Here is a 57,671-nt window from a genome sequence, read left to right on the forward strand (position 1 = left end):
AGTTAAAGTCGGTTACTTCGAGCAGGATTTAACTTGGGAAGATGATATGATGACACCTATTCAGGTGATTTCAGCTTATGATCCAAAACTGACTGTAAAGGAAATACGTCGTCATCTGGCACAGTGTGTGGTTAAAGATAACCTTGTAACACAGTCTATCCGTACGCTCAGCGGCGGAGAACAGTCTAAGGTTAAGTTGTGCCGATTACTGCTCTCACCATACAACTTCCTAATTATGGATGAGCCGACCAATCACTTAGATGCTGAAACGAAAGACGCATTGAAGAAAGCTCTAATTCAATTTAGCGGTACTGTTATTCTTGTTTCTCATGAAGAAGAGTTTTATCAAGGGTGGGTCGATCGTGTGCTTAACATAGGAGATGAAACCAGAAGTAAAGGAAGTAAGTACTAATGCAAACCATGAATGACAATTGGAAAAGAAAAATAACCCTATTTCTAACGGCTCAAACCATATCTTTATTTGGTTCCTCGCTGGTTCAATATGCGATTATTTGGTATATCACTCTAACTACCTCTTCAGGGGTGATGATGACGATATCAACCGTCTGCGGCTTTCTCCCGCAGATGGCGATATCGCTGTTTGCTGGGGTATGGATCGACCGTTATAGTCGTAAAAAAATGATCATGCTAGCGGATGGTATGATTGCGATCGCTACTCTTATCCTCGCTGTGATGTTTTTGATGGGCTATAAATATATTGGGTTGCTATATGTAATTTTGCTGATCCGAGCGGCAGGTACGGGGATACAGGTTCCTGCTGTGAACGCACTTATCCCTCAAATTGTTCCAAAAGATCAGCTTATGAAGGTGAATGGAGTAAATAGTAGTATTTCATCCTTGATGATGTTTCTAGCTCCAGCAGCAGGGGGCGTGATTCTATCGATTAGTACCATAGAAACTGCCTTTTTTATTGATGTGATTACTGCAATTATTGGAATTGGTATGATGTGTATAATCGATATTCCAGTTCATGCTAAGTTGGAGGAGGTTCAGAAATCGAATGTACAAGATATTAAGGAAGGATTTAAGTACCTAAAGGATCATGTCTTTATTAAGCAATTACTAATCTATTTATTTGTCGTAATGATACTGATCAGTCCAGCAGCCTTCTTAACCCCTCTAATGGTGAGTCGATCCTTTGGTCCAGAAGTATGGAGATTGACCGCAAGTGAGATGACTTTTAGCGTAGGGGCGTTAGTTGGAGGGCTTCTGATAGCGTCATGGAGCGGCTTTAAGTCTCGTATGCATACCAACATTATAGCATGTGCTCTCTACGGTTTGCTGATGGTTGGACTTGGCTTCGCTCCTATGTTTGCAATGTATTTATTGTTTAATTTGTTGATAGGCGTAACGATGCCTTGCTTTAACGCTCCTTTGACAGTGATGTTGCAGCAGAATGTGGAGCCGAAGATGCAAGGTAGGGTGTTTAGTCTTGTTCAAGTGACGAACTCATGTGCTTTGCCACTCGGGATGGCGCTATTTGGTCCGCTAGCTGATAGAGTCCAAGTGGAGAATATTCTTTTATTCGCTGGTTTTGCAGTGATTATGTGCGCCTTCTATGCTGTGATTAAACTTCTTGCCTTAGCAAAAGACTACGATTAACATGAAGATATTCCAAATAAATACAATCATAGAGCAGAGGGATCTTAGTTTAGTAATTTGTGAAGGGGGTTAGGTATGTATATCCATACATCTTCTTTAACGCAGTTCCATCAAGGATTAGAGCCAAATGATTCATCACTCGAGCTATTCCTTAATCAGCATTTAGATCGTTATGATAAGTTAGAGCCTCACATCCATGCTTTTGTATCGGAAGAGAAAAGAACAGATAGAATCATGAGTGAAGTAGCGCAGCTAAGACAAACCTATCATGAGCTCCCAAAACCATCATTATACGGAGTTCCAGTAGGAGTTAAGGATCTAATTCATATAGACGGTTTGCCCACTCGTGCCGGTTCAAATCTTCCTCCACAGGAATTAACACGTTCAGAAGGTAGTTTTATTAAAAAGCTGCGGCAAAAAGGAGTATGGTTCACAGGCAAAACGGTGACCGAAGAGTTCGCATATGCCGGGCATCTCCCAACTCGTAATCCTCATCATTTGGATCATACACCAGGCGGCTCTAGTGCAGGGTCTGCAGCGGCAGTTGCCACAGGTATGTGTCCATTTGCGATAGGTACACAAAGTTTGCGTTCTGTTATGGCACCTGCTTCTTTCTGTGGTGTTGTTGGATTTAAGCCAAGCTATGGACGTATCCCTTTGGATGGTGTTCAGTTGATGTCCCCTTCATTTGATACGATGGGATTTTTCACACAGGATATGGTTAGCATGGAGCGGGTCTCTTCAGAACTCATCTCGGAATGGAGGCCTTTCGAAGCTAACCGTAAACCCGTGCTTGGTATTCCAGAAGGGGTATTCATGACTTTATTGGAAGAGGACGCTAAACATACTTTTTGGAGCCAGATTAAGAAGTTAGAAGAGGCAGGCTTCGTCATAAAAAATGTTAAGATGCCATGGGAAGATAGTTTCATCTATGGGGATGGAATGTTGAGGTTAGTACAAGGGGAAATGGCTCAAGTGCATGCCGTACGATTTGAAAAATACAAAGATTGCTATGGTACTGCGATGCGTGATGGTATTGAATCAGGTCAAACCATCAAAGAGGAGGAACTGGAGCGATATCGTAGAGGACAAATCAAATTGAGATATGATCTACTGGATGTTCAAAAGACAGAGGGGATTGATATTTGGGTCTCGCCCGCTCAAGCAGGAACTGCTCCATTGTGGGGGACACGGACAGGATGGGCAGGAATGACGGCCATATGGTCATACGCAGGAGCGCCAACTGTGAGCATTCCTTCAGCCACTATTCATAACATGCCTTTAGGATTTCAATGTATTGGGGCTTACGGGCAGGATGAAAAGCTTATATATTGGAGTAGACTTGTATCACTAGCACTGGGGTGAGCCTATTTGGGCTACAGATGGGGCAAGTTCGAGGTTAGATAACAGAGTGGGTCTTCAATACAATTGAAGATCTACTTTTTTTTGTATAAAGTGAGAGTTTTTCTGATAGGGATCGTCTATACAGTATCGTGCTTCAAGGAGGCTTAAGGGTGAAGGGACATGTGCCGAAAGTTGAAAAAGAGGATGAGAGGCAATGGATTCAAAATGTTCTGCATGGACATAAAGAAGACTATTCGTTTCTTGTGAATCGATATAAGAATAAAATTTATGGACTTTTGAGAGGGATGGGAGCCGATCACCAAGATGCTCAAGACATCACTCAGGAGACATTTATTAAAGCTTATCGTAAGCTGGCCTCACATGATTTAGATAAAAACTTTGCAGCTTGGCTGTATACCATCACGACTAATTTATTGAAGGATCTTTGGAAAAAAACTCGTCCTACAGCAAGCCTACCAGACGATCTTGTTGAACTTTCCCTTTCAAATAATCCAGAGGAAGAATTCATTCGATCAGAGCATCGCACAGAGCTGCTTCACCTAATGCAGAAGCTGCCGCCTAATTATCGGATGGCTTTGCTGCTTCGTTACACCAATGATTTAAGCTATGAAGAAATGTGTACGCTCTTAGAGGTCCCAATAAGTAAAATTCAAAATGACCTTTATCGTGCGAAACATCGATTGAAGCAAATCATGACACTCCAGGAGGTGAAGAGCGATGAAGTGCTTAAGTCCATATGAGATCGAGCAATACATCCTAAGTACACCTACCTCCCGACCTTTTGAAAATGTAGATCATATCGCTGCTTGTACCCATTGCAACTTAATCTATCATATGCTATTGGAAGAACAAGAGGAGTGGTCGCAAGCGTTGTTTGAGGAGAAACTGCCAGAGTCTTTTACGGATCAAGTTATGGCTTCAATAGAATCAGTAGTACTAGAGAAAGTAACGGTACCTGACATAAAGCGAAAGAATCCGAAGATTCTTAAGTTACTTAGATTAGCCATGACAGCAGCTTTGCTACTGGTTGTTCTGAGTGCCGTGATTTTATATTCTGTACCCACATTGGCAGAGACTTTACGTTCTCTTTTTGTGAAAGATAATGTTGACATTGGCCTTTTGCGAGCGCAAGAATTTGGGTTGGTAGATCATCCTAATATAAAAGTGAAGGATAAAGGCTATACGATTAAAATTGACGAAGCCGTAGCAGATCCTACTCGTGTGATTGTCGCTCTACAGTTGTTCGGACCGGATGGTAAACATGACAGACATCGCTTGGGTTTTGGTGAAGGTAATAAGATTGAAGTTAAAGATGATCATGGAAAAGTCGTTGGAGAATTATACGATATGGGATTTACCAACGATTTTTATTATATGATCGCTAATTTTTCGGAGCCATTGCAAGCCGATCAAATTACAGTCGAAGGTCATATAACTGAGTTGGGAAGCAAGGGAAGAAATATTCCTATTTTACAAGGAGATTGGAATTTCAGTTTTTCGATGGATATGACAAAAGCGAATCAACAAACAACCTCAGCTCCCCTAACGGGTAGCTATACTTCTCCGGACGGTTTAACAGTGACTTTGAAAAGACTAACTCATATGGTTCAAGGTGTTCGTTTTGAATTTGACACTCAATTAAGTGAAGAGGCATTGAGTCGTTCTCCAGGTGAATTATGGAAGCAGCAGGGGCTGAAGTTCCATTTTGAGGATAGCACGGGAGAAGAGATTCACAGTGTTAATGCGAGGAAATTACCAAGTAAGGATAGTGTAATGTCACGATCTTCGGCACCCGGTGATAAACCTGGATTAATACATTGGAGCTATACATTTAAATATTTACCCCAGGATACGCCATATACTTTTGTGTTCGATGGATATTTTGTTCCTGAAAAGGATGGTTCGAGCGTGCAATTTGAGCCTTCTAAGTTGAAGGAACATCCGATTCCCTTTGATTTTGATGGAGATGAGCTCATGTTAAATGATTTTACTGTGGAGTCGCCTCCCAATACCAATGGATCTGCGAAGGAAGGTTCGTTACATTTTAGCGGAAGATTGAGAAATGAATTTATGAACAGTGAGTGGATATTTAAAGACCTTGAGGGTAAAGAGTATCCCCTGTCAGGGCGAGGAGGATATTCTACTGATGGGTCCGGATGGAAAGATGGTTATATCGTAATCGTTGAATCACAGTCAAATAACAAAAAGAATTTTTTTCAGTTCCGTGCTGCTGGCCTTACTAAAATCCCTAATCAGCTTCAATTAATACGTACAGTAGTTAACCGTTTGTACACCAATGTCGATTGGACCGTTCCTATCATGGAAGTTAGCAAAAAATAATAAAATCAATCTTTATGCTTCCAAATTGTACAAGCAAGAACTAGAGAATTCGCATCTCATATACTATCACAATCGAAAAGAGGTGGTAGTTTATGACTGCTGCAGAGAAGAGAAAAATTCAAAGAGCTTTAAATGCTTTGCGTAAGCAGAGAGTGATTCTGAAAGAAAGTCTTAGAAGAATTGAAGCATTACTTTGCAGGTTGCCTATTGGCAGTCGTGAAAGATTTGAATTGTTAGCAATAAGAGACTCAATTGTCGAAGCGCTTCGACTCAATGCTATTGCTATACGAAATTTAAAAGAAGTTTCTTGTGCTTGTTAATTCGTTGAACTTCAGAACCTTCTGATCCTTGTATCAACGATCAAAGTAAAGCTTTTTCCTGTCACATTAGGAGGATACTGTTTTTCTTTCTTATTGATCTGACGTGTAACGATAGCTCAATAAACACGATAAGGCAGCCGGTCAGTCAATGTGATCGGCTGCCTTTATTCAGCAAACGGGCAGGATACTTGAAGTTCAAACGCGGGAAAACGTATCATAAATAGGGTTTAACCCCTAAGATGACTCTTAGTTTTTTAATATGACTTAATACAACAATATTTACAAATTCATGATACGATATTGCTAAATCAGGAAATAGATGCTCCATATGTAAGATAGAATTAATTATTGATGGAACTGTTGAAGAGGATTCATAACAAAATGATTGATGATCAACCAAGGACGTTTACTGAAACTATTATGATTCTGTAGAATGGGGGCCACTATATGTCATTAGTTAATGAAAAAGAAGAGTGTTTACTTATCCAGACATTAAAATCGCATATACCAAATGTAGAGGAATTACTGAATCCAGCAGTTGAGGAATCAGAAATAAACCTTTTTGAGAGCATGATAAACTGCAAATTTCCAGAAGATTTTAGAAAGTTATACATGAATTCTAATGGAGAAGGAGAGCAGATTTTTGGCGTTATGGCTGGTCTTGGTTGGATGAACATTGAATCGATAGTAAGCAACTGGAAGTCCCTTTTGGAATCAGCATACGATATTATATCCAGCAAACCAGATTTAATAAAAGATGGGAACTACAGAGAAGGCTGGATTCCTTTTGCCGAAGATGGTGGAGGCTCATATTTGGCAATTGATTTAGACCCCGGAGAAAAGGGCGTTTATGGGCAAATTATTACGATAGATCACAATTCTAGTTTTTCATATGTTATTGCGGAAAGTTTGGGGCATTTCTTTGAATTTATCGATTCGAGCCTCAGAAATAGTAGTATTGGTATTCGTGAAGAAGATGATGTAATCATATTATCCCGTGAAAGTGGAAGTTTGTTGGATGATATTTTGGCTTTGACTAAAATGGATATCGAAGAGAACAGCCTTATCCCTGTAAGCGGATTTTGGGAAGAGTATTTTAAAGACGATGTTGAGAGTGGTTTTGTATCTTCAAAAACATTGAAAAAAAAGATAATGGTATTTATTAGAGCTGATCAAACTCAAAAATACGGAGCAATATCTTTGGATATTTTAACCCATATGGTTAATCTTAAAGAACTTATTATACATGCGGATGAAATTACTAATTTCGATGTACTTAAACGGTTGCCTTCTTTAGCAGAAATTGTGATAGGATCAGAAGCCTTTAAAGAGTCTAATTTGGAGTACTTAGTTTCTTTAGATGGGCTAAGGCAGCTAACATTAATAGGACTTCCATTAAAAGATATACATAAACTGAAAGATATAAAGAAATTAAAGAGTTTGAGATTATGTAGAATGAACTCAATTGATAGGGGATTAATAGGAACTATAAAAAATTTGAAGGAACTAAGTTTAGAAGAAATGGAGGTTGGCGACCTACGTTATATTTCAAACCTTAGTAAGTTAATAAAACTAGAGCTCAAACACGTGACTATACCACATTTATCATTCTTAAAAGGTTTAAAGAATCTAACGTTTTTTGAGACGGATAGCTGTGCAATAGATGAATCACATATAGAGGTAATAGGAGAATTGAAGAAATTAAAGCAATTCACTTATCCGGTTGGAGATTTAACAATACTCAAAAATTGTATGAGTCTAAAGCAGATTGGAGTAGATGCATCAAGACTTAAAGGGTTGGAGGAAATTTCAGACTGTAATATAGTCGATATAACTATATTTCATGCAACATCGAAAGAGAACGCAAAGTCCGTAGTCGCGGAGTTTAATAAATACTTTAAACTTCAGTCATATGGATGGCAGGTAACATGGAAAGATTAATGAAACTTGCCTACACTGAGCTTTATCATAATAGGGCGAAATTTTATAAAAGAAAGGAGACTAGCCATATTGGTCAGTCTCCTTTCTTTTTGCTGTTAGACCAACTTGACAGAGGTCTATATTTCGATTGGTCGAAAAATGATAAGGGCTTGGTAATACTTTATTTAATAAAAACCTCACTGATACCTAATAAAATACTATAAAGGAAATGGAAGATGGGACAGAGGGGCCTTTTTTGCGAAGCAAGAAATAATATACATGGGTCTGTGAAGTTTACAATGGTAATCTAATCATTGAACGTCTAGCAAACTTTCTTCACCATACTAGCGGCCTAACAAATGGTAGGAATTCTCAAAATATTCCACAAGGCCATACACCAGATTTGCTGCAAAAGACTGTGGAAATGCTGGTAGATGCTGAGTTGGCGTTCCCACCCGGTGAACAGTATAGCTATGGAACCGTTAATTATGACGTATTGGGTTTTGTTATTGAGATTGTGTCGGGACAAAGCTATGAAGACTTTATGAGGGAACAGGTATTTCAGCCGTCGGCGGGCTGGACGGTAAACAGCAACCAAACGATTATAGAGCAATCCGGGGGAAATCCCAATTTTGGAACCGAAGTGATCATACTGCCAAATGAACGAACAGCCGTCTGCTTGCTGACCAACGGCGCTAATATCAATAGAAGCATGCTACTAAAAGTTAAAGATATATTAGACGGCAATCTAACGCAGTCATATGAAATAAGCGGCACACAGCTTTTGGACATCATTTTATCGTCTACCACAATTATTCTTTGCCTATTGGCTGTTCTGTTCTTTTTCTTAGGATTACGCAGAAGGAAAACGAATGAGCGGCAGCCAATGACAAAAAAGCGAATAATCGTAACAGCTATTTTGCTGATTGCTACGATTGCCCTATGTATAATGTGCTGTACATTAGATTGGCAAACGATACTTATTTGGCAAACATATAGTATTCTTACAGCTTTGATTTCGTCGGCATTATTAACAGCAAGCATTACATGGTTTGTATACTCTCACCGATATAATGCCTCGCTCCGAAAATAAGCATTTTGTTCGTTAGCTATATTGGTAAAAAGCGTATAGCGTATTTTGTTTGGTACAGCGGAAAGTAGAGTTACGAAATAGTGAGAAACAATTGATTTAACGCCAGATTCACCTCAATATAACCATTTAAAGTTCAAGCAGAGATACCACTTGAACTTTTCTTTTGTTGAATTACTTGCACAATCCTTGGTGATTCTCAATCTACATACTGGCAGTAAAGCTCAATGTTACTAAACATCGGATTTGTTGGGTTTCCATTCATTACCGGAATCTCGTTATCCGAGTATATCCGGCGTCGAAGACTTGTCTACCGCTTCTAGCACTTGACGAGGCGTTTTAGTACCTGCTATGATTTCTTGAATATCATTCCTAGATCTGAGAAAGCAGGGCCAGCAACGCCCCAATTATTAACAAGGTACATGACATTGCCGCCTTGAAAGCATCTTGAAGTAACCCTTTTCAAAAAAAGAGGAACCTCCTTTATTATCGACCCGTTGAATTACAAGCGATAGCGGATACATGTAGGATGTAATCTCAAATCTCATACATTAAAAGAGACAGTATTGAGGAGTATTCGTATGGAACATAAATTAACCGTAATTAATGTTTTTGCCGGCATAAATTCAGAGGAAGCAGTCTTTGAAGAGCTTCCTGCAGAATGCATAAGCGATAAAATATTCAAATTATGTGCATCTCCTGGGCTGGCTCAAGGGCTTGCGAAAGGAGATACAATAAAACTCCATCCCAATGGAGAGTTTGAATTAATAAAACATGGTGGAAATTTCTGCATTCAAATTTACAAAGAGGAGCTTGTTAAAGAAAAGATAGAGACAGCTGAATCTATAGTCAAACGAGAGCTTTCCGGTTCTTTAGATGGATTTCATAATGGCTCGCTTGCCTTCACCGCGCCCATCAGGAATGGATTTCATGCCACCAATAAGGTTTTCAATGTAATTAGAGATTTATTAGAATCGGAGTACTATTACTCTAATATTTACGAATATCCATATAACTTTGACGATGAAGAGTTAGTTAGCTGGGCTAGAGATCTGGATTAATCGCTTCAAAATATCAGTTCTCCGGCATCATACACTATCTCTGGGCCACATTTTTTAAATATGATCTCCAATCCTGAGTCAAAAAAACGCGTAATCATAATATACCCAAAAGCTCAAGAGTTGCAGGAGGCAGATATGGTAGATGGAAGGCATCTTGTTTATTTCAAAGAACTCCTGGAAGGAAATGCTGAAATTTCTTTTAAGGCATACCTTTCAAATCATGAAGATTCTTTGCGCAAGCAATTTTCTCCGGCGAGATTTGCAAGACTGAAGTTCAAGTCAATTGATGAAATAATAAAGATTCTTGACGAAGAGAATGTATCCTACAGCATTAATGATCATGCCGTAAGGAACGAAAAATATTTAGCAACCTTTCATCTGGATGCCTTGAATGAACAAGGTAGGCTTAAGGAAGGATTCAAAGACACCCTATTCAATGGAACTGTTCACAACTTTAAAACCAAGGGGGAAGAAGCAGTCTTAACCCTCTATAATTACATCGAATACCCTAAAAAAATCAATAACAAAAAAAATATAGAAAAACTCCAAGACATCGAGTGTTTCGCCGAATTGGAATTATCCTTTGGGGATGAAAGTCTTGGCCTATTTTTACTAAAAGCTCTAGCCTCAATTGAGCGTCAGCTTTCCGAAGTAGATGATATTGTCCTTAAAGCTCAAGAAGCAGTCATAAAGCACCATTCATCGAAAAGAGATTAATAATTCAAAACCAAAAAACCAATATTGAAAAAAGGTGATGGATGTGCAAATTAATAAAGAGTCATGCCGAGGGATCATTCTGGAGTTCGACATTAGGAGAACTATTATTCTGAATTTATATATTAAAGAATGGTCAATGCCAGAATATAGAGTCATAATGACAAAACCGGAGATTGGCGTATATATTGAGTTATATTATTTTCCATCAATTGACGTTAATATTCCTGCAAGATTCGCAACAGTCGGCCTATCTAATTCCATTCGGAAAACTGGAAAACCTATTGAGAATGAATGGATGATAGCTTTAAAACCCGATTTGGGACAAGAAAACATTGATCGCATATTCTCATATTTCTGTGACATAATTGCCCATAATATTGAACATATCCAATCTTCGGAAGTACCACGAGTAATGACTGAGAGCGCACTCGCACCAGAAAATTGGACTACAAAAGCCCTCTTGATTGATGAACTAAGAGGAGAAAGTGAGGATTTAGAACAAATAAAAATAGGTGAAGAAATAATTAATGTCTTGTGGGTAGTACCAATTACCCCCAAAGAATCGCGTATAATTTTACAAGAAGGCATAGATGCTTTTGATGCTTACATAGATAATCATCACTATTCCATAATTGATCCCACTCGTCCTGATTAATAAGAGCAGTTCAATATCATTCGCACTAAACCAACCATACCCCCACAGGTGGGTCCTTGGCTCGCGAACCACGTTGTGGAAATTCAAACCATGTCTACGGTGGTGCCAGAAAGTCCAAATGACACTGTGAAGCGCTTGCTCGGCTAGGGCATTATTTTCCTTGAACAGGGGTAAAGGTTCTAGAGTATGACAGCGGAATTCTTGGATGAGAGTACAGGATTACTGATGAACAAGGTAGAAGACAACTGAAAGTAGAACAACAAAGTGAATTTCTTCCAAAAGCGCCGCAAGGCGTTTTTCATTGTGCAGTTTGTCTTTGAAATCCGTTATGATACTATAAGCTTAATGTGCCATAAACGTATAAAAGAGAGGGATACATACATGACCAACAAACTATACTACAATTCTACATACCTTACTGATTGGGAGACCTGTATTACTGAAACCATAGAACGAGAAGATGGACTCTATGTTATTTTGGAGGAGACCGCTTTTTATCCGCATGGCGGTGGGCAACCTTGTGATTTAGGGACTATTGGGGATATTCCGGTACTTGATGTAATCAGTGAGGAAGATCTTGTCTTGCATAAGCTGGAACGTCTGCCTGATGATTTAGCTGTCAATTGTCAGATCGATTGGAAGAGAAGATTTGATCATATGCAGCAGCATAGTGGACAACACTTGCTCTCAGCCATCTGTCTCGATTTGTATCAGTTTATGACTCTAAGCTTTCATTTGGGTGAGGATTATTGCACCATTGATATAGAAGTGCCAGAACTGTCGCCTAAACAACTTCATTCCATAGAGTGGGAGGTTAATCGGCAGATTTACCAGAACCATAGTATCCTGAGCTATTTTGTAACAGGGGAAGAGGCTTCACAGCTTAAATTGGTCAAACAACCTAAAGTGACGGAGAACATCCGGATTGTAGAAATTAAAGATATAGAATATAACGCTTGCGGTGGTACGCATATATCTTCAACAGGTGAGATTGGTATAATTAAGCTTCTGAAAGCGGAGAAACAAAAAGGCAATACGCGGATCTATTTTAAATGTGGATACCGTGCTTTGGAGGAGTTTAATAGCAGTCTGCAAATTGTTGGAGCCCTATCTTCCAAGTTCAATACGGGAAAAGATGAAATTATCGATCGCATTGAAAAATGGGAGAATGAACAAAAGCAGCTGCAAGCTGAAATTACCCTACTTAAAGAGAAGAATGATGATTATGTCGTACAGGAGCTTTTAGCACAGCAAGAAGGAAAGCTGATCGCAAAAGTGTTCGAGGATAAATCGCTGAAAGATTTACAAAGTTTAGCTAACAAGCTTACCGCGAAATGCGATGTTCCGGTTTTATTGGCTAGTTCTACTGAGAATAAGGTTGTATTTGCACAGAATGGCAGCGCGGAGATCTCCTGTGGAGCTTTTTTCAAAGAGCATCTTAGTACCTACAATGGAAAAGGCGGAGGCAGTGATAAACTAGCGCAAGCAGGATTCCCGACATGGGGAGATGCCTTGGCGTTTTATGAGTTTGCTAGAAGTTAAGATTACTTTGTAAAAGACAAAAGACCTGACTGCGGTAGTCTACCGTGGATCAGGTCTTTTTTATACGTAAAACGGAAACAAGAAACTTTTTCCAAATTCTATCGTCTAATTACATATGACTATAGAGTCAAGGGAGACGAAAAGAAATGAATAAATGGAAGGTAACGCTAGGAATCTTGACTGTTTTGATTTTAAGTACAGGGTATGGATCGGTATCAGCCAAAGCAGAAAACCAAATTCAATTCAACTATAAAGAAATCGGAATAAGCAGTAAACAGGTGATCACGGAGAATACAACTTTTGTACCCCTGAAATCACTCGCAGATGCTATGGGGTATACATTATCTTGGGATCAACCGTCCAAAACGGCCAAACTGGTTCGTCCTGAGCGTGAGGTTATCTTCACGGCTGGTACTTTAAAGTCAAAAGTGAACGAGGCCGTGGTGACTTTAACAAAATCCCCACGTATTATAAAAGGCTCGGTGTACGTGCCATTGATCTCAGCGGTCAGTGTACTTGGAGGTAAAGCGGGGCTTAATAAAACGGATGGGGTTATCCAAATTATAGATGAAGCTAGATTGGTTTCTGCTTCCGTAGATGGAAGATCCTATTGGATATCTCAAAAAAACGGCGATTTGTATTACCGTGCAACGGAAACTGGGAAACCAGTAATTATTGGTCGACTACCTTTTAAGGAATCTGCGTACAACTACGCTTTTGAGATTGAAAAAATGGGCAATGGTACGGACTTACTCCAGTTAACGGACAATCATTATGCCATGTTCACCGATTTCAATAGCAGCTATCAAGTATTGGTCAAAGCGGGCACTATTCTCAAGCAAATGGACTATCATTACAACAACTCGGCTTATATCCACGCACCACAAGTGCCTTATACTCAGGTGTATATGACCGATGGGAAGAATGTGCAATATATTACTAAGGATGGCGGTTTGGGCAAGTTATTTGAGATGGAGAAGTTAACAGGAGCAACTGGAGATTTCATAGTGGAGTATGCTGCGGAAGATGTGGCGCTCATACGTTTATTAGATACGACACACTTATATTTGGTTTATAGCATCAGTGGAGAAATCATCAATCTCAGCGAACAACTGATTACCGGTGAGGATCGTAAAGAATGGGATAGAGTAAATGATGGCAGAGATCCATATGTATTGACCAGAATGTTAGTGTTGAAGAGTCGCAAAGGGAATGTAATGACATTCACCTATACTCCAATCCTTGAGGAAAAAGCAAAAACAGTGACATTTACACTTCAAACAAAGTAATTTTAATCACTTTTATGTAATAAGCAAAAAGAGAGCGATGTTTAAAATCGCTCTCTTTTGCATTTTGGATTATTTCATCATCATCGTACTTCCACCCTTAATCTGAATAGGTTGATCATTTACGGATACCCAGACATCAATAGCCGAGTTGTTACGGATGACCGTTTTGTCAGCACTCATTTTCAGTGAATATAGGGCAGCAACATAATCATAAATCTCTATATTGGTAGCGTACCAAATATCCGAATGTCCACCTGCTTGTTGGCAAAAGGACTCGATAAGCTCCCAATTGTTCTGCTCAGCAAATTCATAACTATGACCCCAAACATAACAGAGTCTTAGTTTTTGGGATGGACCCTCCGTTGTAAATCGCTCCCATACGTGATGGAGATCTTCATTATGTTGGCATGTTGGATGCCATTCCATGAAATTCAGAGGCATATCAAACTGTTTGGTAGAGTGGACAGTACGACTGTATTCAATCCCAACAGACTGAAGTGGCGCTATGATTTCTTGAGAGTATGTACCGTAAGGATAGGACATTCCACGTACCGGATAATCCACTAGTTTCTCAAGTCGCTTACGGTCTTCAAACAGCTCATCGATCACCATAGGTAAAGGAAGACGTTCTAGATGTGGATGAGTAACAGAATGGGCAGACACCTCGTGGTTTCTGAGTGAATGTTTAACATCAGCAGAAGATAAAAATCCGGGTGCGTTTATCATAGCGCTATTTAGATGGAAAGTACCTTTAATCCCATATTGATCAAAAATCTCCGCCAAGCGAATATCGTGTTTTTGTCCATCATCATAGCTCATAGTAAGCGCCTTGGGCAATCCGCCCGGGAATAAATTAAATTGAAGCTTCATGAATTCACACTCCTATTCATATGTTCATTTCGAAAATTACCTCATCCAATTATAGACCTTATAATCGGATTCCCATCTTAACAATGAAAGTGTTTACAGAAAGAAATACACTGATAAGAAGAGGGGCTGCCTGTCTGACTTTCTCTATGTTGTAAAACTATTATATGTGATAGACAGAAGAAACTCACTCTCATATTTTAGCACTAAGTTACTGATTGCCCCAATCTTTTTAATCAGTAGAAGGAAGTAGGCAGCTATCAGGCTGTCAGTGGTAAAAGCTAGTGATGCGCGCGCATTATACAATAATGCGGAGCTTATAGTATTCGATGAACCTACCTCTGCTATTGATCCAAAAGCCAAGATAAAGCGGCTATTTTCATTTCACATCGATTGGGCTCGGCTAAGAATGTCGATACGATCTATGTTATGTATAATGGAGAGATCGCTGAAGTAGGGGACTATCAAGATTTAGAGCTTCACAAATGGATTTATGCAAACATGTACGCTTTACAATCATCTTGGTATAAGTAGAGAGGAGAAAGACATCATGACTGAAAAAGAAAAAATGTTAGCTGGGAAGCTATATAAAGCATTTGGAGAGGAATTGCTAGGGGAACGTCAGCATGCTAAAGAGATTTTGTTTGAATTTAATGCTTTACGACCTAGCGAAATTGATCAACGAAATGCATTAATAAAACCATTATTGGGACGTACAGGAGCTAAGTTTTTCATAGAACCGCCATTTCGTTGTGATTACGGTTATAATATCTCAATTGGTGAGAACTTTTATTCGAATTACAACTTTACAGTCTTGGATTGCAACACAGTAACGATAGGGGATAATGTGTTGATCGGGCCTAATATAAGTATTTTTGCAGCAGGTCATCCCGCTCATTATGAACTGAGAGTTGAGGAATATGAGTATGCTTATCCCGTTACTATCGGAAATAATGTATGGATCGGCGGTGGAGCAATTATAAATCCAGGGGTCACTATCGGAGATAATACCATCATCGGATCGGGCAGTGTTGTTACTAAAGATATTCCTGCAAATGTGATTGCAGTGGGTAACCCTTGCAGAGTCATACGGGAGATAACTGAAGATGATAAGGCTCATTATGATCATGAATAAAGCGTTGTTAATCATACTGCCATGTAAGCTGTCCTTTTCTTACCTTCGCTGCATATATGATTTGCCCTGTGTGATACCCTCATGTCCAAAAAGTTAAAACTGACGTTGCATAAATGTGTTAGTTCAGTTGTATGATATAATTGTTGAAAAAAAGGCATAGGGAGAACTATATGACTACAATCATTGATAAAATCGCTTGGATTCATATCGAGAACGGACAAGTTTTATGTGCGCGTTCCAAAGGGAAAGATACCTATTATTTGCCTGGGGGAAAAAGAGAAGCCGGAGAAACAGACGAGGAGACGCTTTTGCGCGAAATTGAGGAAGAAATCTCTGTTCAGATTAAGGCTGATACCGTCTCTTATTTTGGAACCTTTGAAGCAGAGGCTCATGGCAAAGCAGAAGGTGTTACAGTAAAAATGACCTGTTATATTGCGGATTATGAAGGGACATTAACGCCAGCGTCCGAAATCGAGGAATTGACTTGGTTAAGCTATAAAGATCGAAATCGTGTGTCTGTAGTTACCCAAATTATTTTTGATCAATTGCATGAGAAGAATTTGCTCTTATAAATCAACTATAAAAAAATTTTTGAAGTCCGTTTTAAGCCCGTACGAAGGCTTGAAACGGTCTTTTTATTTCTACGAGCAACAGCAGCTGCTGAGCAATAACAACGTTTCTTCTCATTTAGGACAGATGTCCTTTTTTAAACCCTTGAATTGCTTTTTAATATGTAAGAGATCGAAGTTGAGGAGAGAGAGAAATGAGAGGGATTATATTTGCATTTTTAGCGGGGGCTTGTATTACGTTACAGGGTGTGTCAAATGCTCGAATTAGTCAAGATATCGGGACTTGGCAGGCGGCGACAATTACACAGTTAACGGGGTTTATCATGTCCTTTCTAATTCTTTTGTTCGTTAGAGATGGGAAATGGGGAGGAATAAAGCAAGTAAAACCCTTATATTTGATCGGCGGCGCTTTTGCAGCTGTAATTATTTTCAGTGAAGTAACGGCCATTCAGCAAATCGGTGTTACATTTACAATATCCTCGTTGTTGATTGCTCAGCTATGTCTGACCTTCTTGATTGATATCAAAGGCTGGTTTGGAATGGAAAAACGAAAGATGAGATTACCGCAGTTCATCGGCATCGGGTTGATGATAGCTGGCGTTGTGATACTAAAATTCTAACAACCTTGAGTATAGTCGATAAATGGAGGAATTAAGTTATGGTTATTGGGTTGATATTAGCGCTTATTGCGGGATCACTCGTGAGTCTGCAAAATATATTTAATACGAAAGTTAACGAAAAGGTTGGTTCTTGGGCAACGACAACTTTAGTGTTAGGGATGGGATTCTTAGCTTCATTTATTATGAGTCTTATCGTTGAGGGAAACCGTATATTTACTTTGAGAAATATGGAGCCTTGGTATTGGATCAGTGGTTTGATCGGAGTCGGGGTGGTATTATGCCTTGTGCAAGGTACTAAACGACTGGGCCCAACGTATGCGATTTCGATCGTATTGATCTCTCAGCTTGGGTTCGCACTACTCTGGGATTCACTAGGCTGGTTAGGGCTTGAAAAGGTTCCTTTTACTTGGAAACAGTTGCTTGGAGTACTGGTTATTATTGGGGGTATCCTCGTGTTTAAGCTAGGTGGCGAACGGGAGACGCAGAAGGCAGCTTGATTTATTCTCAGACTCATGTCTGTCAATATAAAAGTGATGGCAGTCACACGAGGCTGGAACTAATTCAAATTATACTTTGGGAAAGTACTCGCTCAAATATAAATAAGGAGTGGATCATCCTATGTTCATACAATTGAACTCCCAAACTATTGAAAAGTTAGAAAAAAACCTTGGTGAACGACCAGGATATTTTAAATTATTTTTCGACACAGAGGGCTGTGGTTGTAATGGTGTGATCGTAATTCAGATCATTAGTGAACCCCATCCTACAGATATTGAAGTTCAGAAAGAGCCTTTTACTTTTTTTGTTGACCGACAGCAGGAATCTTTATTTGATGAACAGATGCGGCTTGAAGCAGATGAGAATTACCCAGCGTTCAGATTAAGAAGTGATTCGAGTCTGTTAGGAAATAATATTCGAGTAAAAGATATTCGTTGAGTAGAGCACTGCTACACTAAAAACCAGCGCATTTGAGATCATCTCTCAATGCGCTGGTTTTTTAATTTTCTTTCCTATATATGGCACTTGCATTTCGTTTCTTATCCATTGGATTTTTTCATAAAAGCTATATGGTCTATTTTACTGTTAACCAGTGTAATTAACTGTTCTGCCATATAGCTCGCCGAATATTTGAAATTGACTTCAGCCCAGTGCATAATGACACCTACTGTAGCAGACATTTGGTAACTCAACATAATTTCATAATCCACGGGAGCGGCATCAGCTTCTATCTCAATACGCATATCCTCACGCATGGATTCCCGTAAACGGTCAAACAGTTCAACGGTCATTTTCCCTCGTTCCACTGTGGATAAGGCTAAAAACTCCGCTTTATGCCCCTCAATATATTCGAACAGCTGCAGAATGGAAGGGAAGACCTCCGTTGCCTTAATACGTTCCAATCCCTCATAAGGGTCTATTAGCGCTTCACCTATGCCCTGTAGAAATTCATCATGTATTTCCTTAAGCAAAGCCTCTTTACTCTCAAAATGCTTATAAAAAGTCCCTCGATTGTAATCCGCTCGATTAGTCACGTCCAATATCGTAACTGAATCATAACTATTTTCCAATATTAGCTCTATGAATGCAGATTTCAGAGCTTGGCGTGTTCTTCTGGTTCTTCTGTCTTCATGCTCTTCCTGTATCAAAAAAAACTACCTCCAGCTATGATCTTTTTATCGTTCATTTATAGTTCTTACTTTAAAAGTAACAAAAGATCAGCTAATGTTCAAGATTTAGACATAAGTGAACACGGAGACCAACTATGTTGGTTAGGTGACATTACTTAAAATTCTGATTATTGAACAGATTAACTAATAGATATACTCTAGTAATAGAGATAGGTTATCCCATCTCCTAAGACTATAATATATAGCCAATTCATAACAAAGGATGCGAATATACAATGAGTGAATCACATGTAAAAACTGCTGTTATTACTGGTGCTGCAGGTGGAATCGGTAAAGAGCTAGCCCGTAGATTGTCTGATCGTAAACTGAATCTTGTACTTGTCGATCTGAACGAAGAAGCGATAAAAAATGTCATTCAAGATTTAGGCTTAAATGAATCTAACTCTTTAGCTGTAGCTGCGGATGTTTCTAATGAAGAAGACGTTCAGAATTATGTTAATAAAGCGGTAGAAAAATTTGGTACCATTGATTATTTTGCAAATAATGCCGGAATTGAAGGTCCAGCAGGTCAAATCGAAGAACTTAACGTCAAAGCACTTGATCTTGTATACAACGTCAATGTACGCGGTGTGTTTCTTGGACTACACTATGTAATTCCTGTGATGAAAAAACAAAACTCAGGTGCTATTCTGAACACTTCCTCTCTGGCAGGACTCATGGGCGCACCAGGCATGGCCCCTTACATTATGTCTAAGCATGCTGTAATTGGTCTGACTCGTGTAGCTGCAAATGAGCTTGCACCACTTGGCATTCGTGTTAATGCGGTACTCCCAGGAACGATCAATACACAAATGATGCGTAAAATTGAGAACAATTTCGGAAGCGCAGAAGAATACAAGGCAGCTAACGAAGCTGCAACACCTATGGGACGTTACGGAGAACCGCAAGAGGTTGCCGCTGTGATGAACTTCCTTCTGTCGGATGAGGCTTCATTCGTAACGGGCTCTCTATATACTGTCGACGGTGGTATGATAGGTCAATAATGCAAGCTGATTTCGATCATTAAGGATACTCCAAATAAAGGATTGGGCCTGTGCGTTAAGCATTGGGTTCAATCCTTTTTTTATTTAGGATACCCGGATCGAATTTTATAATAAGCAATCTGCTGAATTATCTTATAGAATATACAAAGGGGATTTAATCTTTTAAAGTATTGATCAGTTATTTAGATAAATTGTTGACGAGGAGTGTTCATATGCTTGAATTATCTCAACAGGATTTTAATGAAGTGAAACCGTTACTTTCAGGTGCTCCTATTCACCCTGAAATTCTCTCCATTATCGAGGGAAATAATCCGGGCTGGATCTTTGTAGATCAACTTGTAACACCAAAAAGTGCGTTGATATGGAGTAAGGGGATACAAGGATTTTATATTATAGGCGATCACACGAATGAGATATTTATTAAAAGCTTAGATAGTTATGTATCCAGTCATATTGCACCGAGGATGAAAAAGCTTGGGCTGGATTATTTTGAAGTCTCAGGTCAACACAATGAATGGAATCTGGCATTGATGTTTCCTACTAGGAAGCTATATCCTTTTGAACAAATGGTGTTTAAGTTATTCCACAAGCCCGTTGAGTCCCTTAATAATGGGATCAGAACTATAAATCTTAAAATGCTGGACTGGGAGGACTTAGATCTAAAGAATATAGAATTCGTACATGACAATATTGATTTATTCTGGTCATCGAAAGAAGACTTTAGGGCAAAAGGTTATGGATATGCTGCTGTTGAGGGAACTGAGATTATAGGTGTGTGTTATTCTAGTTTCGTTACGGAGGATACTCATGCTATCGGAATTGAAACTCTCTCCAAGTATCAGAATAGAGGAGTGGGAACGCATTTAGCGGTCTTAGTAGTGGAAGATATCCTTGCAAATGGTTTTACACCTTACTGGGACTGTTCATTAGATAATGAAGCTTCCCAAAAGCTAGCTCTCCGTTTAGGATTTCAGCAAATTCATCATTATAAATGTAGTGCTTTTTCAATATGACGGTTTCACAAATTATTAGGTTAGGATGAACATTTATGAAAATATTGCTCGTAGAGGATGATAGAACGATTGCGTCAGGACTAGAATATTCCTTGCAGCAGGATCATTTTGAAACTATTTTATGTTATGATGCAGCCTCTGCTAGGAGGGTGTTGGCGGAGCAGATATCTGAAGTAACACTTTGCATATTCGATCTCTCTCTACCGGATGGCAGCGGATATGATCTGTGTAAGATCGTGAAGGAGCGTAGCGATATTCCGGTCATCTTTTTAACTGCGATTGATGATGAGGTCAATGTAGTGATGGGACTTGATATGGGAGCAGACGATTACATAACTAAGCCATTTCGGATTCGTGAGCTGTTATCACGCATTAAATCGGTGTTAAGGAGATATAACAAGCAGGCTCAGACCCCATCTAATTTTGAACTAGAGAATATACGGATTAATACGCTTGAAGGAAAAGTTTATAAGAACGGCGATGAAGTTCTGCTAACAGCATTAGAATATCGTCTGCTTCTGATATTTGCCAATCATGTGGGACAAGTCCTTTCCAGAAATCAGTTGTTAGAGCGGATTTGGGATGTCGCCGGAGAATTTGTAAATGATAATACATTGTCTGTGTATATTAAACGCTTAAGGGAAAAGTTAGAGGATAACCCGCAAGAACCCACCTTGATCAAAACAGTACGCGGTTTAGGGTATAAGGTAGGTGATTAGGATGTTACGAAACAGAGAATTTAGATGGTTATTACTAACGATGTCTACGATCAGCCTTCTGGCGATGATAGTAGCAGCATTTATTTCATCAGGGGCGATGGGAATCACGGCGGTAACTTCAGTTCTGCTTATAGGTTGTTGTTTATTATTTACCCGCTGGAGATACCGCGAAATTGAGAAGCTTTCAGGGTATCTACGTCAAGTTAGCAGCGGTAATTATTCGCTCGATGTTCGTGATAATCAGGAAGGCGAGCTTAGTATCCTGAAAAATGATATTTATAAGGTGACGTTGATGTTATCGGAGCAGCGTTTGCTTTTGCAGGAGGATAAAATAAAGCTCACCAATGCGATCTCGGACATATCCCATCAGCTCAAAACACCACTAACCTCCATGACCGTGATGGCCGATTTATTAAGTGACCCGGAGCTGCATGTGGAGAAAAGAATGGAATTCACACGGAAGATTACTGTTCAACTCGAACGAATTGGATGGTTAGTTTCCTCATTATTAAAGTTCTCCAAGATCGATGCTGGAACTATTCATTTTAAAAAAGATCAAGTTCAAGTGAAGAAGCTAGTTCAAAAATCTTTGGAGCCCATGTTAATTCCAATGGATATTAAAGAACAACGGATCCTGATTGATGGAGAAGATAGCACCACATTTGTGGGCGATCTCAATTGGACAACTGAGGCGATCATTAATATTCTGAAAAACTGTGTAGAGCACACACCTGCTGGGGGAGAGATTTCGATCTCTTATGCAGAAAATACACTGTTTACGGAAATTATCATTACAGATAACGGCAAAGGAATCCCAAAGGCAGAGCTCCCCTATATCTTCAAACGATTCTATAAAGGTAAAAATGCAAGCGAAGATAGTGTAGGGATAGGACTTGCCTTAGCACAAAGCATTATCACAGGCCAAAACGGAACGATCGATGTGAAGAGTGAAGTGGGAAAAGGTACACAATTTCAGATTAAATTTTATAAGCAAGTCATTTAGCACTTGTAGCTTAGTGACTAGAATGTCACTTTAGAGTCACTGGATAGTCATTGTAGACAGATATACTGATCTCATCAACAAATGGAGGTCTAACAATGGACATTTTAAAGATTGAACATCTGTCTAAAACATATGGAAAAGGCGAAACAGCGGTAAAGGCACTGGATGATGTATCTTTTTCGATTAAAAAAGGGGAATTCGTAGCGATTATCGGGCCATCAGGCTCAGGAAAGTCGACCATTCTTCACTTGTTAGGTGGTGTGGATCGACCGACAAGCGGCAAAGTATTCGTAGATAACACGGATATTTATGAATTGAATGAAACACAGCTGGCGATCTTTAGACGCAGACAAATTGGGCTGATTTATCAATTCTATAATCTAATACCGGTCCTAACGGTGGAAGAGAACATCACACTTCCTTTACTCCTTGATCAGCACAAGGTAGATAAGAAACAATTTGCGGATACTGTAAAGGCGTTAAATTTGGAGAATCGCTTAAACCATCTCCCGAATCAGCTCTCAGGCGGGCAACAACAGCGGGTCTCTATTGGCAGAGCGTTAATTAGTAATCCTGCAATCATGCTGGCGGATGAGCCAACCGGTAATCTGGATAGTAAGAACAGTAGTGAAATTATAGACTTACTAAAAATGTTTAATAAAACCTATAATCAAACACTGATCGTCATTACTCATGATGAACGGATTGCATTACAAGCGGATAGAGTGATTACCATTGAAGATGGAAGGATCGCCAAAGATGAGGAGATTCGTCCGTGAATATCGTAAATAAATTAACGCTTAGACATTTGAAACAAAATAAGCGAAGAACATTGGTTACTATTATTGGAGTCATCATTTCTGTGGCTATGGTGACGGCGGTGGCAACGCTTGGTTTTTCATTTATGGAATTAATGAGGAAGCAGAGTATCTCGACGAATGGAGAATGGCATGTCCAATACAGAAATGTTACTAAAGCTCAGCTTAAAGCGATAGAAGCGGATGATGCAACGAAAACACTTGTCATCTCAAATGATCGTGGGTATGCCCCTTTAGAGGGTGGGAAGAATGAGAATAAACCCTATTGGTATATTAAGGAATATAATGCAGTTGGTTTTAAACAATTTCCGATTGAACTGCTGGAAGGTAGACTCCCAAAGACAAACCACGAAGTAGTCATTTCTGAGGAGATTGCAAAGAATGCAAAAGTCACTTATAAGATTGGTGAAACACTAACTCTCGATGTCGGAGAGCGAGTTACTAGGGATGATAAAAATAGTGGGCAGCCTTTATCTCAGAACGAACGATTACGGACTGAAGATGACACCCTGCTTGAAGAGATCATTCATAAAAAACCAATGAACTACACAATTGTTGGAGTGATAAAGCGTCCCACTTGGGAACCAACATGGTCTCCGGGTTATACTGCGCTAAGTTATGTGGATGAAAGCTTGATTGGAGCAGCCGAAAAAACTACAGCGACAGTTGTACTAAACAAGGTGGATAGCTCCATATACAAACATGCAGAGGAATTGGCAAAAGAAAACAATATAGAGTCGATTTCTTATAACAATAGTCTGCTGCGCTATTATGGTGTGACGAATAACGATGGCTTACGTAATGCACTTCTTTCATTGTCAGTCATCGTTATGACTGTGATTATCATTGGTTCCGTTTCTTTAATCTATAATGCATTCGCGATCTCTGTCTCGGAACGTGCACGCCATTTAGGAATGCTCTCCAGCGTAGGTGCTACAAAGAGGCAGAAGCAGAATTCGGTGTTTTTTGAAGGAATGATTATCGGTTTAATTAGTATACCTATTGGGATCCTTTGCGGAATTGCAGGAATCGGGATCACTTTTATGATCATCAATACGATGATTCAAGATGTACTAGGGATAACTGAAAAATTAACATTGGTTGTTACACCTCTGTCCCTATTCACCGCTTGCGTTGTTTCGATACTGACGATTTTTATATCCACCTATCTTCCAGCCAGAAAAGCTTCCAAGATCTCCGCAATTGATGCGATCAGACAAACAACCGATGTTAAGCTCTCTGGTAAAGCGGTGAAAACTTCCAAGTTCGTTCGCAAGTTATTTGGAATTGAAGCAGAAATTGGTTTAAAGAATTTAAAGAGAAATAAACGCAGGTACCAAGCAACCGTGTTCTCACTTGTCATTAGTATTGTTCTGTTTTTAACCGTATCTTCATTCACTACAAATATGAGAAAGTCGGTAGAACTCTCACAGGATGGTTTGAACTACGATATCCAAGTTTATATGGGGACCGAGGACGCTCAAAAAGTTGATCGGCTGACGAAATCGATATCTGCCTTACCTAATATAACGGAATATAATGTGGTCAGGGAACTAAGCTTGAGTTCATGGATTGATGAAAAAGATATGGCGAAAGAATTGCAAGAGATCGTGGAGAAGGATAGCAGTATTTTAAAGAATGGGAAATATCCTTACTACATTCAGATCCATGCCCTAAATGAACAGAGTTTGAGAACCTATGCAGAATCGGTCGGTGTAAGTTATGAACAATTAACGGATCTCAATCACATGTCAGCTATTGTGAATGATACCGTCACCTTTGAGGATGAGAGTGCCAAAAAGATTATTGAGACCAAAGCTCTTCATTCGGAAATCGGTCAGAAGCTTGATTTAATTTATACGGATTGGAACACAGAGAAAGAGACGAAATTACCACCAGTAGAAATCGTCGCATTAACTGATAAACGCCCTATGGGTGTTCATTCAGCACTAGTTGGTGGATTAAATATCATTGTCTCTGAACAAGTCTTCGATCAATTAACAAATGATACGATGAGTAACGATATACAAAGCCGACTTAACCTGAACAGCTCTGATCCATTAGCGACACAACAGGCCATTGAGGAAATGAAAGAGCGGAATGTCTATGTCCAAAATGTGTTTCAAAATAGACAAAATAGTGAGCAGATGATCATGTTAATGTCTATTTTCACCTATGGTTTTATTGCTTTGATTACATTAATATCGATTGCGAATATTTTCAATACGATATCAACTAGCATATCACTTCGTAAAAGAGAGTTTGCGATGTTGAAGTCTGTAGGGATGACGCCAAACGGTTTTAATAAAATGATTAATTATGAAAGTATCTTCTATGGGATAAAATCACTACTTTTCGGGCTTCCGATTAGCATAATCGTGATGTACTTGATCTATAGATCCATGATGAGTAGTTTCTCCTATGGATTCGCACTTCCGTGGATGAGTATCTTGTATGTCATAGTCGCTGTCTTTATCATCGTTAGCTCAGCTATGCTGTACTCCAGTTCAAAAGTGAAGAAGGAAAATATTATTGATGCTTTAAAACAGGAAAATATATAAAGATTAGCCGCGATTATCGCGGCTTTTTTAGACTTATATGAAGGTATATATTTTTTGGGGGTCCCCGCAAAGTACTTGAGTACGCATCGAAGCAAATCCTCACTTTGTGGGGATATTTTGTGTCATATATGACACGAACGGTATGTTATTACATATAAATCCCTATGATATAATGTATTCAATTGAATTTAACAGATTATAACTTTAGAGGCAGGTGTCAACGTTTGAGAACGGTCGTCGTGATTGGCGGGGGAATTACTGGATTGTCTACCGCTTACTATTTACAGAAATCTATAGAGCATAACAAGCTAGATGTAAAAATCATTTTGGTTGAAGCCAGCGATAGACTGGGCGGAAAAATCAGAACACTGCGACAGGAAGATTTCATTATGGAATCAAGTGCAGATTCTATTGTTACTCGCAAAACGAATGTTGCCCCATTAATTGAAGAACTTGGCATGCAAGATGAGGTCGTATATAACGCGACAGGAATATCATATATCTATACAGAAGGAAAGCTTAAGCAAATTCCTAAGGATGCAGTCTTTGGCATCCCTCTAAGTATTGAATCGCTTGCTACAACAGATCTGGTCTCTGCTGAAGGTAAAGTTGAAGCACTTAAAGATTTTTACACTCCGAATGATAAGTTTACGAAAAATGATTCCGTGGGTGAATTTCTAGAAGCTTTCCTAGGAAAAGAGCTGGTCGAGAAGCAAATATCACCTGTCCTTTCAGGTGTATATTCCGGGAAATTGAGTGAACTTACCATTGCCTCGACCCTTCCTTATTTGATTGATTATAAAAATGAATATGGAAGTATTATTCAGGGATTGTCCGCGAATAAGGCTAAATTCCAAGGAAACGGCGATAAAAAGTTTATGTCTTTTAAGGGTGGGGTTTCTGCTCTGATCGATGCCATGGAAGAACAGCTGTCCGATGTAGAGATCATCAAAGGGATTCGTGCCGAGCGCATTGCAAAGGATGGAGAACGGTACCGTGTAACACTGGCAGATGGACGAATCTTGGACAGCGATTTTGCTGTACTTGGAACAATGCATTCTACTGCACAAGCATTACTTCAAGATGAAGTGCTGGATGAAGATTTTAATCAGTTGTTTAACAGCTCTATGATTAGTGTGTATCTAGGATTTGATATCCCTGATAGTCAGCTGCCAGCGAACGGTACAGGGTTTATTACCGCCAACAGTGATGATGTTCTATGTAATGCTTGTACGTGGACAAGTCGCAAGTGGGAGCACACATCTGGACAACAACGTCTGCTCGTCAGACTGTTTTATAAGAGCTCAGGACCGCATTATGAGTCCTTGATTAAGCTCTCAGAAGAGGAATTATTACAGGTGGCGTTGAAAGATATACAGACCAGTCTTGGGATTACTGGACAGCCAGTAACCTACGACGTGACCAAATGGCATGATGTTATGCCAAATTACCACATGCGCCATCATGAGATTGTAGTATCCTTAGAGAAGAAGATTGCAGATCATTATCCTAACGTAATCCTTGCCGGATGCTCTTATTATGGTGTGGGTATTCCAGATTGTATTGCTAATGGAGAGAAGACAGCCAAGCGCATTTTGGAGGAACTGACTTCAAATTGATGAAAGGGAGGGTGTACAATCGTGAAAAGATTAGCGATAAGCTCTATGCAAAGTCTAGACTATAAACAACGGCGGTTGTTTGTATAGAGCGAATAAAATTTGATTTACCGCCAGTGCATTGTGCATTGTTGTTTTTAGAATAGACTTTGCTACCTTCAAACTCATAAAAAGTTTAAGGAGCAGAGCGATTATGAAATATGTAAATGCTGATACGATTTTTCCAAAAGAATTATTAGAGGAAATTCAGAAATATATTAACGGTGGTTTAGTGTATATCCCAAAGCCTGAAGAAGCACATGTAAAATGGGGCGAGAAGTCAGGGAGCAGAAAATACTTAAGATCTAGAAACATTGAAATCTGTCTAAGGTTTGCTGTTGGTGCAACGGTTGATCAGCTTTCGGATGAATATTGCCTATCAAGAGACAGTATTAAGAAGATTGTTTACACAAAAAAATAGCTATAATCCTAAAAATCCACGTTAGAGGAAGCTCTGACGTGGATTTTTGGGATTTAATTATCATTCAATCTTAAATACCATACTTCTTCCGATATTTATCGATCCCATCTATAAACTGTCCTTCATATTTTACGACTTCATCCATCTTTTTATTTGCTGCTTTAAAAGCAGTGCTGGAAATTTTCGTTTTGTATAAGGCTGCTTTTAAATAGATTTCATGTAATACCTGCAATTCTGCATTGGGTGCTTTAATCTTTTTCGCCTCAATTACCAATTTAGTGTAATAGTATAGATTCATCAGATACTTCAGGTGTCAATTTTGCATATGTAAGACTGGTCATTTCAGCTAGTAAGCGAACTTTAATTTTAATCGTTCCACCCACTGGAATAACATCGCTAGACAAAGTAATACTTGCCTCATGGAGCAATTTCTTATCAGCAGCAAACACAGTGGATGGCATTAATAAAGCAAAAACCATAGTACAAAGTATAAAACATCTGTATTTTTTGATACAAGTAGTAGCCCTATCCATAAGATATGTAATGTTATACGATTTGTTTATTCGTATTCAAAGAGGCTTCAAATGCATCAATAATATAGAGGAATCTTTCTGCTTCTCGGAATACATGATCCGCAAGAAGTGGATGGATGATGCTTTTTATTCGGCATTCTTCTATTAGATCCCGCGCCGTTTTCTTAAAATCACGGAGGGATTTAACCGAAACTTTATTCTCGTCAAGTTGCTGGCTGAGCAGGGGTTTAGTTTGGGATTGAGGACGCATGGAGCTAAGATCAATAGCTTGATACAACAAAACGTCAAAGTCATGGCTGAAATTTCTTGCTTGTTCTACGAGTTGACGTTCAGAAGGGTCCAATAAATGTCCGATGAATTTGGCATGGTCTGCCATTATACGAAGGAAGAAGACATTTTCATTGATAATTGCGTCCGGTAAAGGATCTAACCTACCTTGATTTAGTTCTTCCAGTCGATTTCGGAAATAGTTGGCTTCCCTGCTGACATGATCCACTAATAAGGGAAAGTTCGTTCCGCCTGGAAGTTTACATTGCAGAATCAGACCCAGTATTTTCCTTTTAAAAGCCCAGATATGTGAAGCTGCACTATGAACCTCCTCATTAAATTTCCTTATTACTGCTGGATCAGAATCCACAGTAAATCCGAGTGACCTGTTCTCAATGGCTTCAAATGTAGCATAGAAATAGTTTGCCTCATTTATTAATTGTGTATCTTCGGCGCGGAAACCTAATTTTAGAAAAAAAGAATGTTCTTTCATAATTCGTGACCAGAATCTAATCTCATCAAGAGATCTCGCAACAAAAGGATCCGGCATATTTAAAACACACCTCCCATTTTTATACAATCATAATATGCGTGAAGTTTGTACTATATCCGCAAGAATTCAGCCGAATATGTAGAAGTACACAAACGCTTACGATCTGGAACTACTGTAGTATATAATTGACTGTATGTTCATTAACTACGAGGTGGAAGATTCATGGCAGACAAAACATACTTAGATTTACGGATACGAAAAACAAGAAAAGCAATTCGGAATGCCTTTATAGATTTATTAGCAGAGAAAGAACTGAATAAGATCTCGATCAACGCTATTACGCAAAAGGCTGAAATCAATCGAGCTACATTTTATTTACATTACAAAGATATTAATGATTTGATTGATAGTATCTTGGATGACTTATTAGCAGATTTGAAGAAAATACTTATAGATAAATTTGAAGAATCCTATAAACCAGGGGATGAACTTACCTCGCTGATTTTATTGCTTGAGCATATTGCAGAGAATTCTCATATGTATAAGGTGTTGCTTGTAACCAAAAACATTCCTTATTTCACACCAAAATTGATGGATCTTTTATATGAATTGATATTAATAACAACAGAACAACAAGCGATTCAAAAAACAGAAGATTTCTTAACCGTAGATACTCCTTCTGATATCGCAGCTTGGTATGGAACATCTGCAATCATTGGTACAATTTCCATGTGGCTTGGCAATGATATGCCCTATACCCCTAAATATTTAGCAGAGCGAATTATACAGTTAAATCCATTTATCCCTGCAAATAATAAAAAGAAATAGTGAAACATTTCACTTTTAAAATTTTAATTAACACAAGCTTATTAACTGTCGTTTTATTAACGCTTTCAGTTTTATTGTAGATTGCTAAGCTCCACAATAACTACTACCATTTAGTAATAGATAGTAATAAGGAGTGTGTTAAGAATGATGAAGGTCGGTATTTATCACGGTAAAAATAGTGTGGGGATAGAAGAGCGGCCAATACCTGAAGTAGGGCCAAAAGATGCTTTGATTCGTATTTTAGCCGGTGGAATTTGTGGGACAGATATTAATATCGTAAAAGCAGGCTCTGAAATGGGTATCCGTTTCGGTTCGGAATTTGGTCACGAAATGTTCGGTGAGATCGTCAAGTTAGGTTCTGAAGTGGAAAAGAATTTAAACGTGGGCATGCGTTTAGGTGTGAATCCAATTACTGCAAAACGTGCAGGTCGTCGTTATTCGTTGGAGGTAGGAGCCTTTTCACAATATGTCTTAATTGAAGATGCAGCACTAAATTATAATCTTTATGAATTTAATGATTCCGTTTCGGCAACAGAGGCTGTATTAATGGAACCTATGAGTGTGGGCTTTCATGGAGCCTTTAGTGTACAACCCAAACAAGGTGAAAAAATCGTAATTCTCGGAGCGGGTCCTATTGGTTTATCTGCTGCTGCAGGATTAATAGGGGAAGGCATTAAAGAGGTTTGTGTTGTGGATATTGATCCATGGCGTTTGGATAAAGCCAAAGAATTAGGAGCTTTAACAGTTAATACGACGACTGAATCATTAGCAGAGGGCTTAATTAAACACTTCGGGGAAGTAAATGTTTACGGCGTTAACATGCCAAACGTAGATGCTTTTGTAGACGCAGCGGGTGCCCCGATATTATTTGAACAAGTGATGCAGATTGTAAAGCCACAAGCAAGAATTGCAATCATTGCCGTTTATAAAAATGAAGTACCTATTAGCCTTGCTCAAGTGATGAGTAAAGAAGTTAATATAGTTGGAGCTAGTGGATACACACATGAAGATATTGTAAAGGTTATTGAACATATTAACGACAAGAAAACGAATATCTCTACAATGGTGACACAGTCCTTTAAATTAGAGGATATCCAAGCAGCTTTTGACAAAGCCATTGAAGCTAAAGAAACCATTAAAGTCATCGTAGATTTAACTTGATTGTTAGACTGAAAAAAGTTCATGTGGGCGTAAAAGCTCATATGAGCTTTTTTTATTCTAGATGAATAATGACTTTATATAAAATTCAATTCAAATCAAATATGGCATATAACTAGAGTGACGTCGTGATTATACTAAGTACAGAAGTAACAATAATGAAGCAAACGTGGGGGTATGATGGAAATTAAACTTGTTCCAGTAACGTTTGAAGATAAAGCGGTACTGTCTAATCTATATCAACTTTACTATTATGATTTCAGTTTTTTTACGGATCAAGATGTGAATCAGCATGGAAAATTCGAGGTTGATATTGATTATTTTTGGGAAGGGGATCATCGATGGAATCCTTATCTGATCGAGATTTCAGGAAACTTAGCTGGATTTGTGGTTGTACTTTTTGAAAACTTAGATAAAGACCCAGATCCAACTCATGTGGTCTATGACTTTATGATTTTGCAGAAATACAGAAGAAATGGAATAGGTACTGCTGCCGCAATAAAAACACTTGATCTATTTAAAGAAGCCAAATGGAAACTAGCTCAAATGGAAAATAATAAACCTGCTATAGCTTTCTGGCGAAAAGTGCTTAAGGATTATACAAAAGATAACTACACAGAACGTTATTTAAGTGATCGCCATAAATACATCCAAGCATTCGATGGGAGGGAGTGAATGAAATGAAGATCACCGTAACATTAACTGACAGCACAACGAAGTTTATGATTAATAATCTCTACCCACTATACTTACACGATCTATCAGAGATATGGGGGAACCTTCCTAATCAATACGGGGTATACGAGGATAATGAAACACAGACGCTGAATGAACAGAATAAAGTCTTCGATATCTGGTGGGAGAAGCCGGGGATTTTATATCCTTATTTAATAAAAGAGGATGGAATTCCTGCTGGCTTTGCATTAGTAGCCACACCACCTCATACACCACCAGGTTGTGAATTTTATTTAAACGAATTCTTTATCCTGCGGCCCTTCCGAGGCACGGGAATCGCTGAACATGCGGCTAAGGAGGTTTTTAATCTTCATATTGGAAAATGGGAGCTACAGACGAACCCCACGACTACAAATAGGAGAGCCCAGCACTTTTGGAGAAAGACACTGAAGAAATATACTAGTGATAGCTTTCAAGAAGAATGTAGGAAGTCTTATGATGATGAATTAAAGATGATTTTTAATTTTAATAATGGATTAGGCTCCCGTCCCGAGTCATCTCAACTTTAATAATAAGCTTTTATAATAACAGCCTGTCTGACCATTATGGTTAGGCAGGCTGTTTGTGATCTCATCAAAGTTTAAGGAGCAGAACAATTATGAAATATGTAAATGCAGATACAGTCTTCCCAAAAGAGTTACTACAAGAAATACAGAAATATATAAATGGTGGTTTAGTCTACGTTCCAAAGCCTGAAGAATTGCATGTGAAATGGGGCGAGAAGTCAGGGAGTAGGAAGTATTTGAAATCAAGAAATGTTGAGATCTGCTTGAGGTTTGCTGGTGGCGCAACCGTTGACCAGCTCTCAAGTGAATACTGTCTTTCTAAGGATAGTATTAAGAAGATCGTTTATACTAAAAAATGGGTCTGTCAATAATTTTGTGTAAACTCTTTTAAGCACAGATTCCCCCGAGGGGGAAGTCGCGAATTTAACGCAAGTGTTGACCGACCCGATCGGGGAAAAAGACCGACAGCTGGAGCAGCATTTGCCCCCAGTTTTGGACACGTCCTGTCCATTTCCGAGTGACGTCGACGGTGGCCAGATAGAGCATTTTTAGTAGCGCCTCATCTGTGGGAAAGATGCTTTTTCCCTTCGTCACTTTACGAAGCTGACGGTGGTAACTCTCAATCATATTGGTGGTGTAAATCAGTTTGCGGATCTCAGGCGGGTACTTGAAAAAGGTAGCGAGTTCGTCCCAATTGGTCCGCCAGGAACGGATAATGAGGGGATATTTCGCTCCCCAAACTTCCTCGAAACGGTCGAGTTCAAGCAAGGCACCTTCCTCGGTAGCTGCCTTGTAAATAGGCTTTAAGTCGGCTGTTACCTTCTTAATATCCTTGTACGACACGTACCGTGTGGAGCTGCGGATTTGGTGAATAATACACTTCTGGATTTCCGTTTGAGGATAGCAGGCGGCAATCGCTTGAGAGAATCCGGACAGGTTATCCACGCAGATAATGAGAATGTCCTGAACCCCGCGATTCTTCAGTTCATTCAGCACACTCAGCCAGAACTTGGAGGACTCATTCTCACCAATCCACATCCCCAGCACGTCTTTGTTTCCGTCCAGATCAATGCCAATGACCATGTAGGCAGCCTTATTGATAATGGCCCCATCTTGCTTGACTTTGAAGTGGATCGCATCCAAATAGACGACGGCATAGACCCCTTGCAGAGGCCGGTTCTGCCATTCTTTAATGAGAGGCACAATCTTGTTCGTGACATTGGAAATGAGCGTTGGAGATACCTCAATACCATACATCTGCCCTAAATGGTCCTGAATTTCTCGGGTGCTAATCCCTTTCGCATACAGCGCAATAATTTGTTCTTCGATGCCCGTTACATTCGACTGATGCTTCTTGACGACCAAGGGCTCAAACTCGCCCAACCGATCCCGAGGAATAGCGATTTCCTGCTCACCATACTCACTGACTACGGTTTTACGGCTCTTTCCGTTACGGCTGTTTGGCGTGAGCTTCGCTTTCACCTCATGCTTTCCATAGCCCAAATGAGTATCCATTTCGGCTTCCAGCATCTCCTGAATCGTCTCCGCAAACAGCTCTTTTAGAGCATTCTGCGCATCCTGTGCGCTTACCAAATTGTTTTCCTTAATAAATTCCCGTAACTGCTGTTTTGTCCAAAGTCCCATGTGTTCTCCCCAGCCTTTCTCTTACTTCCATTTTAATGGGTTTGAGAGTTTACACAATATATTTTACAGACTCTAAAAAATAGCCGTCCAACCACTAAGGTTGGACGGCTATTACATTTATTTGAAGCGTTTAACTCGCAAATATATGCTTACCAATTTTTAAGTTCTGAGGACGTGACCAGATCCAAGCACTTGTAGCTGTATCTGGATTGAAATAATAGATCGAATTGTTTGTTGGGTCCCAACCACGGACAGCATCAAGAGCAGCTAAATAGGCAGTCCGGTTTGGAGTAAGCCAGTATTGACCGTCAGATACGGCTGTAAATGCACCTTTTTGAAATACTACGTCTTTAATATTGTTTGGGAATTGACTAGATTGTATGCGATTCATAACTACAGCGCCAACTGCAACTTGGCCTTTATAAGGCTCACCGCGAGATTCACTGTAGATAACTTTAGCCAATATGTCCATTTCCTCAATATTAAGCGTATATTTTTTTAGTGCATTCCATGTTTTCGTGCCAGTAACACCATCGGCGCTTAATCCGTAGGCTTTTTGAAATTTAGCAACGGCTGCTTTCGTTTGTGATCCATATACACCATCTAAAGGCTGAGTATACAAATCCAGAGTCTTCAATCGATACTGAAGATCCCATACATCTCCTGAAGAACTTCCTACTGTTAATACCGGAGCAGCACTAGCAGAACCGATCATAGTAGCCATACTTACCAGACCCAAAAGAAGCAACAAAGTGAATATTTTAGTCTTCATTATAGTAGCCTCCTTTCAGAAAACATTATAAATAACCTTCAATAACGGAGACAACACTCATTTATTGGTAATCCAATTAACGTCTTACAATTTTCAAAATATTATTTTCGGTTTGTGATCTTCTGAAATGGGTAAATTAATAGTCAAAGGCATATAAAACTTCGGAGGTTCTTTATATGAAAAAGCAATTAATTCTACTCATGTTCGCCGCTGCTTTCGGTCTAAGTGCATGCAGTAATGATAATAGCTATGGCAATAAGATGTCCTCAAACAATACACAGATGGAACATTCCTCGCACTCTAGCTCAGGTGAGGTACCTGATGATTTGAAGGTGGCGGAGAATCCAGCTTATAAAGTTGGAAGTCAAGCGATCATCCAAACGGACCATATGGACGGGATGAAGGGTGCTACAGCAACCATAGTTGGAGCTTTTGACACCACGGCGTATACCGTTTCTTATAGACCCACAACTGGTGGATTTCCAATTACTAATCACAAGTGGATTATTCATGAAGAAATCAAAAAAGCTTCTGATAAACCTTATGAAGCAGGCTCGGAAGTCGTGATGGAAGCCGACCACATGAAAGATATGAAAGGGGCAACCGCTCAAATTAACGCGGCGGAACAAACGACGGTATACATGATTGATTTCACACCTATAACGGGTGGAGATAAAGTAACCAACCATAAGTGGGTAACGGAAGATGAGCTTTCACCTGTAAAGTAATAGGTTAGCGTAAATAAAAATTACAATATCAAAAAAAGCAACTTACCCATGCGTAAATGAGTAAGTTGCTGTTTTTGTTGTCTTAAAGTTAGCTCCTATTGAGAATTTTCGAATGCAAAAGAGTAGGTTGTTAATTAATTTATATACATTAGCCTTTTTAGATAGAATTACGGGGGACAGAAGCTGAAGAAATTAACAATAAATTAGAAAATCACCAAACTTTTTAGAGGTCTCCCTGCGTCTAGCTAATGAGTGTCATCGGAAGGCACTTATAAATAGAGATGGAGGATGACGAGATATGAACAAGACAACAAAAAATCTATTTAAAATGAGTGCAGTAGGGTGTGCAGCAATTATGGGGGTGAGCATAGCTTCCTTACCGGTTCATGCTATGACATCCACAGCAGTAGTAACTAATGTTTCTTCAACGGCACAATCAACTACCCCTGCACTTACTGGTGTTAAGATCCAGGAAAAGGTGCTTAGCACATCAAGTAAATATTTGATCGCTGATATTAAAGTACCGCAACTAACAGGCATGCTGGACAAGCAATACCAAGATGAGCTGAATGATATTATCCTGTCTCATGCTGAAAAGGATTTAACACAATGGGAGAAAGACGCTGCGGAAATGGGCCACAAAGCACAAGCTGGTAAACAAGACTTCCATCCATATAATCTTAATATTACTTATGAACTGAAGTCTGATGGAACAGGTAATCCAGCAGGTGTTATCTCCTTGAAGGTGATTACTGAAGGTTCTGAAGGCGGAACTAGCATGCCGCGAATAGATACTTATAATGTGAACAACGCAGCGGAGGCACAACGAGTTACTCTGTCGGATTTGCTGGGTGCTAACTACAAAGAGAAGCTCGATGCAGATATTCTTGCAGAGATTAAAAAGGATCCAGATAAATATTTCTTGGAAGAGTACAAAGGAACTTCTGTTGAGCAGTCGTTTTATATCGAGAAAGGTGACTTAGTGATCGTATTCCCTAAATATAGTATTGCACCAGGATATGTAGGATCACCAGAGTTTCGGTTCAACTTAAATCATAATTCCACGGACGTTGTAAAGCTTGATTTGAAAAAAATAGCAAGTTTCACCAACAAAGACGGTGTACTGATGCTGTCATTGCGTGATTTAGCCAATCAATTGAACTATGAACTGAAGTGGAATCAAGCTACCAAAACATCAGAGTTAATGAAGGGAGCACAATGGACGAGTGTTTCTATTTACAAAGATTCTTATTTTATAGCAAAAATGGCTCCCAAAGCATTAGGCACTGCACCCGTACTTCAAGATAATAAAACGTATGTCCCTGTCCAATTTGTAACAGATATTTTACACATTGAAGTACAGAGTAATTAATGAAAAGACATCTGGCAGGTTACTCTGCCAGATACTTTTTTTATTTTATAACATTTTCACTTGCTTACAGAACTTTTCATACGGTTACAGCGTCTTACTAATGAACGATAAATCGACGGTAAGGACTGAAACATAATGAAAGACAACACGAAGCTTTTCAGAAAAAATATGAGGAGCCAGTCGTCTTCACAATCTGTAGGCGGCAGGCGTTATGTGCCAGGAATTGATGGTCTAAGGGCTTTATCAGTACTTGCTGTAATCGCATATCATTTGAATCTGAATTGGGCTGAGGGTGGACTTCTCGGCGTTGGAATATTTTTTGTAATCTCAGGATATCTCATTACTGACCAAATCATTAACCAGTGGGAACGGCACCGAAGACTGAACCTTTTAGACTTTTGGGTTCGTAGGGCGCGGAGGCTGTTGCCTGCGATGATCGTCATGCTTTTTGTGGTCGCTATTTGGCTCTTAATTATAGAACCCTCAAGATTGTTCGGGCTCAAGGGTGACTTTATGTCTTCCTTATTTTACTTTAACAACTGGTGGTTAATATTTCATAATGTTTCTTATTTTGAAAGCTTTGGACCCCCTTCTCCGATCGGGCATTTGTGGTCGCTTTCCATTGAAGGACAGTTCTATATTCTATGGCCAATCGTTCTTATCATTGTGATGAAAATTGCTCGTCAGCGGGGTAGGCTTATTGCATGGATTTTAACTTGCGCTGCAGTCTCAGCTTTAGCGATGGCATTGATCTACGTACCGGGAACAGACCCGAGTAGAGTATATTATGGAACGGATACACGTGTATTTGCACTTCTCATTGGGGCAGCACTTGCAATTGCTTGGCCAAGTCAGAAACTAAATGATAAGGTCTCGGAGCCGGCTCAGCGTATGCTTGATATTGTTGGGGGATTAGGGCTCGTTCTATTGTTGGTACTTTTTAATCAGGTTAATGAGTTTGATGATTTGCTTTACCGTGGCGGGTTTTTAATAATTTCTTTGATTGCTGCAGTAGTTATTGCTGTACTTGCTCATCCTGCCAGCCGTTTAGGGGCGATTGTAGGCTGCAAACCTTTGCGTTGGATCGGGGTGCGATCATATAGCTTGTACATATGGCATTTTCCAGTCGTTATTCTTAGCAGTCCGAATGTGAATACTGAAGAGAGCGGCATGCTTCGCATCATCATTCAGGTAGCGGTAAGCTTTCTATTAGCATCATTGTCATATAAGTATGTAGAGGAGCCCATTCGGCGAGGTTCATTTAAAGAGACTTGGAAGAACATCAGCGTAAAACGACGTGGTGGCATTCGTCCAGGCTTCTTAATGGCTATTATAGCGGTGATTCTTATACCTATTGCATGCAAAGGTTATTTGTTAAATGCTGGATCTGATACGCCTGCAATTGAATCGGCTGATCTGCAGTATGAACAACAACAGCTACAACAGCAAGAGCAACAATTGCAGCAGCAAGAGCAACAAGATACGGGAATAAAGGATGATCCGATGGATCACAAACCGATAGATAAGAGTGCAACTGATAAATCATCAATACCAGCCATGGCAACAGCTACATCTAAACCTGATGTGAAAAAGCCAGAAACTAAGGTGGAGGCTACAAATTCAGGAGTGGATAAGCCTGAGTCAGAATTATCAAAACCTGTTCCTGAAGAAAAGGAACCTGTAGCAGAGAAGAGTCAATCTGGAAAGGATGTTACGGCCATCGGAGATTCTGTCATTTTGGACGTAGCACCCTACCTCACAGAGAAATTACCCGGTATTGTCATCGAAGGAAAGATCGGTCGGCAGATGGTGAAAGCTCAAGAGGTAGTGGATCAGCTTAAAGCTCAAGGCCGGTTAGGTAAAAAGGTTATTATTGAGCTGGGGACTAACGGATCTTTTAGTTCAAAGCAATTACGTAGTCTACTGGATTCACTAAGTGATGCTGAGCAGATTCTTTTGGTCAACACTCGCGTCCCAAGAAAGTGGGAGAATAATGTGAATCACAATATTTCAAAAGTTTCCAGTGAATATAGTAATACAACCGTAGTAGACTGGTATTCTGCTAGTGAAGGGAAAGACAACTACTTCTATGAAGATGGAGTGCATTTGAAACCTGAAGGTTCTAAGTTTTATGCCTCACTTCTTGTAAAAGCTTTGGAAGCTGAATAAAAAAAAAAAATCTCCAAACTTTTTGAACTCGCAATACGTCTTACACCTATTACAACACTTGATAACAAGCAGAGAAGGATAATCTACAATGTTGAATAGGAAATCCGAAAAAATACTCACAAATTGTATCATCGAAAACAAAGAAAATGTCTACAGACTCGCCTACAGCTATGTTAAAAACAAAGAGGATGCTCTCGATATTGTTCAGGATTCCATTTATAAAGCGATGGACAATCTTAAATTGTTGAAGAATCCTGATGCCGTGAAAAGCTGGTTTTATCGTATTGTCGTGAATACTTCATTAGACTTTCTGCGAAGAAACAAAAGGATCCAGACGATGGAGCCAGAGATGATTGAAACCTATTGTCCTGGTGCAGAGGATGTTTACTCGGATATAGATTTGAAAAGAACCCTTGAAGATCTGCCGATAAAATACCGAAGCGTGATCGTATTGAGATACTTTGAAGACATGAAGATTAGTGAAGTGGCTGAAGTTCTTAATGAGAACACTAATACGATAAAAACGAGACTGTATCAGGCACTTCAGTTATTACGAGTGAAACTGAAGGATGAAGCCTCAAAGGAGAATATGTAAGATGGAAGACCACTTAAAAGATTTAAATAAGGAATATAGCGAGATTCCAATCCCAGAACAATTAGATTTAATTGTGAATCGCTCTTTGAAGCTTTCGCTTAAAGAAAGAAGAAAAAAACAATTGAAATATAAATGGTTCGCTAGTGTGGGTGTAGCCGCTGTTGTCTTTCTGATTGCGATTAACACTAGTGTAACCGTGGCGAGTGCATTATCCTCCATCCCAGGAGTCGATCGGTTAGTTAAAGTGCTAACCATAAAAGAATATATTGTAGCGGAGGATAACTATGATGCCAATATCAAAGTTCCGGCCGTTACGAACATGGAGAACAAGGATTTGGAGCTTGGATTAAACAACAAGTACTTGAGCGAGAACAAGGCGCTCTATGAAAAAGTTTCAATCTGAGATTGAACAGTTGAAGAAGGAAGGCGGAGGTCATTTAGGTCTGGACACGGGTTATGAAGTCAAAACGGACAATGATCGTATTTTCTCCATTGGAAGATATGTTGTGGAAACTTCAGGTTCTTCTTCTGAGGAAGTTACTTTTGATACGATAGACAAAGTGAACCAAATCCTTATTACATTGCCAATGTTATTTAAGGATGAGCAATACATTGACCGGATTAGCCAAAATATTAAAGAGCAGATGATTGAACAAATGAAAGCTGACCCCGATATTGTATATTGGATCCCTGAAAGTGGCGATGAAATGCCAACGGATATGTTCACTTCCATTACGAAAGACCAGAGCTTCTACATCAATAATGATGGCAAGCTTGTGATTGTGTTTAATAAATATGAAGTAGGGCCAGGTTCTATGGGTTCCGTTGAATTCGTAATTCCTACCGAAGTCATAGCAGGGGATCTGGTAAGTCAGAAGTATATCCAGTAATAACATAAAGACCGGCAAGAGAATTCTCTCTTTGTCGGTCTTATTTTTGTGAGTCATGTGATTTCTAATCGTAGATAAAATGCTTTACCTCAGCCACTGTCTTTGTAATGTCTGGATTAGAATTGTCGATCACCTTCACATGGGAACTTGGAAGCGGCCACTTCACACTACGGTTTCCAAATGATTTGCGGAATTCATCCCAATGCTGGAACTTCCATTCATCGAGAGGTGATTGTCTATCTTGAATTCGTCTCCGGTACAATTCCTCATTGGCTAATTCGACCAACACAACCTTCACCTCAACATCTTGCAGAGAACGTCCGATTCGAGATAACTCACTGCTGATCCAGTCAGGGTTGGCAGCCTCTTGAGTAAAGGGTCCAACCACAAATGCATCCACATCTAGACCAATATTATCTAGCGCCGCGTCCATCGTAATCCGGTAACCCAAATCTCGGCATAATCGTTTGTACTCGACAGAGTCTCTGTCCGATGGGTCTAATCCGTGTAAGGTCATGATCGCGTCAGCCGCTGGCCGTAAAAGAATATCCATATCAAAAAAGGGGACTTTACGCGCTGAAGCGATCGCTTTTGCTAATGTCGTTTTGCCTGCCCCGGCGGGTCCCAGAAAAAATACAAGTTTGTTCATTACTGACTCTCCTTAGAACATCAATTCAACGTTATAGTCTAGCTCTGAATACTATCATATAGAAGATGGTGAGCAATCGCCAGCGCAAAATCGTCATCTGACAGATCGGATCTGAGAACCTGAGATATATCGCGTTTCGAACCATAATATGATATTTTTTTGCTTCTCCATTGAGTTTTTGTGTAATCCTGCTTATAATATAGCGAGAAAAATAAGAAAAAGGTGTCCATAAATGAGCATATTAAATGTAGAAGGATTAAGTCATGGCTTTGGAGATCGTGCGATCTTCAAGGATGTTTCATTCCGTCTTCTAAAAGGCGAGCATATCGGATTATTCGGCGCTAACGGCGAAGGTAAATCCACTTTTATGAATATTGTTACAGGCAAGCTACAGCCAGATGAAGGTAAAGTTGAATGGTCCAAACGGGTGCGTGTTGGCTACCTTGATCAGCATGCAGTGTTGACCAAAGGAATGACCATTCAAGATGTACTCAGAGGCGCTTTTCAATACCTCTTTGATCTTGAGCAAGAGATGAATGATATGTACGGCAGAATGGGTGACGTGTCGCCTGAAGAGCTGGAAAAGCTGCTTGAAGAAGTGGGTACGATTCAAGATACACTTACAAACCAAGATTTCTACATGATCGATGCGAAGATTCAAGAAACCGCGCGCGGTCTAGGAATCACAGATATTGGATTGGATCGTGACGTAGCTGATCTTAGTGGTGGTCAGCGTACCAAAATCTTGCTTGCGAAGCTATTGCTTGAAAAACCAGATATTTTGCTCCTAGATGAGCCTACGAACTATCTGGATGAGCAGCATATTGAATGGCTGAGACGTTATCTGCAAGAATATGATAATGCATTTATTCTGATCTCACATGATATGCCTTTCTTGAACAGCGTTATCAACCTGATCTATCATATGGAAAATCAAAAGCTAACCCGTTATGTAGGTGATTATGAGCAATTCCAACAGGTCTACGAAATGAGAAAGCAACAGCTTGAATCTGCTTATAACCGTCAGAAACAAGAAATTGCAGAGCTGAAAGACTTCGTTGCTCGTAACAAAGCCAGCGTTGCTACTCGTAACATGGCGATGTCCAGACAGAAGAAGCTCGATAAGATGGAAATTATCGAGATTGCAAAAGAGAAGCCAAAACCACAGTTTAACTTTAAAGAAGGTAAAACTGCGGGCAAGATGATTTTCGAAGCTAAAGAATTGGTTATCGGATATGACACACCGTTGTCCAGACCCCTGAATTTGTTGATGGAGCGTGGACAAAAAATCGCGTTGGTCGGTGCGAACGGGATCGGTAAAACCACCTTGCTTCGCAGCATCTTAGGCGAAATCCAAGCATTGTCCGGTTCGGTAGAACGTGGATACCATCAAGAGATTGGATACTTTGAGCAAGAAATGAAAGAAGGCAATTACAAGACTTGTATCGAGGAGATCTGGGATACATTCCCATCCCTATCACAATTCGAAGTACGTGCCGCCCTTGCCAAATGCGGACTTACTACGAAACATATCGAAAGTAAGATTGCAGTTCTAAGTGGTGGAGAAAAAGCTAAAGTGCGTCTATGTAAGCTCATCAACAGTGAGACTAACATTCTCGTACTGGATGAGCCGACAAACCACTTGGATATCGATGCTAAAGATGAGCTGAAACGCGCGCTGAAAGCATACAAAGGAAGCATTCTCATGATCTCTCACGAACCGGATTTTTATCAAGACATCGTGACCGATATCTGGAATTGCGAAGATTGGACAACAAAAGTATTCTAATAAGCAAAGTTACATTGAACAAGCCTATGAGGTGTTAACGAATCAGTTACGCTTTGTAGGCTTTTTTTTACGGATCGTGAGGAGGATCTATGTGTTAGAGAATAAAATGGATCAGCTTAACATTTGTGTTCAACGATTTTTTAGAGAACCAAGAGTAGAAATAATCAGTTTCTCTTGCGAAGATTTAAATTATCAAACGCCTAACTTTACTACATCAGGTATCTTTTCTATTCACGGTATGGCAATAGTTAATCAAGAGCAGGTTCCATGGTCAATCATATTAAAAATCATTAAGTCGGATAGTGTAGAAAAAGAGGATCCAGCCCATCACAATTACTGGCGCCGCGAAGCGCTAGTCTTTGAATCTAAGATTCTGGATGAGCTTCCCGGCTCTATCCAAGCCCCAAAGTGTTATCTTGTTGAAGAGCAAGCAGAAGGGACCATATGGTTATGGTTGGAGCGAATAGACGGGGAATATGCACGTACGGAGCAGCAGTTTGATTTTATCGCTGAGCGGTTAGGTCAATTCAATGGAGCTTATCTTACCGGAAAGAAAATACCTGATGAGGATTGGATATGCAGGGGCTGGCTAAAATCGTGGACTACATCTAGTAGAATGTATGCGCCTAATCTGGATACTTACATAAATCATTTACATAGAGATAATGCGCTAAACATTTGGACATGGTTCCACAGCTTTACTAATCAGATAGAAAGTAACTTGAATGCTCTCAATAGCTTGCCACGAGTACTTGCCCATCAGGACCTCAGTCAGATGAATATGCTGCTGAATCAGGGTGAAATGGAAGAGAAACGTTTAGTTCTGATTGACTGGCAATTCATGAGCATATCCGGCATTGGTGAAGACCTTGGCAAAATGTTTGGCGTAAACATGAGCTTAGGAGTCATTCCTGTTCACCGTTACGAGGATTACAAAGAGTCCTTGTTCCATGCCTACATCAAAGGATTAAAGGATTCAGGCTGGTATGGGGATGAGCGCCTTGCTCGATATGGCTACTGTTTAAGCACTGCTTTACGTAGTATCTGGGAAGTACCTCAATACATTTCTCTGAATGCTCAGCTACAATCTGACCCGTTAAACACTAGTCTTCAGGAGCGGGTTATTCGTTTGGAGCAAATTATTATTATTCATCAAAAAATGGCGCTAGAAGCTGACGCATTAAAATTATGTATAACATAGTTAAATTTAATTCTCACCAGATATAAAAAAAGAGCCCATTCTACATGAGCTCCTTTTTTGCTACACCTCAATAATGATGGGGAGAATCATCGGACGTCGTTTCGTTTTTTCGTACAGAAATCTACTCAGGGTCTCCTTAATAGTCTGTTTGATGATATTCCATTGCCCTAGATCAGGCTCACTCATCTTTTGAAGGGTAGAAGTTACAAGCTGGTTAATTTCCTCCATTAAAGTTTCTGAGTTACGGACATAGATGAATCCTCTGGAGATAGTATCCGGTTCGTTTAATAGACGTCCATCTGTTTGACTTAGAGTAATTACTGTAATCAAAATGCCGTCTGCCGATAACTGGCGACGATCACGAAGCACGACATTTCCGATATCCCCAATGCCAAGGCCATCCACTAGGATCTGTCCAGCAGTCACTTTGCCCGATTGACGGACAACACCTGACGAAGACTCAACGATGTCCCCATTCTTTAGAATAAAGATATTATCGGGGTTGACACCAACTGCCTCTGCCAACAAGCTGTGATGATGAAGCATACGGTATTCACCATGAATAGGTATGAAATATTCAGGTTTCATTAAGGTTAACATTAATTTAAGCTCTTCTTGGCTGGCATGCCCAGACACGTGAAGCTCGCTGCGTGATCCATAGATGACTTTAGCACCAAGTACATATAAATTATCGACAATTCTAGATACATTGCGTTCATTCCCGGGAATGGGATTAGCTGCAATCAGAACAGTATCTCCAGCCTGGATTTCCATCTGCCTATGACTTGCATTAGCCAGTCGGGATAACGCAGCCATGGGCTCACCTTGACTGCCTGTACATAATACAGTTACTTGCTCCGGGGGGAGTTTGGCAGCTTCTGTAGGCTCAATCAGCATGTTATCGGGAATGCTCAGGTATCCGAGTTCTTGGGCAACCCGGACCACATTCACCATACTTCTGCCAAGTAAGGTTAATCTACGGTCTGTTAGATGAGCAGCCTCAATGATCTGTTGTAGACGGTGTACATTTGAAGCAAAGGTAGAGACAAAAATTCTGCGATCTGCTTTCATGAATGCTTCTTCTATATGAGCGCCTACGAGCTTCTCGGAGGGAGTGAAACCCGGGCGTTCTGCATTGGTACTCTCAGATAGAAGAAATCTTACACCGTTCTTCCCGATGTCGGCCATTTTATGTATATCGGGATACTGCTTATTCACAGGGGTCATGTCAAATTTGAAATCCCCTGTATGAACAACGGTCCCTTCTGGGGTATCGAACACAACACCAAGGCAATCCGGAATACTATGATTGGTATTAAAGAACGTTATAGTAAACGCACCTAGCTTTAAAGTGGAGTCAGAATCAATGACATGAAGCTTGGTTTGACGTAATAATCCATGTTCCCTCAGTTTATTTTCAATTAGACCTAGGGTTAACCGGGATGCATAGATCGGAAGATTTAATTGTTTGAGCAGATACGGAATTCCTCCAATATGATCCTCATGTCCATGTGTAACTACTAATGCTCGAACCTTATCAAGATTGCTTAATAAATACGTAACATCAGGAATAATGAGGTCAATTCCCAGTAGACTCTCGTCCGGAAATTTAGAGCCGCAATCAATGACAACAATATCATCAGCATATTGCAGCAAATACATATTCTTACCAATTTCATTCACACCGCCTAATGCTGCAATCCAGAGCTGCTTTGCTGCCGCTTTCATTAAAGTCCCTCCCTTAATAAATTCACCTATATTATGTATGAAACCCCTTATAATTATCCTTTCATTTAAGTGGTACAATAGATTGATACTCGAAGGTTAGGGGACCGATTAATCATGAACATCAGACGAATACAAATGAAGGATAATTATTCTATCGAACAAATTATTAGGAAGTGCCTAATGGAGTTCGGAGGGAATAGAGCAGGTTTAGCGTGGGAAGATGACAGCTTGCATCATTTATATCAGTACTATACTAATGATGAGAATCGAGCATATTGGATTGTTGAAGAGGAAGGAACTGTGTTAGGAGGTTGCGGAATTGCACCTTTCGGGAAAGAAGAGGACATATGCGAATTACAAAAAATGTATTTAACTTCTACTACTAGAGGTACTGGAGTAGCCACCGAACTATTGAATATCGCACTGGATTTTGCCAAACTTCATTACAACAAATGTTATCTGGAGACGTTGCAGAATATGCAGGGAGCTAACCGTTTTTATACAAAAAGCGGATTTGAACGTTTAAACGCGCCACTTGCAGGTTCGGAGCATTTTGCTTGTGATGCTTGGTATATAAAAGACTTAACTCGATAGATTGAAAAATGTGAGCCTGGATTATCGGGCTTTTTATATGTAATTAGATATTTTTATTTGACAACAAAACCGTCCGGACGGTATAGTAAATAGCAGAGGTGATTAACGTGAACAGTAATTCTAAACGGAAAGCAATTTTACTGGCAGCTTCCGCGGTTGTTAAAAATAATGGCGTGGAGAAGCTGACCCTTGAAGCTGTTGCTAAAGAGGCTGGTGTCAGTAAAGGCGGGCTACTGCACCATTTTCCAAATAAAGAGGCTTTGATCATGGGGATGGTGGAAGAGTTAACGAACGAATTTTTTACTAATGTTCAAGAAAGGGCAATGAGCGCAACCTTTGAGAAAGGAAAGTGGAGTCGGGCTTTTGCTGAAGCTATTGATGAAGATCTTAAAGAAGGCAAAGAGATCGGTACCGCACTTTCGGCTGCTCTTTTTACCAATCCGGATATTCTTAGTAAATTTCAAAATCAATATGCAATGTGGCAAAAAAATATAGAGAACGACGGCATTGATCCTGTCCGTTCTACTATCGTTAGGTTGGCTGCAGACGGGTTATGGTATTCTGAGATGTTCGGATTAGGTGTGTTAGAAGATGAATTACGGACTAAAGTCATTCAAGATTTAATAAATATGACGAAGTAAGGAGGCGCTAAATTTGAATTCATATGTATTATTGGCAACAGCGATTATCTTTGAGGTATTTGGCAGTTCAATGCTAAAAGTATCTAACGGGTTTAAAAAGCTATTACCTTCCATTGGAGTGATCCTTGGGATGGGTTTTGCCTTTTATAGTCTTTCTTTAGCGCTTAAAACAATTCCATTAGGGACGGCTTATGCGATTTGGTCAGGGGTGGGTACAGCATTGACAGCCTTGATAGGCGTGCTCATTTATAAAGAGAGCTTTAACCGTAAGAAGTTACTAGGTTTGCTGCTCATTATTGGTGGGGTAATTATTATGAAGCTCTCTGGTGGGGCTCATTAGAATTTGGAGGCTATAGCATGAAAAGAAATGTTGGATATATAGCTCTAGGTATAGCGATTGCTAGCGAAGTCGTAGGCACTACTATGCTGAAAATGTCGGAAGGATTCACGCAATTACTCCCATCAATAGGGGTTATTATTGGTTTTATAATCGCTTTTTATAGTTTATCTATAAGCCTTAGAGAATTACCTTTAAGCTTAGCTTATGCGATCTGGTCGGGTGTAGGTACAGTTCTAACCGCACTTGTGGGTATGGTTGTATGGGGAGATCCATTTGGTATTCTTACGTTTGCCGGAATAGTATTAATAGTAGGCGGGGTAGTATTATTAAACGCACCTTCTGCAGATCAAGAGAGAGCTCGTTAAATCGGGCTCTTTTTTGGTTTGAATAGATGTCATAGATTCCATAAATCGCATAGTTTCGTAATAATGGTATCACTTACCTTTTCCGTAGGATTACATCTTATAGTTTGAGCAGCTATTTATCTATAATGAGTGTGTCTGAAAGTGAAGGGAGGGTGTGGTTCTTTTAAATGTGCTCTAAGGTGACTAAGTTTGTAAACGCTATCATTCGAGCACTTTGATAGGTTCATTTATTTAGAGAATCTAACACATAATTGAGGAGGATTAAAAATTAAAATGCGTAACAAGTATGTTGTATGGTCGTTGGTAGTATCCATGTTGATTTCAAGCTTATTCTTGGCTGCGGGTCCGTTTAATTTTGTTTCAGCCTCCGGAGGACCAAACCTGACACTCGGTAAAAATGTAACGGCAAGCGGTCAATCTCAAACTTATAGTCCGAACAATGTTAAAGACAGTAATCAAAATACGTATTGGGAAAGTACGAATAATGCATTCCCGCAATGGATTCAAGTCGATTTAGGTACAAATACGAATGTTGATCAAGTCGTTCTTAAGCTACCTTCTGGTTGGGAAACAAGGACGCAAACCCTGGCCGTTCAAGGCAGCACGAACGGTTCTACGTTCACAGACATTGTAGCGTCTACGAATTATGTTTTTAACCCATCAGTAGCAGGAAACAGCGTTACGATCGATTTTGCCTCAACCAGTACGCGTTATGTTCGTCTGAATGTAACGAGCAATACAGGCTGGCCAGCAGCTCAGCTTTCTGAATTCGAGATTTACGGTGCAAGCGGTCCTATTCCTACACCAACAGCAACTCCAACGTCTTCCGGTACTTACGAAGCTGAATCGGCTTCACTATCTGGAGGAGCTAAAGTAAATACGGACCATGCCGGTTATTCCGGTACGGGGTTCGTGGATGGATACTTGACGCAAGGTGCAACAACTACTTTCACGGTTAACGTACCAGCAGCAGGCAGCCGTGAGGTGACGTTGAAATACGCTAATGCAAGTGGCAGTACAAAGACAATAAGTATCTACGTCAATGGTACCAGAATTGGCCAGACCTCATTACCTAACTTGGCAAACTGGGATTCATGGAGCACTAAAGTTGAAGTACTAAATCTGAATGCAGGTAACAACACAATTGCATATAAATATGATGCTGGTGATTCTGGTAACGTTAACCTGGATCTAATCACTGTAGCGTCGACAACAACTACACCTTCTGAAACACCAACACCAACACCAACGCCAACACCAACACCAACGCCAACATCAACACCAACAGCATCGCCAACACCAACAGCTACACCAACGCCAACAGCTACGCCGACGCCAACGGTCACACCAACACCTGCTCCGGGGAGCAATATTGCTGTTGGCAAGTCGATTACCGCATCTTCCAGCACACAAACGTTCGTAGCCACAAATGCGAACGATAACGACACAAGCACATACTGGGAAGGCGGTAGCAATCCGAGTACGTTGACGCTCGACTTAGGTGCGAACCATAACATTACTTCAATCGTATTGAAGCTGAATCCAGCCACTGCCTGGAGTACTCGTACTCAAACGATTCAGGTGCTTGGTCACAATCAAGACACGACTAGCTTCAGTAATTTGGTAGCGGCTCAATCGTATACATTTAATCCAGCTTCGGGCAACACAGTAACCATCCCGGTCTCGGCAACGGTTAAACGTCTTCAGTTGAATATTACTTCGAACTCCGGTGCGCCGGCTGGGCAAATCGCAGAGTTTCAAGTATTTGGTACTCCCGGAGCGAATCCTGATCTAATGATAACGGGTATGACCTGGTCTCCTACTACTCCGGTCGAGACAAGTGCAATTACATTAAATGCAGTTGTTAAGAACAATGGAAATGCTAGCTCCCCAGCAACAACTGTTAACTTCTACTTAAACAATGAACTAGTTGGATCTGCACCAGTAGGTTTACTAACTGCCGGGGCTTCCACAACAGCCTCAATGACATTAAATGCTGGAGCCAAAACTGCTGCGACCTATACTCTAAGCGCTAAGGTAGATGAAAGCAATGTGATTTTTGAGCAAAATGAAGGGAATAACAGCTATACGAACGGGGCACCGCTTGTTATCGCTCCGGTCTCCAGCTCTGACTTAGTGGGCGCGGCTTCATGGACCCCAAGTAATCCAGTTGCCAATAGTTCTGTAGCTTTTACCGTGAATCTCAAGAATCAAGGGACCATTGCTTCTGCAAGCGGTTCTCATGGTATTACAGTAGCATTAAAGAACTCAGCGGGCTCCACGATTCAGACATTTACTGGATCCTATAACGGAACCATAGCTGCAGGAGCTTCCATTAACGTCACAATTCCAGGGATATGGACAGCAGTCAACGGCAATTATACTGTCACCACTAGTGTTGAAGTGGATGCGAACGAAGTAACAGCCAAGCAATCAAACAATGTTAACACGGCTAATCTAGTTGTGTATGCTTTACGTGGTGCAAGCATGCCTTATAGTCGGTACGATACTGAAGATGCTACTCTCGGTGGTGGTGCAACATTGAAATCTGCTCCTACGTTTGATCAAGCACTAATCGCTTCAGAAGCATCAGGTCAACGTTATGTAGCCCTTCCTTCGAATGGTTCGAACGTAGGATGGACGGTAAGACAGGGGCAAGGCGGCGCGGGTGTGACGATGAGATTTACTATGCCTGACTCTTCAGATGGTATGGGACTTAATGGCTCACTTGACGTGTATGTGAATGGAGTAAAAGTCAAAACCGTATCGTTAACCTCCTATTACAGCTGGCAGTATTTCTCGGGTGATATGCCTGGTGATACTCCTAGTGCTGGGCGTCCGCTCTTCCGATTTGATGAAGTACACTGGAAATTAGACACCCCTCTCCAGCCTGGAGACACCATCCGGATTCAGAAGAACAATGGAGATAGCCTGGAATATGGAGTTGATTTCCTCGAAATCGAACCCGTTCCTACTGCTGTCGCTCGTCCGGCGAACTCCGTGTCAGTGACAGATTATGGTGCTGTAGCAAATGACGGTCAGGATGACCTTGCAGCCTTTAAAGCAACGGTGAATGCAGCTGTTGCAGGCGGTAAGAGCATGTATATTCCTGCCGGAACGTTTAACCTTAGCAGCATGTGGGAAATTGGTTCTGCCAGCAATATGATTAACAACTTTACGGTTACGGGTGCTGGGATCTGGCATACCAACCTCCAATTTACTAATCCTAATGCAGCGGGTGGTGGGATTTCACTCCGTATTAGCGGCAAGCTGGATTTTAGCAATGTTTATATGAATTCGAATTTGCGATCCCGTTATGGACAAAATGCAATTTATAAAGGATTTATGGATAACTTCGGAACCAATTCAATCATCCATGATGTCTGGGTAGAACATTTTGAATGTGGTATGTGGGTAGGTGACTATGCGCATACGCCTGCTATTTATGCCAGTGGGCTTGTTGTTGAGAACAGCCGGATTCGGAACAATCTTGCTGACGGCATCAACTACTCCCAAGGAACTAGCAATTCAATTGTTCGAAACACAAATGTACGTAATAACGGTGACGATGGTCTTGCTGTGTGGACTAGTAATACCAATGGTGCTCCGGCGGGTGTAAATAACACATTCTCGTACAACACTATTGAGAATAACTGGCGTGCAGCAGCCATAGCATTCTTTGGAGGCGGTGGTCATAAAGCTGATCACAACTACATCATCGACACTGTAGGCGGTTCCGGTATTAGAATGAATACTGTGTTCCCGGGATACCATTTCCAAAATAATACCGGAATTGTTTTTTCGGATACAACGATTATTACAAGTGGCACCAGTAAAGACCTATATGGTGGAGAACGCGGAGCCATCGACTTGGAGGCATCGAATGATGCCATTAAGAATGTGACCTTTACCAACATTGATATCATCAATACACAACGCGATGCAATCCAGTTTGGTTATGGTGGCGGATTTGAAAATATCGTATTTAACAACATTAACATTAATGGCACAGGACTTGATGGTATTACTACTTCAAGGTTCTCAGGGCCACATCAGGGTTCGGCAATCTATACCTACACAGGCAATGGTTCAGCAACGTTTAACAACTTGACGACAACGAATATCGCAAACCCCAACCTGAATTATATTCAGAGCGGATTTAATCTGACGATCCATTAAGTGAAAGCGTGTGGGAGGAGTTCTTAGGAACTCTTCTTTTTATTTGGTGAGTGGTAAAAAAATTAAGGATGCGGAGGAGGATATTGGCTGGGAGAACAAGAAATAAATGGGGTAATCAACTTTTTAAGTTTTTTTTATGATTTTTTCATAACCATGTGAAGGAATTGAGATAGAGATGAAAACTGACAAATTAGATAAACGGAAAGCTCGGAGGCTGAAACGAAGGGCTGCCACTAAGGAACGGATTTTCAATTTAGGGTATGGGCTCTACACGACCGAAAGTGATCTCACGGAATTAGTTGAGGCTACGTTATGTACGCTAGAAGAATATCGAAATCAGCCTCGTGTTCTGCGATGTACCATTAGTCGAGATCAAGGACAAACTTGGACGGAAGAGTATATAGACGTGGCTATTACTGACCCCGAATTGTCGACCTTGAAAATAGGAGACCTAATTAAGTATGAGGAAGAGGAAACGATTTGTGCCATCGTAGCCAATGAAGGCGAAAATAGAGTAAATGCTCCTTATTTCGTTCCGGAGGGGCACTTATATTGGAAGGCTTGACCTTTGTTATTATAAATTTTGGTTTTGTGTAGGCGTTTCAAGCATGCTACAGAATTTTAATAGTTAATTACTTAGAGGAGCGATGAAGAATGAATCAGGAAGTAATTGATTTTATTGAAACGTTAAAAGAACCATGGCAGGTGGAATTATCCAATACTCTTCGTGAAGTTGTACACCAGGCGATCCCAGATGTGCAGGAACGAATTCAGTACAAGAAGCCACATTTTTTGAAAAATGGGAAATACGCCGCAGCCATCTCAACATCAAAAGATGCGGTAAGTTTTGTTATTTTTAATACGAGCGAGCTTGAGTTACCGGAAGGGATGTTTGAGGGTCCTCCGGAGAGAAAAACACTAAAACTGCGTAAAGGGAATACAGTTGATGTGGCTCAATTAGTGACTTGGGTCAGCCAAGCCTCAGCTTCACTTTAATTGCTAGATTCAGAATACAGGACGGTATCTTAAAGTCATTTGACTTCATGAGATATCGTCTTTTTTATGGGCGAATTTGGCTATGTTGATACATAATCATTCAATAAATTGTGAAAAATAAATCAAGTGCTAGCAATGAAGGGAATGAAACCCATGAAGAAATTAAAGATAACTTGTTTGTTACTGCTTACGATCTTTGCACTAAGTGCATGCTCAAGACCAGTAGCAGATAAATCCCAGCTACCACCTCCAACGGTTGTGCCAAGTGGAGCTGAGGAAAAATTTAGCCTTGAGGAACTTGCCACTTTGATTGGAAAAGAGGATGCTCAAGTTGTCCAAGCTCTCGGCAAAGGCGCACCTAATCGTAATGAAGGTACGAATTCTACTCTTTTATCCCGCGAATATAACGAGAAGATTGTGAATCACAAAGCAAATCTTCAGGTCTCCTATGATCACACTGAAAAAGTGATTGGAGAGACGATTCATTTTGAAGAAGCTACCAAGGAAAAATTAACGCAAGAGATAAAGCAACAGCTTGGAGAGCTTACGACTAAAAGTGAAGGTAGCACAGCAGATATAGAAAAAGAAGGCGAAGGTACGAACTTTCGTAGGGTATGGCAGACGGATAACGCCAAAATTTCTTTAGTTGAATCCAATGGAAAGCTGACTATTTCCATAGATACGAAGTAACAGTCGAATAATTTTAGAAAAAAAGGACGATACCCATTGTGATTAGACTATGGGTATCGTCCTTTTTTGATAATTAATTAAGGATTAAGTAGACGGATTATTGTTTGTCGTGGAGCTGAGACGATGAATCTGCTCTTCCAGGATCGTACTTGCTTTTCCTAAAAATTGTGTAATAAGTTCAAGCTCTTCATCCGAGTAGGTGGAAGCTAGTTTAAGCATCTCAGCATGCAGTGGAAGGTAAGCATTTCCGACCTCATTATTTTCATACAAAGGGACAATAATGACCTTTCGACGGTCACAGGGGTCATTTTGTCTGCGAACAAAACCGTTATTTTCAAGGCGATCAACTAATGCCGTAACACTACCTGTAGCCAGTCCGGTTAGTTTGGACAGTTCACCAGCGGTGATGGGACCTCTTTCGTGGAGAATATCTATGGATAGAAAGTCATTATTATATAACCCAAGTGAGGCTGCCACATTTTGCTGATATAGTATCGTTCGACTTCCTAGGCCCCGCATACGCAAAGTGAAGTCTTCCTGCTGATTTTCCGCTTGATTGTGTAGATCTCTTGACAAAAGAGAGCCCTCCTTTTAAAATATTAATATCTTGATGATCGAGATAATAGACTATAGAGATACTCGATAAACGTTCTATTAATTGAATTCATTTTATCGGACTTATTAAAATTTTGCAAAAGGTAATGCATCAAGAAGTTTAGAGAGAGGCTGGTGTGCGATCTATAACGATAAGTTTAATTCGATATTAAGGAAAAGCGGAGGGAACAAAAGAGAATGGTTAAGAAATTGGAAAAGAAAAATAATGTAGGCATTATTATAGCGGCTCTATTGCTGGCCACACTTATGGCATCCATGGATAACACTATATTAGCAACTGCAATGGGAACAATCGTAGGGGATCTTGGTGGTTTTGACAAACTGATGTGGGTGACTTCTGCTTATATGATAGCTGAGATGGCGGGTATGCCGATTTTCGGAAAATTATCGGATATGTATGGTCGCAAGCGATTCTTTATTTTTGGAATTATTGTATTTATGATCGGATCTGCTTTATGTGGTACCGCAAACTCTATAGTTCAGCTGAGTATTTATCGTGCGATTCAAGGTATTGGTGGAGGGGCACTCGTTCCGATCGCATTCACTATCATGTTCGATGTGGTAGCTCCGGAAAAACGGGGGAAGATCGGCGGATTATTTGGAGCAGCTTATGGGATATCAAGTATTTTCGGACCTCTTATTGGCGCTTATATAGCGGATTATATCCATTGGTCTTGGGTCTTTTACATCAACTTACCTATAGGTGTTGTCGCATTCTTTTTAATAGCTTTCTTCTATAAAGAGTCTGTTGAGCATTCCAAGGAAAAGATCGATTACCTTGGTGCGTTTACACTTGTAGCTTCTATCCTGTGTCTCATGTTTGCGATTGAGCTTGGTGGAAAAAAATATGCTTGGGACTCTGCTGTGATTGTGGGATTGTTCTTAGCTTTTGTAGTGTTTATCGTGGGATTTATTTTTATCGAACGTCGTGCAGAAGAACCCATCATTACTTTCGGCATGTTCAAGAATCGTCTTTATTCTACGAGTAATGTTATGGCTATATTTAGCGGAGCAGCATTTATTACAGCCTCGGTGTACATTCCAATCTACATTCAAGGGGTTCTTGGCGGCTCGGCAACGAATTCAGGACTTGTTCTACTTCCTATGATGCTCGGCTCCGTTATCACTGCAGCAGGGGGCGGATTCCTGCTCTCGAAGTTCAACTATCGCACCATCATGATATCGACGTTAATACTGCTCGTTTTAGGTATCGCTTTGCTAACCACATTAACACCAGATTCTTCAAGGTTCATGGTCACCATATTTATGTTTCTAGTAGGTCTTGGAATAGGTTCTTCATTCTCTGTTCTAAGCAACGCAGCCATTCATGGATTTACAGCAAGGCAGCGAGGTTCCGCTAGTTCGACACTTAGTTTCACACGGGAGCTGGGAATGACACTCGGCATTACAGTATTCGGTATTATCCAAAGTCATGTGTTTTCGAATAAATTAGCATCCATGTTCAGTAGCGGTGGTGCGGCACCTATAGGGGTGAATTTAAGCGATCCAAGTACTATTTTGACCCCGGATACTCGTGAGAAAATCCCTACTGAAGTTCTTGATAAGATTACAGAGGGATTGTCCTCATCGCTTGTTCATACTTTTGCTTGGGCAATTATTCCGTCTGTTATAGCTCTATTGGCAGCATTTGTGATGAGTAAGGAGAAGTTTGATCCGGCTTCTGAATTGGGAGAGTATACGGCTTCGCATTAAGGATGCAATGTTTAAACAGACTGAATTCTCTATAAAATGGGATTCAGTCTGTTTTTATTATTGTTAAGTAAGGGATCGCGTTCAGCTTATATCTCTATAATGTTGTAGCGTGAATGTAAATACCAAATAAGCTCTCTGCGACTGCTTACACCTGACTTACTAAAAATGGACTTTAAATGATCCTGAACGGTGTAAGCAGAAATATGTAGAGAAGAAGCCAACTCTTTAGTGGATAATCCTCGAATTACACCGTGTAATATCTGCTGTTCACGTTCTGTTAAACCATACGCTTCAGCAATGATGGGAAGCATGTCCGCTGGACGTGCGGGCTCGAAAGAAATAGCTACCTGAATCTGGCTGTCAGAAGAGCGAAGACGACTTGCTCGGACGACTAAATAAGGCCCCTCATTCATACGAATGCATACCTTAGCAATTCCGGCAGATTCGGAGGGGCTGTTGAACGCTTGCGTGCTTACTGCACGGATTGGCCGTGGTAAGACATGTGCATCGATTATTTCCAATGATCTAAGCTTGTCTAACCAGCGATCTGCTGCGGGATTGGAAGACAGAAGATCCAAATGATCAGATAGAACTGCAATACCGGAACCATAAAGATCATCATCCCAAGTCTCCTCTCTCTCTGGAAGCTCAAGACTGAACGCACGCATTCTGGCTGCAATCAGAGGGATGAGCGAGGTGATCCAATCACATTCCTCTTGTAAGAATTCCGATTGATCCGCATTTCTATACAGCGTCAAATAGCCCCAACAAGATTCTCCTAGAATAAGCACTGCCCTAAGTTCATCCCCAAAACCTGCTGGAGTCAAAACCTTTCGATATCGGGCACTCCTCTCTGGTTGCTGCTCGGTTGCTTCGTATATTGTAGCAACGAGGCGTTTGTTATGGACCATTTGCTCATAGCTGTTAACATCATCCTCCCCGTATTCGATCTGGAATAAGTAGGGATGAATTCGCTCTACATTATCTTCAGTAACTGCACCGGTAGAAAGCAATGTCTGTGGATCCACATGAGTACAGCAGGCAGCATCAAAGGGAACAGCTTCACGTAAGAGGGTGAGCAAGGAAGTACGGTAATTGTGAGATGAATCAGTAACCATACCTAGCTTATTGATTTGTTTCTTTATTTGAATGAATTGTTTATTGGTATTCATTGAGTAGCCCTCTAGTCCTTAATGGATTATAACGAACCCCCACATTTGTGGGATAGTGAACGGAAGTGAAATCCGTATAATTGAGAATGATTCTTAATCAACTCTATTATATAGGATGCGGTGATAAAAATGCAGGAAAAAGAAGATATTGTTGTTGTTGGTGGTTATGGACATGTAGGGCGTACTATATGTGAAATATTAGAGAAGAAGTATCCAGGTAAAGTATTTGCAGCAGGGAGAAATCTTGAAAAAGCAGAGCGGTTCAGTCAATCTACACACGGCAAAGTCAAGCCGTTACAGTTGGATATCAGTAAGCCTGTACCTTCACATTTACT

The 57,671-nt window shown here is 40.2% G+C and carries 59 protein-coding genes and 2 pseudogenes (2 of these 61 only partly in view); 50 read left to right on the forward strand and 11 right to left on the reverse strand.

Features of this window, described 5'->3' with window-relative positions; genetic code table 11:
• From NSU15_RS14460 to NSU15_RS14525, 14 genes and pseudogenes are all read left to right on the forward strand, one after another.
• Positions 1-412: the end of an ABC-F family ATP-binding cassette domain-containing protein gene (locus NSU15_RS14460; RefSeq protein WP_339291011.1), read on the forward strand. The gene continues 1,121 nt to the left of window position 1, outside the view; 412 of the gene's 1,533 nt are visible here — the last part of the coding sequence; its start codon lies beyond the left edge, outside the window; it ends in the stop codon at positions 410-412.
• Positions 412-1,623, forward strand: a complete 1,212-nt coding sequence (locus NSU15_RS14465; protein WP_076118492.1) for an MFS transporter — start codon at positions 412-414, stop codon at positions 1,621-1,623. Before NSU15_RS14460 ends, NSU15_RS14465 begins: the two co-directional genes overlap by 1 nt.
• A gap of 75 nt (positions 1,624-1,698) precedes the next feature.
• Positions 1,699-2,988: an amidase gene (locus NSU15_RS14470; RefSeq protein WP_339291013.1), complete on the forward strand. Its 1,290-nt coding sequence runs from the start codon at positions 1,699-1,701 to the stop codon at positions 2,986-2,988.
• Between the two features lie 149 nt (positions 2,989-3,137).
• Positions 3,138-3,728 (forward strand): sigma-70 family RNA polymerase sigma factor, encoded by a 591-nt coding sequence (locus tag NSU15_RS14475; RefSeq protein WP_339291015.1) that lies wholly within the window; start codon positions 3,138-3,140, stop codon positions 3,726-3,728.
• Entirely contained in the window at positions 3,706-5,328 is a 1,623-nt protein-coding gene (locus tag NSU15_RS14480) for a DUF4179 domain-containing protein (RefSeq protein ID WP_339291017.1), read from the forward strand. The genes NSU15_RS14475 and NSU15_RS14480 overlap by 23 nt, the downstream gene beginning before the upstream one ends.
• Before the next feature lie 92 nt (positions 5,329-5,420).
• Positions 5,421-5,648 carry a hypothetical protein gene (locus tag NSU15_RS14485; RefSeq protein ID WP_076118500.1) on the forward strand — a complete coding sequence of 76 codons (228 nt, stop codon included), beginning with the start codon at positions 5,421-5,423 and terminating at the stop codon, positions 5,646-5,648.
• Positions 5,649-6,095: 447 nt separating this feature from the next.
• A complete protein-coding gene (locus NSU15_RS14490) occupies positions 6,096-7,589 on the forward strand; it encodes an SMI1/KNR4 family protein (RefSeq protein WP_339291020.1) in 1,494 nt (497 codons plus the stop codon).
• A gap of 307 nt (positions 7,590-7,896) precedes the next feature.
• Positions 7,897-8,661: pseudogene (locus NSU15_RS14495) on the forward strand (serine hydrolase domain-containing protein); the annotation flags it as partial.
• 578 nt (positions 8,662-9,239) lie between these two features.
• Entirely contained in the window at positions 9,240-9,719 is a 480-nt protein-coding gene (locus NSU15_RS14500) for a DUF4265 domain-containing protein (protein WP_339291022.1), read from the forward strand.
• 135 nt (positions 9,720-9,854) lie between these two features.
• Positions 9,855-10,436 (forward strand): hypothetical protein, encoded by a 582-nt coding sequence (locus NSU15_RS14505; protein ID WP_339291024.1) that lies wholly within the window; start codon positions 9,855-9,857, stop codon positions 10,434-10,436.
• Between the two features lie 157 nt (positions 10,437-10,593).
• The gene (locus NSU15_RS14510; protein WP_339291026.1) at positions 10,594-11,091 is read left to right on the forward strand and encodes a suppressor of fused domain protein; all 498 of its coding nucleotides are present in this window, start codon (positions 10,594-10,596) and stop codon (positions 11,089-11,091) included.
• A gap of 54 nt (positions 11,092-11,145) precedes the next feature.
• Positions 11,146-11,238: pseudogene (locus tag NSU15_RS14515) on the forward strand (SDR family NAD(P)-dependent oxidoreductase); the annotation flags it as partial.
• A 234-nt stretch (positions 11,239-11,472) separates the two neighbouring features.
• Positions 11,473-12,633 (forward strand): DHHA1 domain-containing protein, encoded by a 1,161-nt coding sequence (locus NSU15_RS14520; RefSeq protein WP_339291028.1) that lies wholly within the window; start codon positions 11,473-11,475, stop codon positions 12,631-12,633.
• 146 nt (positions 12,634-12,779) lie between these two features.
• Positions 12,780-13,922, forward strand: a complete 1,143-nt coding sequence (locus NSU15_RS14525; RefSeq protein ID WP_339291030.1) for a copper amine oxidase N-terminal domain-containing protein — start codon at positions 12,780-12,782, stop codon at positions 13,920-13,922.
• A gap of 69 nt (positions 13,923-13,991) precedes the next feature.
• Here the strand turns inward: NSU15_RS14525 and NSU15_RS14530 are convergent, their stop codons facing one another.
• Positions 13,992-14,792 carry a polysaccharide deacetylase family protein gene (locus tag NSU15_RS14530; protein WP_076118506.1) on the reverse strand — a complete coding sequence of 267 codons (801 nt, stop codon included), beginning with the start codon at positions 14,790-14,792 and terminating at the stop codon, positions 13,992-13,994.
• Positions 14,793-15,339: 547 nt separating this feature from the next.
• On the opposite strand from NSU15_RS14530, the gene NSU15_RS14535 reads away from it, so the two are divergent.
• From NSU15_RS14535 to NSU15_RS14555, 5 genes are all read left to right on the forward strand, one after another.
• Positions 15,340-15,924 carry a sugar O-acetyltransferase gene (locus NSU15_RS14535; RefSeq protein WP_339291033.1) on the forward strand — a complete coding sequence of 195 codons (585 nt, stop codon included), beginning with the start codon at positions 15,340-15,342 and terminating at the stop codon, positions 15,922-15,924.
• Positions 15,925-16,094: 170 nt separating this feature from the next.
• Positions 16,095-16,496 carry an NUDIX domain-containing protein gene (locus tag NSU15_RS14540; protein WP_339291035.1) on the forward strand — a complete coding sequence of 134 codons (402 nt, stop codon included), beginning with the start codon at positions 16,095-16,097 and terminating at the stop codon, positions 16,494-16,496.
• A 191-nt stretch (positions 16,497-16,687) separates the two neighbouring features.
• The gene (locus NSU15_RS14545; RefSeq protein WP_076118510.1) at positions 16,688-17,113 is read left to right on the forward strand and encodes a DMT family transporter; all 426 of its coding nucleotides are present in this window, start codon (positions 16,688-16,690) and stop codon (positions 17,111-17,113) included.
• 38 nt (positions 17,114-17,151) lie between these two features.
• On the forward strand, positions 17,152-17,610 hold the full coding sequence (locus NSU15_RS14550; protein ID WP_042127538.1) for a DMT family transporter: 459 nt from the start codon (positions 17,152-17,154) through the stop codon (positions 17,608-17,610).
• Positions 17,611-17,731: 121 nt separating this feature from the next.
• Positions 17,732-18,049, forward strand: a complete 318-nt coding sequence (locus NSU15_RS14555; protein ID WP_339291037.1) for an iron-sulfur cluster biosynthesis family protein — start codon at positions 17,732-17,734, stop codon at positions 18,047-18,049.
• A gap of 101 nt (positions 18,050-18,150) precedes the next feature.
• On the opposite strand, the gene NSU15_RS14560 is transcribed toward NSU15_RS14555, so the two are convergent.
• Positions 18,151-18,759 (reverse strand): TetR/AcrR family transcriptional regulator, encoded by a 609-nt coding sequence (locus NSU15_RS14560; RefSeq protein ID WP_339291039.1) that lies wholly within the window; start codon positions 18,757-18,759, stop codon positions 18,151-18,153.
• A 257-nt stretch (positions 18,760-19,016) separates the two neighbouring features.
• Here NSU15_RS14560 and NSU15_RS14565 point away from each other — a divergent pair, with 257 nt between their 5' ends.
• The 8 genes from NSU15_RS14565 (at position 19,017) to NSU15_RS14600 (ending at position 27,974) form a co-directional block, all read left to right on the forward strand.
• Positions 19,017-19,784, forward strand: coding sequence for an SDR family NAD(P)-dependent oxidoreductase (locus NSU15_RS14565; protein ID WP_339291041.1), 768 nt, complete (start codon positions 19,017-19,019; stop codon positions 19,782-19,784).
• A 212-nt stretch (positions 19,785-19,996) separates the two neighbouring features.
• The gene (locus NSU15_RS14570) at positions 19,997-20,797 is read left to right on the forward strand and encodes a GNAT family N-acetyltransferase (protein ID WP_339291043.1); all 801 of its coding nucleotides are present in this window, start codon (positions 19,997-19,999) and stop codon (positions 20,795-20,797) included.
• Between the two features lie 35 nt (positions 20,798-20,832).
• Positions 20,833-21,516 carry a response regulator transcription factor gene (locus NSU15_RS14575; RefSeq protein WP_339291045.1) on the forward strand — a complete coding sequence of 228 codons (684 nt, stop codon included), beginning with the start codon at positions 20,833-20,835 and terminating at the stop codon, positions 21,514-21,516.
• Between the two features lies 1 nt (position 21,517).
• Complete coding sequence (locus NSU15_RS14580; protein WP_339291047.1) at positions 21,518-22,519, forward strand: HAMP domain-containing sensor histidine kinase; 1,002 nt, start codon at positions 21,518-21,520, stop codon at positions 22,517-22,519.
• Positions 22,520-22,614: 95 nt separating this feature from the next.
• A complete protein-coding gene (locus NSU15_RS14585) occupies positions 22,615-23,298 on the forward strand; it encodes an ABC transporter ATP-binding protein (RefSeq protein WP_339291049.1) in 684 nt (227 codons plus the stop codon).
• Entirely contained in the window at positions 23,295-25,898 is a 2,604-nt protein-coding gene (locus NSU15_RS14590) for an FtsX-like permease family protein (RefSeq protein ID WP_339291051.1), read from the forward strand. The genes NSU15_RS14585 and NSU15_RS14590 overlap by 4 nt, the downstream gene beginning before the upstream one ends.
• Positions 25,899-26,122: 224 nt before the next feature.
• Positions 26,123-27,517 (forward strand): protoporphyrinogen oxidase, encoded by a 1,395-nt coding sequence (locus NSU15_RS14595; protein ID WP_339291053.1) that lies wholly within the window; start codon positions 26,123-26,125, stop codon positions 27,515-27,517.
• Positions 27,518-27,707: 190 nt separating this feature from the next.
• Positions 27,708-27,974 (forward strand): CD3324 family protein, encoded by a 267-nt coding sequence (locus NSU15_RS14600; protein WP_042127555.1) that lies wholly within the window; start codon positions 27,708-27,710, stop codon positions 27,972-27,974.
• Between the two features lie 70 nt (positions 27,975-28,044).
• Here the strand turns inward: NSU15_RS14600 and NSU15_RS14605 are convergent, their stop codons facing one another.
• The 3 genes from NSU15_RS14605 to NSU15_RS14615 all read right to left on the reverse strand — a co-directional run bounded on the left by NSU15_RS14605 (position 28,045) and on the right by NSU15_RS14615 (position 29,324).
• Positions 28,045-28,206, reverse strand: a complete 162-nt coding sequence (locus tag NSU15_RS14605) for a hypothetical protein (protein WP_339291055.1) — start codon at positions 28,204-28,206, stop codon at positions 28,045-28,047.
• A 43-nt stretch (positions 28,207-28,249) separates the two neighbouring features.
• Complete coding sequence (locus tag NSU15_RS14610; RefSeq protein ID WP_170880266.1) at positions 28,250-28,435, reverse strand: hypothetical protein; 186 nt, start codon at positions 28,433-28,435, stop codon at positions 28,250-28,252.
• 85 nt (positions 28,436-28,520) lie between these two features.
• Positions 28,521-29,324 (reverse strand): DUF2935 domain-containing protein, encoded by an 804-nt coding sequence (locus NSU15_RS14615; RefSeq protein ID WP_339291057.1) that lies wholly within the window; start codon positions 29,322-29,324, stop codon positions 28,521-28,523.
• A 165-nt stretch (positions 29,325-29,489) separates the two neighbouring features.
• On the opposite strand from NSU15_RS14615, the gene NSU15_RS14620 reads away from it, so the two are divergent.
• The 5 genes from NSU15_RS14620 to NSU15_RS14640 all read left to right on the forward strand — a co-directional run bounded on the left by NSU15_RS14620 (position 29,490) and on the right by NSU15_RS14640 (position 32,865).
• Entirely contained in the window at positions 29,490-30,095 is a 606-nt protein-coding gene (locus tag NSU15_RS14620; RefSeq protein WP_339291059.1) for a TetR/AcrR family transcriptional regulator C-terminal domain-containing protein, read from the forward strand.
• 144 nt (positions 30,096-30,239) lie between these two features.
• The gene (locus tag NSU15_RS14625; protein ID WP_339291061.1) at positions 30,240-31,256 is read left to right on the forward strand and encodes a zinc-binding dehydrogenase; all 1,017 of its coding nucleotides are present in this window, start codon (positions 30,240-30,242) and stop codon (positions 31,254-31,256) included.
• A 174-nt stretch (positions 31,257-31,430) separates the two neighbouring features.
• On the forward strand, positions 31,431-31,928 hold the full coding sequence (locus NSU15_RS14630) for a GNAT family N-acetyltransferase (RefSeq protein WP_339291063.1): 498 nt from the start codon (positions 31,431-31,433) through the stop codon (positions 31,926-31,928).
• Between the two features lie 5 nt (positions 31,929-31,933).
• The gene (locus NSU15_RS14635) at positions 31,934-32,497 is read left to right on the forward strand and encodes a GNAT family N-acetyltransferase (protein ID WP_339291065.1); all 564 of its coding nucleotides are present in this window, start codon (positions 31,934-31,936) and stop codon (positions 32,495-32,497) included.
• Between the two features lie 89 nt (positions 32,498-32,586).
• The gene (locus tag NSU15_RS14640; protein WP_339291067.1) at positions 32,587-32,865 is read left to right on the forward strand and encodes a CD3324 family protein; all 279 of its coding nucleotides are present in this window, start codon (positions 32,587-32,589) and stop codon (positions 32,863-32,865) included.
• Positions 32,866-32,917: 52 nt separating this feature from the next.
• Here NSU15_RS14640 and NSU15_RS14645 read toward each other — a convergent pair whose 3' ends face one another.
• Together NSU15_RS14645 and sleB are read right to left on the reverse strand one after the other, a co-directional pair.
• On the reverse strand, positions 32,918-34,138 hold the full coding sequence (locus NSU15_RS14645; protein ID WP_076119303.1) for an IS256 family transposase: 1,221 nt from the start codon (positions 34,136-34,138) through the stop codon (positions 32,918-32,920).
• Positions 34,139-34,268: 130 nt separating this feature from the next.
• Positions 34,269-34,862 (reverse strand): spore cortex-lytic enzyme, encoded by a 594-nt coding sequence (gene sleB, locus NSU15_RS14650; RefSeq protein ID WP_339291350.1) that lies wholly within the window; start codon positions 34,860-34,862, stop codon positions 34,269-34,271.
• Between the two features lie 224 nt (positions 34,863-35,086).
• Here sleB and NSU15_RS14655 point away from each other — a divergent pair, with 224 nt between their 5' ends.
• The 6 genes from NSU15_RS14655 (at position 35,087) to NSU15_RS14680 (ending at position 40,664) form a co-directional block, all read left to right on the forward strand.
• Positions 35,087-35,638: a YdhK family protein gene (locus NSU15_RS14655; protein ID WP_339291069.1), complete on the forward strand. Its 552-nt coding sequence runs from the start codon at positions 35,087-35,089 to the stop codon at positions 35,636-35,638.
• A 298-nt stretch (positions 35,639-35,936) separates the two neighbouring features.
• Entirely contained in the window at positions 35,937-37,010 is a 1,074-nt protein-coding gene (locus NSU15_RS14660) for a DUF3298 domain-containing protein (RefSeq protein WP_339291071.1), read from the forward strand.
• Between the two features lie 168 nt (positions 37,011-37,178).
• Positions 37,179-39,179 carry an acyltransferase family protein gene (locus tag NSU15_RS14665; RefSeq protein ID WP_339291073.1) on the forward strand — a complete coding sequence of 667 codons (2,001 nt, stop codon included), beginning with the start codon at positions 37,179-37,181 and terminating at the stop codon, positions 39,177-39,179.
• 88 nt (positions 39,180-39,267) lie between these two features.
• A complete protein-coding gene (locus NSU15_RS14670; RefSeq protein ID WP_339291075.1) occupies positions 39,268-39,774 on the forward strand; it encodes a sigma-70 family RNA polymerase sigma factor in 507 nt (168 codons plus the stop codon).
• Position 39,775: 1 nt separating this feature from the next.
• Positions 39,776-40,177, forward strand: a complete 402-nt coding sequence (locus NSU15_RS14675; RefSeq protein WP_339291077.1) for a hypothetical protein — start codon at positions 39,776-39,778, stop codon at positions 40,175-40,177.
• Entirely contained in the window at positions 40,158-40,664 is a 507-nt protein-coding gene (locus tag NSU15_RS14680; protein WP_339291079.1) for an RsiV family protein, read from the forward strand. The genes NSU15_RS14675 and NSU15_RS14680 overlap by 20 nt, the downstream gene beginning before the upstream one ends.
• Positions 40,665-40,728: 64 nt before the next feature.
• Here the strand turns inward: NSU15_RS14680 and NSU15_RS14685 are convergent, their stop codons facing one another.
• Positions 40,729-41,313: an AAA family ATPase gene (locus NSU15_RS14685; protein WP_339291081.1), complete on the reverse strand. Its 585-nt coding sequence runs from the start codon at positions 41,311-41,313 to the stop codon at positions 40,729-40,731.
• 232 nt (positions 41,314-41,545) lie between these two features.
• On the opposite strand from NSU15_RS14685, the gene NSU15_RS14690 reads away from it, so the two are divergent.
• Positions 41,546-43,102: an ABC-F family ATP-binding cassette domain-containing protein gene (locus NSU15_RS14690; RefSeq protein ID WP_042188035.1), complete on the forward strand. Its 1,557-nt coding sequence runs from the start codon at positions 41,546-41,548 to the stop codon at positions 43,100-43,102.
• A gap of 91 nt (positions 43,103-43,193) precedes the next feature.
• Positions 43,194-44,303 (forward strand): phosphotransferase, encoded by a 1,110-nt coding sequence (locus NSU15_RS14695; RefSeq protein ID WP_339291082.1) that lies wholly within the window; start codon positions 43,194-43,196, stop codon positions 44,301-44,303.
• Between the two features lie 60 nt (positions 44,304-44,363).
• On the opposite strand, the gene NSU15_RS14700 is transcribed toward NSU15_RS14695, so the two are convergent.
• Positions 44,364-46,031, reverse strand: coding sequence for a ribonuclease J (locus tag NSU15_RS14700; protein WP_339291084.1), 1,668 nt, complete (start codon positions 46,029-46,031; stop codon positions 44,364-44,366).
• Between the two features lie 114 nt (positions 46,032-46,145).
• Here NSU15_RS14700 and NSU15_RS14705 point away from each other — a divergent pair, with 114 nt between their 5' ends.
• The 8 genes from NSU15_RS14705 (at position 46,146) to NSU15_RS14740 (ending at position 53,836) form a co-directional block, all read left to right on the forward strand.
• A complete protein-coding gene (locus NSU15_RS14705) occupies positions 46,146-46,625 on the forward strand; it encodes a GNAT family N-acetyltransferase (protein ID WP_339291086.1) in 480 nt (159 codons plus the stop codon).
• Between the two features lie 107 nt (positions 46,626-46,732).
• Positions 46,733-47,266, forward strand: a complete 534-nt coding sequence (locus NSU15_RS14710; protein WP_339291088.1) for a TetR/AcrR family transcriptional regulator — start codon at positions 46,733-46,735, stop codon at positions 47,264-47,266.
• A gap of 13 nt (positions 47,267-47,279) precedes the next feature.
• A complete protein-coding gene (locus NSU15_RS14715) occupies positions 47,280-47,606 on the forward strand; it encodes a multidrug efflux SMR transporter (protein ID WP_042127584.1) in 327 nt (108 codons plus the stop codon).
• Positions 47,607-47,623: 17 nt separating this feature from the next.
• Positions 47,624-47,971, forward strand: coding sequence for a multidrug efflux SMR transporter (locus NSU15_RS14720; protein ID WP_042127587.1), 348 nt, complete (start codon positions 47,624-47,626; stop codon positions 47,969-47,971).
• 273 nt (positions 47,972-48,244) lie between these two features.
• Positions 48,245-52,150 carry a discoidin domain-containing protein gene (locus NSU15_RS14725; protein WP_339291090.1) on the forward strand — a complete coding sequence of 1,302 codons (3,906 nt, stop codon included), beginning with the start codon at positions 48,245-48,247 and terminating at the stop codon, positions 52,148-52,150.
• A gap of 175 nt (positions 52,151-52,325) precedes the next feature.
• On the forward strand, positions 52,326-52,715 hold the full coding sequence (locus tag NSU15_RS14730) for a hypothetical protein (protein WP_339291091.1): 390 nt from the start codon (positions 52,326-52,328) through the stop codon (positions 52,713-52,715).
• Between the two features lie 89 nt (positions 52,716-52,804).
• Positions 52,805-53,146 carry a DUF1801 domain-containing protein gene (locus NSU15_RS14735; RefSeq protein WP_042127593.1) on the forward strand — a complete coding sequence of 114 codons (342 nt, stop codon included), beginning with the start codon at positions 52,805-52,807 and terminating at the stop codon, positions 53,144-53,146.
• A gap of 153 nt (positions 53,147-53,299) precedes the next feature.
• Positions 53,300-53,836: a hypothetical protein gene (locus NSU15_RS14740; protein WP_339291094.1), complete on the forward strand. Its 537-nt coding sequence runs from the start codon at positions 53,300-53,302 to the stop codon at positions 53,834-53,836.
• An 84-nt stretch (positions 53,837-53,920) separates the two neighbouring features.
• On the opposite strand, the gene NSU15_RS14745 is transcribed toward NSU15_RS14740, so the two are convergent.
• The gene (locus NSU15_RS14745) at positions 53,921-54,355 is read right to left on the reverse strand and encodes a MarR family transcriptional regulator (protein ID WP_139328499.1); all 435 of its coding nucleotides are present in this window, start codon (positions 54,353-54,355) and stop codon (positions 53,921-53,923) included.
• Between the two features lie 273 nt (positions 54,356-54,628).
• Here NSU15_RS14745 and NSU15_RS14750 point away from each other — a divergent pair, with 273 nt between their 5' ends.
• Entirely contained in the window at positions 54,629-56,164 is a 1,536-nt protein-coding gene (locus tag NSU15_RS14750) for an MDR family MFS transporter (protein WP_339291095.1), read from the forward strand.
• An 86-nt stretch (positions 56,165-56,250) separates the two neighbouring features.
• Here NSU15_RS14750 and NSU15_RS14755 read toward each other — a convergent pair whose 3' ends face one another.
• Complete coding sequence (locus NSU15_RS14755) at positions 56,251-57,336, reverse strand: helix-turn-helix transcriptional regulator (protein WP_339291096.1); 1,086 nt, start codon at positions 57,334-57,336, stop codon at positions 56,251-56,253.
• Between the two features lie 129 nt (positions 57,337-57,465).
• On the opposite strand from NSU15_RS14755, the gene NSU15_RS14760 reads away from it, so the two are divergent.
• Positions 57,466-57,671: the beginning of a saccharopine dehydrogenase NADP-binding domain-containing protein gene (locus NSU15_RS14760; protein ID WP_339291097.1), read on the forward strand. 898 nt of this gene lie beyond the right edge of the window; only the first 206 of its 1,104 coding nucleotides appear in the window; its start codon is at positions 57,466-57,468; the stop codon falls past the right edge of the window.

It is taken from the genome of Paenibacillus sp. FSL E2-0201 (assembly GCF_037963325.1).
Lineage (GTDB): Bacteria > Bacillota > Bacilli > Paenibacillales > Paenibacillaceae > Paenibacillus_AQ.

Bases quoted from the DNA above. Each gene is read 5' to 3' on its own strand.
- NSU15_RS14465 (WP_076118492.1), top strand. From the start codon at position 412: ATGCAAACCATGAATGACAATTGGAAAAGAAAAATAACCCTATTTCTA.
- NSU15_RS14470 (WP_339291013.1), top strand. From the start codon at position 1,699: ATGTATATCCATACATCTTCTTTAACGCAGTTCCATCAAGGATTAGAG.
- NSU15_RS14480 (WP_339291017.1), top strand. From the start codon at position 3,706: ATGAAGTGCTTAAGTCCATATGAGATCGAGCAATACATCCTAAGTACA.
- NSU15_RS14485 (WP_076118500.1), top strand. From the start codon at position 5,421: ATGACTGCTGCAGAGAAGAGAAAAATTCAAAGAGCTTTAAATGCTTTG.
- NSU15_RS14490 (WP_339291020.1), top strand. From the start codon at position 6,096: ATGTCATTAGTTAATGAAAAAGAAGAGTGTTTACTTATCCAGACATTA.
- NSU15_RS14500 (WP_339291022.1), top strand. From the start codon at position 9,240: ATGGAACATAAATTAACCGTAATTAATGTTTTTGCCGGCATAAATTCA.
- NSU15_RS14505 (WP_339291024.1), top strand. From the start codon at position 9,855: ATGGTAGATGGAAGGCATCTTGTTTATTTCAAAGAACTCCTGGAAGGA.
- NSU15_RS14510 (WP_339291026.1), top strand. From the start codon at position 10,594: ATGACAAAACCGGAGATTGGCGTATATATTGAGTTATATTATTTTCCA.
- NSU15_RS14520 (WP_339291028.1), top strand. From the start codon at position 11,473: ATGACCAACAAACTATACTACAATTCTACATACCTTACTGATTGGGAG.
- NSU15_RS14525 (WP_339291030.1), top strand. From the start codon at position 12,780: ATGAATAAATGGAAGGTAACGCTAGGAATCTTGACTGTTTTGATTTTA.
- NSU15_RS14530 (WP_076118506.1), bottom strand. From the start codon at position 14,792: ATGAAGCTTCAATTTAATTTATTCCCGGGCGGATTGCCCAAGGCGCTT.
- NSU15_RS14535 (WP_339291033.1), top strand. From the start codon at position 15,340: ATGACTGAAAAAGAAAAAATGTTAGCTGGGAAGCTATATAAAGCATTT.
- NSU15_RS14540 (WP_339291035.1), top strand. From the start codon at position 16,095: ATGACTACAATCATTGATAAAATCGCTTGGATTCATATCGAGAACGGA.
- NSU15_RS14545 (WP_076118510.1), top strand. From the start codon at position 16,688: ATGAGAGGGATTATATTTGCATTTTTAGCGGGGGCTTGTATTACGTTA.
- NSU15_RS14550 (WP_042127538.1), top strand. From the start codon at position 17,152: ATGGTTATTGGGTTGATATTAGCGCTTATTGCGGGATCACTCGTGAGT.
- NSU15_RS14555 (WP_339291037.1), top strand. From the start codon at position 17,732: ATGTTCATACAATTGAACTCCCAAACTATTGAAAAGTTAGAAAAAAAC.
- NSU15_RS14565 (WP_339291041.1), top strand. From the start codon at position 19,017: ATGAGTGAATCACATGTAAAAACTGCTGTTATTACTGGTGCTGCAGGT.
- NSU15_RS14570 (WP_339291043.1), top strand. From the start codon at position 19,997: ATGCTTGAATTATCTCAACAGGATTTTAATGAAGTGAAACCGTTACTT.
- NSU15_RS14575 (WP_339291045.1), top strand. From the start codon at position 20,833: ATGAAAATATTGCTCGTAGAGGATGATAGAACGATTGCGTCAGGACTA.
- NSU15_RS14580 (WP_339291047.1), top strand. From the start codon at position 21,518: ATGTTACGAAACAGAGAATTTAGATGGTTATTACTAACGATGTCTACG.
- NSU15_RS14585 (WP_339291049.1), top strand. From the start codon at position 22,615: ATGGACATTTTAAAGATTGAACATCTGTCTAAAACATATGGAAAAGGC.
- NSU15_RS14600 (WP_042127555.1), top strand. From the start codon at position 27,708: ATGAAATATGTAAATGCTGATACGATTTTTCCAAAAGAATTATTAGAG.
- NSU15_RS14610 (WP_170880266.1), bottom strand. From the start codon at position 28,435: ATGCCATCCACTGTGTTTGCTGCTGATAAGAAATTGCTCCATGAGGCA.
- NSU15_RS14615 (WP_339291057.1), bottom strand. From the start codon at position 29,324: ATGCCGGATCCTTTTGTTGCGAGATCTCTTGATGAGATTAGATTCTGG.
- NSU15_RS14620 (WP_339291059.1), top strand. From the start codon at position 29,490: ATGGCAGACAAAACATACTTAGATTTACGGATACGAAAAACAAGAAAA.
- NSU15_RS14625 (WP_339291061.1), top strand. From the start codon at position 30,240: ATGATGAAGGTCGGTATTTATCACGGTAAAAATAGTGTGGGGATAGAA.
- NSU15_RS14630 (WP_339291063.1), top strand. From the start codon at position 31,431: ATGATGGAAATTAAACTTGTTCCAGTAACGTTTGAAGATAAAGCGGTA.
- NSU15_RS14635 (WP_339291065.1), top strand. From the start codon at position 31,934: ATGAAGATCACCGTAACATTAACTGACAGCACAACGAAGTTTATGATT.
- NSU15_RS14640 (WP_339291067.1), top strand. From the start codon at position 32,587: ATGAAATATGTAAATGCAGATACAGTCTTCCCAAAAGAGTTACTACAA.
- NSU15_RS14645 (WP_076119303.1), bottom strand. From the start codon at position 34,138: ATGGGACTTTGGACAAAACAGCAGTTACGGGAATTTATTAAGGAAAAC.
- sleB (WP_339291350.1), bottom strand. From the start codon at position 34,862: ATGGCTACTATGATCGGTTCTGCTAGTGCTGCTCCGGTATTAACAGTA.
- NSU15_RS14655 (WP_339291069.1), top strand. From the start codon at position 35,087: ATGAAAAAGCAATTAATTCTACTCATGTTCGCCGCTGCTTTCGGTCTA.
- NSU15_RS14660 (WP_339291071.1), top strand. From the start codon at position 35,937: ATGAACAAGACAACAAAAAATCTATTTAAAATGAGTGCAGTAGGGTGT.
- NSU15_RS14665 (WP_339291073.1), top strand. From the start codon at position 37,179: ATGAGGAGCCAGTCGTCTTCACAATCTGTAGGCGGCAGGCGTTATGTG.
- NSU15_RS14670 (WP_339291075.1), top strand. From the start codon at position 39,268: ATGTTGAATAGGAAATCCGAAAAAATACTCACAAATTGTATCATCGAA.
- NSU15_RS14675 (WP_339291077.1), top strand. From the start codon at position 39,776: ATGGAAGACCACTTAAAAGATTTAAATAAGGAATATAGCGAGATTCCA.
- NSU15_RS14680 (WP_339291079.1), top strand. From the start codon at position 40,158: ATGAAAAAGTTTCAATCTGAGATTGAACAGTTGAAGAAGGAAGGCGGA.
- NSU15_RS14685 (WP_339291081.1), bottom strand. From the start codon at position 41,313: ATGAACAAACTTGTATTTTTTCTGGGACCCGCCGGGGCAGGCAAAACG.
- NSU15_RS14690 (WP_042188035.1), top strand. From the start codon at position 41,546: ATGAGCATATTAAATGTAGAAGGATTAAGTCATGGCTTTGGAGATCGT.
- NSU15_RS14700 (WP_339291084.1), bottom strand. From the start codon at position 46,031: ATGAAAGCGGCAGCAAAGCAGCTCTGGATTGCAGCATTAGGCGGTGTG.
- NSU15_RS14705 (WP_339291086.1), top strand. From the start codon at position 46,146: ATGAACATCAGACGAATACAAATGAAGGATAATTATTCTATCGAACAA.
- NSU15_RS14720 (WP_042127587.1), top strand. From the start codon at position 47,624: ATGAAAAGAAATGTTGGATATATAGCTCTAGGTATAGCGATTGCTAGC.
- NSU15_RS14725 (WP_339291090.1), top strand. From the start codon at position 48,245: ATGCGTAACAAGTATGTTGTATGGTCGTTGGTAGTATCCATGTTGATT.
- NSU15_RS14730 (WP_339291091.1), top strand. From the start codon at position 52,326: ATGAAAACTGACAAATTAGATAAACGGAAAGCTCGGAGGCTGAAACGA.
- NSU15_RS14735 (WP_042127593.1), top strand. From the start codon at position 52,805: ATGAATCAGGAAGTAATTGATTTTATTGAAACGTTAAAAGAACCATGG.
- NSU15_RS14740 (WP_339291094.1), top strand. From the start codon at position 53,300: ATGAAGAAATTAAAGATAACTTGTTTGTTACTGCTTACGATCTTTGCA.
- NSU15_RS14745 (WP_139328499.1), bottom strand. From the start codon at position 54,355: ATGCGGGGCCTAGGAAGTCGAACGATACTATATCAGCAAAATGTGGCA.
- NSU15_RS14750 (WP_339291095.1), top strand. From the start codon at position 54,629: ATGGTTAAGAAATTGGAAAAGAAAAATAATGTAGGCATTATTATAGCG.
- NSU15_RS14755 (WP_339291096.1), bottom strand. From the start codon at position 57,336: ATGAATACCAATAAACAATTCATTCAAATAAAGAAACAAATCAATAAG.